We start from the raw sequence: 57,671 nt of genomic DNA, 5'->3' as shown, positions 1-57,671 counted from the left end.
AGCCGGTCGAGCGCCCCTGTCCCGTACCGACGATGCCCGCCGGAACTGCGCCCGGCCTCGGGCAGCAGGCCCCGGTCGGAGTAGTACCGCACGGTCTTCACGCTCACACCGGCCCGCCCGGCGAGCTCCCCGATGCTCCACAGTCCTTCGGACACGACGAAGCGAGCCTCCCTCGAAGGCACTCGGCAGGTGCCCTTCCCCACGGTCGGCTCCAGTGTGGTGCATGGCCGAGCGCGTCAAGGGGCTGTGTTCCGCGGCTCCTTGAGTCTCCCCCTGGGGGAGTTCCTAGCGTGGCGGCGAGGCATCCCCCAGGAGTCGCGAGGAGACGATCATGACCGTGTACGTGCTGGTGTCGGGCCCCTTCACGGGTGGCTGGGTCTGGGAGGAGACCGCGTCACGGCTCCGGGCGGCGGGCGCGGAGGCGTACCCGGTGACGCTCCGGGGAGTCGGGGAGCGACGGGTCGCCACCGGAGCGGGCATCGACCTGGAGACGCACATCCAGGACCTGGTGCGGCTGATCGACGGCATCAGGACGCCCCCGGTCGTGCTCGTCGGGCACGGCTACGGGCTCCATCCCGTCCTCGGCGCCGCCGACCGCCGTCCCGGGCGCGTCGCCCGGATCGTCTCCCTCGACACGGGCCTGCCCGACGACGGCGAGGCCGCCGCGCGCAGCGTGCCCGACCCCGAGGTACGGACACGACTGACGGACGGTGACGTGGGCTACGGGGCCGGGACGGAGGGAGTCGGGACGGAGGGGGTCGGGATGGCCGGGCTCGGGACAGACGGGTTCGGGACGGAGGGAGCAGGGACGGACGGGCTCGGGGCAGACGGGTACGGGGCGGAGGGAGCAGGGACGGACGGGCTCGGAGGCGTCGGCGGGGGCGACGGGTGGCTCGCGCCGCCGGCGCCGGGCACCTGGTCCCGCTGGGGCAGCACCGAGGGCGTCCCGGCCGAGGCGCTCGAACGGCTCCACCGTCTCGCCGCACCGCATCCCGTGCGCACGCTCACCCAGCCGCTCCGGCTCACCGGCGCGGCCGCCGCCCTGCCGACCACCGGCGTGCTCTGCACCGCCAACGGCTCCAGCATCGACCTGGTGCAGATGCTGGTGGACTCGGGGCCGCCCCAGTACCGGTCGCTCGCCGACGACAGGATCCGATTCATCGATCTCGGCACCGGGCACTGGCCGATGCTCTCCGCGCCCGATGAGCTGGCCGAGGTGCTGGGCCGGGCGGCGGCCGGGGAGGGACACCGGGTGACCGTGTCCGAACGGTCCCACGAGCCGCCTAAGCACCTGCTGCCCTTTCTCCTCGACGTCCCCGAGGCGCCGCGCGAGCGGCGGGGACGGGTCGATCTCCACCTGCCGGGCGGACTCGGCCTGCCGACCGAGGGCGACCCGCGCCCTCCCGGCGCCGATCGCCCCCGGCCGGCCGTCGTCCTCGTCCACGGCGGCCCGGTCTCACCCGACCAGCGGCCCACCCCGCGGGACACCCCGTTCCTCCTCGGGTACGCCCGCTACGCGGCGAGCCTCGGCGCGATCGGCGTCACCCTGGACCACCGGCTGCACGGCCTCGCCGACTTCCCGTCGGCGGCCGAGGACCTCGCCGAGGCCGTCGCGCTCGTCCGCGCCGACCCCCGCGTCGACGGGGAGCGGATCGCGCTCTGGTTCTTCTCCACGGGCGGGCTCCTCGCGGCGGACTGGCTGGCCGCGCCCCCGCCGTGGCTGCGCTGCCTCGCGGCGAGCTACCCCGCCCTGGCACCGCTCCCCGGCTGGGGCGCGGTGGAGTCCCGCTTCCGGCCCGTCGACGTCGTCGGTACGTCTGACGGTCCGCCGATCGTCCTGATACGGGCCGGACAGGAGCACCCGTCCTTCGCGGCGACCGTCGAGGACTTCCTGGCCGCCGCCGGGAGGAACGGGACGGACGTCGAGATCGTCGACGTTCCGCACGGTCACCACAGCTTCGAACTGGTCGACCCCACCGAGGAGTCCCGCGCGTGCGTGGAGCGGGCGATGCGGTCCGTGCTCGGGCACCTCCGGGACTGACCGGGGCTGACCGGGGCTGACGGGGCTTCTGACGGGACGGCCGGGACCGGCCGGGACCCGGTCGGCCGGGCACCGCAACCGGACCGCACCGCTCAGCGCCCGTCCACGCCTCAGCGCGTGTACACCGGACGGCCGCTCACGTACGTCCGCTCCACCCGGGCCTCCGCGATCTCCTCCGGCGGCCCGGTCAGGATGTCGCGGTCCAGGACCACGAGGTCGGCGAGGTTCCCGGGGCGCAGGCTGCCCGCGTCGTCGTGGCCGTTCGCATGGGCGGAGCCGGCGGTGTACGCGGTGAGGGCCGTGGACAGGTCGAGGCGCTGCTCCGGCAGGAACACGCGGTCGTCGGCCGAACCCGGCTCCCGGCGGTTGACGGCGACGTGGATGCCCGCGAGCGGGTCGGGGCTGCTCACCGGCCAGTCGCTGCCCGCGACGAGGGTGGCACCGGCCCGCACCAGATCGCCGAACGGGTACTGCCAGGCGGCGCGTTCCGGCCCCAGGAACGGGATGGTGAGTTCGTCCATCTGCGGCTCGTGGGCCGCCCAGAGCGGCTGGATGTTGGCGATGGCGCCGAGTGCGGCGAACCGGGGGAGGTCGTCCGGGTGGACGACCTGGAGGTGGGCGAGGTGATGGCGGTTGCCGCGGCGCCCGTTGGCGGCGACCGCGGCCTCCAGCGCGTCGAGGGCCTCGCGGACGGCCCGGTCGCCGAGGGCGTGGAAGTGGACCTGGAAGTCAAGGGCGTCGAGCTCCGCCACGTACCCGCGCAGCGCCCCGGGTTCGACGAAACTGAGCCCGCTGTTGGCGGTGGCGCAGCCGCAGCCGTCGAGGTAGGGGGAGGTCATGGCGGCGGTGAAGTTCTCCGCGATGCCGTCCTGCATGATCTTCACCGAGGTCGCCCGGAAGCGTCCGTGGCTCAACTCCTTCCGACGCGAGACCAGTTCGGGGATCTGCTCGGAGCCGCGCCGCCGGTCCCACCAGAGCGCCCCGGTCACCCGGGCGGTGAGCGAGCCGTCGCGGGCGGCGGTCGCGTAGGCGTCCGAGGGGTCGGCCCGGCCGCTGAACGAGCCCAGGAGCGCGTCCTGCCAGCCCGTGATGCCGAGGGAGTGCAGCAGCTCCTGGGCTCGCAGGAACCCCGTGAGGCGGTCCGCCGGAGTGCTCGCCGGCACGAGGCGTGCCACGAGCGTCGTGGCACCCTCCTGGAGCATGCCGCTGGGCGCACCGTCCGGCTCGCGCTCGATCCGTCCGTCGGCGGGGTCCGGGGTGTCGGCGGTGATCCCGGCGAGTCGGAGGGCCTTCGTGTTCGCCCAGGCGCCGTGGTGGTCCCGGTTGGACAGCAGGACCGGCCGGTCCGGGACGACCGAGTCGAGCAGCTGCCGGGTGGGCAGCCCGCCCGCGAAGCTCTCCATCGACCAGCCGCCGCCGGTGATCCACGCGTGGTCCGGGTGCGCGTCGGCGTACGCCCGGACCCGGCCGAGGTACTCCGGGACGCCGACCGTGCCCGTCAGATCGCACTCGGCCAGTTCCGAACCGCCGAACACCGCGTGGACGTGGGCGTCCTGGAACCCCGGGAGCAGCAGCTTCCCGGTGAGGTCGACGATCTCGGTCCGGGGGCCGACGAGCTCCCGCACCTCGTCGTGGCCGACGGCGACGATGCGCTCGCCGACGACAGCGAGTGAACTCGCCCGGGTGCGGGCCGGGTCGACCGTGAAGACGGGTCCGCCGGTGAAGACCAGATCGGCCGAGGTCATGGGCGTGCTCCTGGGGACGTGCGACGACGGGTGCCGACGCCATGCAATCCGTACCGCCGTATACACGTCAATGGTGTTGACATAGGCCCCGGGCGTGGTCGAACGCGTGGGGCGGATCCTCGGGGTGCTGCGTTCGGCCGGCTTCCCGGACGACCTCGCGGTCCGGATCCACCGCGCCTTCGTCGACCAGGCCCTCGCCCTTGCCGCCCAGGACGCGGCGGCACTCGCGCTGCCGCCCGCCGCGCGGGAGAAGGAGGCGGAGGTCTGGCACGCGGTGTACGGCGAACGGCCTCTCGGCGCCCACCCGCACATCGCCGCCGAAAATAGTAGCCATGTACATAGTAGCCATGTACCGTATCCAGCGTGAGTTCAGCAACCAACGGCGCCTCTGCGGGATTTCTCGTCTGGCGCCTGTCGATGAAGTGGCGTGTGGCCGTCGACCGTGCCGTCGCACCCCTGGGCCTGACCCATGCCCAGTACGTGGTGATGGCCTCGTTGTACGGCATGTCGCGCTCCGGGCTGCGGCCCAGTCAGCGCGGGCTCGCCGACCGGACGGGGATGGAGCCGCTGTACGTCTCCAAGCTCGCCCGTGCCCTGGAGGCGGCCGGACTCGTGGATCGCACCCGCGACCCGAACGACCCGCGCGCCATGCAGCTGTCGCTCACCGAGCAGGGGCTCGACGTCACACGCCGGGCGATCACGGTCGTCCAGGGCCTCCTGGACCAGCTGCTCGCGCCGCTCGGGGGCCGGACCGGCTCGCGTACCCAGGAGTTCACCCGCGAGCTCGCGATCCTGCTCGACGCACCTCTTGATCCGCACATCGAGAACGACGAGGAGCAATCATGACCACCACCACTGCGACCACGACCGCACCCCGCGCCAACGGCCGGGTCCTGGCCCTGGCGCACCACGCCGCGCGCGTCCTCCTGGAGGGCGTGCTGACCCGCCACGGCATCACGTTCCACCAGAGCGTCACCCTCCGGGCCGTCGTGGCCGCGGGCGAGTCCATCGGCCGCGACGACCTCGTCGCCGACGTCACCGGCTCCCTGAAGATAGACGCGTCGGTCGTGTCCGGCGTGATCGAGGAGCTGACGGCCGCCAAGGCGCTGGAGGCGGACCCGGCGGACCCGGCGAAGTCGGCGCGGGTACGGCTCACGGACGCCGGACGGGAGTTGTACGAGATCACCTCGGCCGAGTCCGCGGAGATCTCCGCCCGGCTGTACAGCGGCATCCCGGACGAGGACCTGCTGGTCGTGGGCCGGGTGCTGACCCTGATCACGGATCGCGCCAACGCCGAGCTGGCCGCGGAAGCCTGAGGCCCCGTAGGCCACCGGGCCCTGTCGTCGAACCCCCGCCTGCCCGAGAGGCTGTCCCCGGGGTCCGGCCGGGTGGCCGGTTCGCGTCCAGGGCTTCGCCGAGACTCAGGGCGGGGCACCCCAGCAGCACCGTCAGCGTGCGTTGCTGCAGTTCCGTCAGTGGTGCCACGAACACCGCCGCGTCGGCTCGGGCCTCCTCGCACGCCGTGGCCACTTCGCGGACCTTGCCGGAGCGCAGCAGGGTCCGGGACGAGAACGGCAGGGCCATCTTCGCGGCCCCGCCGTCCGAGACACCGCGCCGCTGGACGAACCGGCCCACGATCCGCGCGCCGCGTGCGGCCAGATCCAGGGCGGCCGCGTCCATGAGCGCTCCGAAGTCCTTCTCCTTCGCGGAGAAGTGGCCGACGAGCACGACACGAGCACCGTCGACCGACGGCGCACGTGGCGACGACGGACCGGCCGGGGCCGATCCCGTGGTGCGGCGGGCGGGACTCCGGTCGCGCCCTCGGTGCCGGTGCCGGTTCTCGTGCTGGCGCATGGCTCGGAGAGTAGGCGTGCGACCGCCGGCGGCGACACGCCTTTTCCCGCGCCCGACACGCGCACGTACGTCGCCTGCCCGCCGCGCCCCTCCGCGATCGCGCACGTCGCCTGCCCGCCGAACCGCCCACGCGCGTCGCCTGCCTGCCGCACCCCCGCCACGCGTCACGGGTGGGAGAACACACCCACCATCCGGGTGTCCGGGTTGCTGCTCATCCCGACGATCGCGCCCCCGTCGGCGCGGTTGGCACGCGCGTGCGTGCCCGCGTACCCCTCGTCCGTGAGGAAGATGCCGAGCGCGGCGATCCAGTCGTCGACTTCGCCGGTCACCGGGTCGTACACGGGCTCCGGGCGCGGTACGACCCGCTCCTGCGCCACGTAACCGCCCCGCTCCACGGCGAGGCGCACCGCCTTGTCCCACTCCGCGTCGGTGCACTCCCAGCCGACGAAGGTGTCCAGCCCGCCGTACCCGGCGCCCGGCTTGAGGATGAGCCGGTCCCGCCGCTCCCGGCAGAGGTCCGGCAGCTCGGCCGGAACGGAGGCGTGGAGCGTGCGGCTCCACGGCAGGACCCGGTCGACGAGGGCCCGCTCGTCGGCGTCGAACGCGCCGCGCCGGCGAGGGTCGGTGAGCAGCGCGAGGGCGCTCTTGTTCGAGTAGAAGGCGCTCTCCAGTGACGTGAACAGGATGGTCCGGCCGGCCCGGTGGGCGCGGAAGAACGGTTCCGCCACGTCGGGGCCCGCCGGGTCGTCGAGCAGTTGACTCGCCGCGAAGTTCCGCAGGACCAGGTCCAGCGGGGTGCCGTCCAGGGTGAGTTTGCCGTCGGACCGGGTGCGCACCCCGTCGATCTCCCCGATCCGCACCTCGATGCCCTGCTCGGCCATCGCCTCGACCGTGGCCCGCATCAGCCTCCCGTACGGGGCGACGCCGCCGCGCCCCTCGATCAGCCCGACCACCGGGTCCCCGTGCCCGGACAGCGCCGGCCTGGCGCGGTCGCGCAGGACGGTGGCCGTCCGCGCGGCGATGTCCACATGGTCGAGCCGGTGCACGCGCGCGAAGGCCGCGAATTCCGGCACCCGCAGCAGCCCCTGGTTGAACACGGCCATGTCCACCCCGCCGACCTCGCTGCCGAGGTTGAACTCCAGGAGCCTGTACGCGGTGCCGTCGTGGTAGGCGTCGGCCCGGCCGAACTTGGCCGGGACACCGGAGCCGCCCCGGTGCAGCAGCGCGGCGAGCGGGGGGTCGATCCCGACCTCCGCCGCGTACCGGTCGACATCCCCGTCGAAGAGCCGGACCGGAAGCGACACGAGCAGCTCGAAGAGCCCCTCCAGGTCCCGTGCGAACGCGGCCGTCTCCGCGGCCCGTACGAACCAGGGCCGGGGCAGCAGATGCGCGCGCCACGCCTCCTCGAAGGCCGGCGGCAGTTCGGCCCGCGCCACGGCCTCGGCGAGCCCGCGGTTCCCGCCCAGGCACTCGTCCACGTACGTACGGCTCGGGTCGGTCATCTGCGTCGCTCGCTTCCCTGAAGGAATCGGGTACGTGATCGGAGAGCGAGCACATTACCGCCCGGCCTTCGCCGCCCCCGCGTTAGCGGAACGTGAGTGAGACGTGAGTGGCGGGAGGGAGAGTAGTGGCGGATCGGGGCGGGCCGTGGGGGCCTGCCCCGGTCCGCTCCCCGCACCCGCGGCGGCCGGCGCCCCGCGGCCGGTCAGCTGGTGATCGTCACCACCGTGGCCGCCGTGATCGCGAGCATCGCGGCCTGCATGTCCCGGATCGCCCGGCGCACGCCCTCCGCGGCCCACTGGCCGGCCGTCAGCTCCTCCAGGCGGGCCGCGACCTCCTTGCGGGGTATGTCGGGGAACGCGAGGCGGTGGAGCCTGGCGCCGTGGATCAGGGCGAGGAGGCCCGTGGTGCGGGCGCTGTGGGTCGGACCGGTGGCGAGGACCGCATGCAGCCTGGCCCTCAGCTCGCGTTCGACGGAACCGTCCGCCTCCGGATAGCGGGAGACGGGGAAGAGGCCCATCACCCGCTGCCGCTCCTCACGCACCAGGCCGCGCTCGCGGAGGCTCTCGACCGTGGCCTTCACGGCCTTGGCCTGGTCCTTCGTCAGCCACTCGGTGACCTTCGGGGCCTTGCCCTTCTTCGCGCACCACGCGTCGACCTGCCGCAACCGCCCGTCGAGCAGCGGCACCTCGGTGGGCGTCGCGTCCGTCACCCGCAGCCGCCCGTCGTCGACCGACACGCGTCCCGCCAGCACGAGATCGAGCAGGATGCCGCCCGCGACCGCCCACGCGGCGGTCTGCCGCTCCTTCGCCACCCCGGACACATCGTCCAGCGACAGCAGCATGATCTCCTCCGCGAGCGTGACAGCCACCCCGTACCCCTCACCTTCCGCATACGACCTTCCGCATGCGCGCGCGTACGGCGCCACGAGACGGTCGACCGTCCCCCGGCACCCTTCGCCCCAGAGGACGAGCGGAGCACCGGTGCGGTTCCCGTGCGCGGGCCGCCGCCCGCTGTGACCTGCGTCGTTCCGTGTACATGGCGGAATTCGGGTCGCGCTTTGGTCTGGACCGCAGCGGGTCGGCGCGTCAAGCTCTCGCTATGGACTTGGAGCTGAGGCACCTCAAGACGATCCGGGCCATCGCCGACGCGGGGAGCCTCACACGCGCCGCGACCGCACTCGGGCTCGCCCAACCGGCGCTCAGCGCTCAGCTCAAGCGGATCGAACGGGCCCTGGGCGGCGCCCTGTTCGAGCGTGGACGGGAGGGCGTACGGGCCACGGCGCTCGGTGACCTGGTGCTCGAACGGGCACGGGTGGTGCTGCCCGCCGTCTGCGAGCTGCAGGAGGAGGCGGTGCGGTTCGCCCGAGACGGGGCGGAGGGCTACCGGCTCGGCGGCACCCACGGGCCGCTGCTCGGCGGTCTGGTCGACCGGATCGCGCGCGACGACCCCGGCGCCCCCGTCACCACGCACATCTCGTGGTCGGAGCGCGAGATCGCCGGCGGAGTCGCCGACGGCCGCCTCGACTTCGCCCTCGTCGGGGTCTGCGGCGAGAGCGGTCCGCCCGAGGCGGGACGGCTGGCCTGGACGGAGGTCGCCCGCGATCCGGTGTACGTGATGCTGGCCGCAGACCATCCGCTGGCACCCCGCGCCGAGATCGACCTCGCCGAACTGGCGGCGGAGGCCTGGACCGACGTACCGGGCGACGGCTGCTTCGGCGACTGCTTCGCGGCCGCCTGCGTAAGGGCCGGGTTCACCCCGGCCTGTGTGTACGAGACGGACACCGCCTCCTGCGTCCATCTGGTGCAGGTCGGCCGGGCCGTCGGACTGTGCCGGGCCACCTTCCCCGTCACCCCGGGCCTCGTCACCCGTCCCCTCACCGGCGCCCCGCTCATGTGGCGGCACCTGCTCGGCTGGCATCCCGAGGGGCGCGCGGCCTCCCGGTCCGCGACCGTCCTCGGCCACACCCGGGCCGCTCACGCCGAGGCGCTGGCGACCAGCGCGGGCCGGCTCCACACGGGAGTGGCACCCCCGGCATAACGCCATGGCAGGGGCCGACCGGCAGCTCCCGCCCCCTCGTCGGGGTCCCTACGGTTCGAGCAGATCCCCCACCGAGATCCGAGATCTGGAATCCGAGGTCCCAGAACCGCGATCCCAGAACCGCGATCCGCGAACCGAGGAGACTCCCCATGCTCCGACGACACGCCCGCGCGGCGTGTACCGCCCTCGTCGCCGCCGGAATGGCGCTGGCCGGACTCCAGGCCGGTTCCGCCGCCGCGGCCCCGGACGCCCGGGACCCGCACCGCGCTCCGTCCGTCAGGACCGCGGCCCAGGCGCTCGGCGCCGACTCCGCCCGGCCCGAACTGCTCGACGCCATGCGGCGCGACCTGGGACTCACCCACTCCCAGGCCCTGACCCGCCTCGCCAACGAGGCCGAGGCGGGCGCCACCGCCGCCCGGCTCCGCCAGGGCCTCGGCGGTGCCTTCGCCGGTGCGTGGGTGGACGGCGCCGAGGCCGGCACCCTGACCGTGGCCACCACCCGCGCCGCCGACACCACCGCGATACGGGCCACGGGCGCGCGGGTCCGGCTCGTGACGCACAGTCTGACCGCCCTGGAACGCGCCAAGCAGCGCCTCGACCGGTCGGCCGGTACCGATGCGCCCGTCCGTTACGTCGACGTCCGCGCCAACGTCCTGGTCGTCGAGGAGACCAGGGCGGGCGCCGGGGCGCGGCTGGTGAAGGCCACCGGCGTACCGCGCGAGCTGGTGCGCGTCGTCCGCACCGGCCAGGCACCCCGACCGCTGCACGACATCCGGGGCGGCGACGCGTACTACATGGGCGGCGGCGGCCGTTGCTCGGTCGGTTTCGCGGTGACGCGGGGCACCACCCAGGGCTTCGCGACCGCCGGGCACTGCGGCCGGGCGGGCACCACCACCAGCGGGTTCAACCAGGTGGCACAGGGCAGCTTCCAGGGCTCGGTCTTCCCCGGCAACGACATGGCCTGGGTCGCCGCCAACACCAACTGGACCTCCACCCCGTACGTCAAGGGCTCCGGCGGCGGAAACGTCCAGGTGACCGGCTCGGTGCTGCAGCCCGTCGGCTCCTCCGTGTGCCGCTCCGGCTCGACCACCGGCTGGCACTGCGGCACCGTGCAGCAGCACAACACGAGCGTCACCTACCCGGAGGGCACCATCTCCGGGGTGACCCGTACGACGGTCTGCGCCGAGCCCGGCGACTCCGGAGGCTCGTACATCTCCGGCAGCCAGGCCCAGGGCGTCACGTCCGGCGGTTCCGGGAACTGCTCCAGTGGCGGCACCACCTTCTTCCAGCCACTGAACCCGCTGCTCCAGAACTACGGACTCACGCTGAAGACCACCGGCACCGACCCGGGCCCCGGGCCGGGCGAGCCGGAGCCGGGCGGCACCTGGGCGGCCGGAAAGGTCTACGCGGCCGGCGATGTGGTCACGTACGGCGGCGCGAGCTACCGCTGCCTCCAGGGCCACCAGGCCCAGGCGGGCTGGCAGCCGCCCAACGTTCCGGCGCTCTGGCAGCGTCTGTGACCCTGGCCGAAGAGTGACCGGGGGTGCCGCGTACCCGAGGGGGGTGTCGCGGCACCCCCCTCGCGTTCCCCGTAGGATCACCCGCGTTCTTGATCATCGATCGTGGTCAACCACAGGGTGCCGTCGTCGGAACGGCACGTGCGCTTCGCGGGGGAGTCGGCACATGAGCAGGTTTCGGGCAGTCGTGGCTTCGGTCGTCCTGGCCTCGTCCGCGGCGGTGACGCTGACGGGCTGCGGGTCCACCGAGCCCGCGGACACCAAGGGCTCGACGGAGCGGCCCTCGGCCGGGAGGACGCCGGACGGCCGGGCCTCCCACGGCGGTGGTCCGGCCACCGGCGACGGAGAGGGCGGGGCCGCCCCGGCCGCCGAGAAGCTCGCCGCCGATCCCGGCACCCGCTACACGGCCATCGCCGTCCCGGAGCTGGAAGGACTCGTCTGCGACGAGGGCGACGGCGGCTTCCACTACGGCAGCGATCTCGACATGATCGTCACCGGAGACGACGGCCTCGAGGAGATCGAGGGCGACAGCCAGGACATCGCCGACGAGGTGTCCTGCTTCGGCAGCCCGAGGAACGTCCTCCGCAAGGGCACCATGTCGGCGTCGGCGCCCATGTTCACCGCCAGGACCAACCTGTACGAGAACGTGCCCGACCCCACCGCCGCGCTGAACAGGATCTACGACGCGTCCGAGGACCTCGCCACGGGCTACGGCCGCACCTTCACCGGAGAGCCCCGGACCGTCACGAGCAGCACCCTCGTCGTGAAGTGCCGGCAGAACGTCACCGACACCTTCCCGATGACCACCTGCTTCTGGGCGAACTACGGCGCGGCCGGCGTCGTGGACTTCTTCCCGGCGGACGCGGAGTACGTCCCCGTCAACTCGGCCGTCCCCTGGACCAGGGCCTTCGTCGCCGGCGCGCTGCGCGGGTAGCCCGGCCGGGCCGGGCCACCCGTCGGGCCCGGCCGCCCGTCAGGCCTCGGCCAGGCCCCCGCGCGCGATGACCTCCGCGTACCAGCGGGCGCTGTCCTTCAGCGTCCGCCGCTGCGTCGCGAAGTCCACGTGCACGATGCCGAACCGCTTGCTGTAGCCGTACGCCCACTCGAAGTTGTCCAGGAGCGACCACAGGAAGTACCCCCGGACGTCCGCCCCGTCCGCGAGCGCCCGGTGCACCGCCGCCAGATGCGCGTGGAGGTACGCCACCCGCTCCGGGTCCTTCACGTTGCCGGAGGGGTCGGCGTAGTCGTCGTAGGCCGCGCCGTTCTCGGTGATCACCAGCGGTACGTCCGGCAGCTCGTCCCGCAGCCGGATCAGCAGCTCGTGCAGCCCGTCCGCGTCCACCGGCCAGTCCATCGCCGTACGCGGCCCCGGGGCCGGCTCGAACCGGACGTGCCGCTCCGCGCCCGCCCACGGCGAGGGCGACTCCGAACCGCCCGCCCCGACGACCGAGGGCGAGTAGTAGTTGATGCCCAGCGAGTCGATCGGCGCGGCCGCCGCCGCCAGATCGCCGTCCTGCACGAAGGACCAGTCCGTGACCGACGCGGTGTCGCGCACCAGGTCCTCCGGCAGCCGGCCGTGGAACACGGGGTCGAGGAAGATGCGGTTGCCCACCGCGTCGATCCGGCGAGCCGCGTCCAGATCCTCCGGCGCCTGCGAACAGGGCCGCACCGCATGGAGGTTCAGGGTCAGCGACACCTCGGCCGAGCCGGGCAGCGCCCCGCGCAGGGTGCGCGCCGCGAGCCCGTGCGCCAGGTTCAGGTGGTGGGCGGCGCGGAGCGAGGCGAGGGCGCTGGTGCGGCCCGGGGCGTGCACGCCGTTGCCGTAGCCCAGGAAGGCCGCGCACCAGGGCTCGTTGAGCGTGGTCCAGGTCGCCACCCGGTCGCCGAGGGCGTCCGCCATGATCGCCGCGTACTCGGCGAACCGGCCCGCGGTGTCCCGCTGCGGCCAGCCGCCGGCGTCCTCCAGCTCCTGGGGGAGGTCCCAGTGGTAGAGCGTCGCCACGGGGCGGATGCCGGCGTCGATGAGGCGGTCGACGAGCCGCCGGTAGAAGTCCAGGCCCTTGCGTACGGCGGGGCCGCGCCCGGTGGGCTGCACCCGGGGCCAGGCGATCGAGAAGCGGTAGTCGGTGACGCCGAGCCGTCGCATCAGCTCGACGTCCTCGTCGACCCGGTGGTAGTGGTCGGCGGCGATGTCACCGGTGTCACCGTTGCGCACCTTGCCGGGCGTACGGCTGAAGGTGTCCCAGATGGAGGGGGTGCGGCCGTCCTCGCCCGCCGCCCCCTCGATCTGGTAGGCGGCCGTGGCGGTGCCCCAGCGGAAGCCCTCGGGGAAGCGGAGGACGGTCGTCGTGTCGGTACGGGCGTCGAGCGCGGTCATGGGATGGGAACTCCCTGGAGTGAGAGGTCTGGGATGGGGAAGCGGTGCCGTCGGGCGGGCCGGGCGGGCCCGCCCGGGCGGGGCGGAGGGGGGTCAGCCCTTGACCGCGCCCTGCATGATGCCGCCGACGATCTGCCGGCCCAGCAGGCCGAAGACCAGGAGGACCGGCAGGGTGCCGAGCAGCGTGCCCGCCATGATCACCGACTGGTCGTGGACGTATCCGCCGCCGAGCTGGCGCAGGGCGACCTGGACCGTGGGCTCGGAGGAGGTGAGCGCGACGACCGGCCAGAAGAAGTCGTTCCAGGCGGCCATGAAGGTCAGCAGGCCGAGCACGGCCATGCCGGGCCGGGCGATCGGCACCACGATCGACCAGAAGATGCGGGCGGTGGACGCGCCGTCGACCCGCGCCGCCTCGATCAGCTCGTCCGGCAGCGTCTGCACCAGGTACTGACGCATGAAGAACACCCCGAACGCGGACACCAGGCCCGGCAGGATCACCGCCTGGAGCTGGTTCACCCAGCCCAGCTCGGCGATCAGCATGAACAGCGGGATCACGCCCAGCTGCGGCGGGATCATCATGGTGCCGATCGTGACCGCCAGGAGTGCGCCGCGGCCCCGGAAGCGGAGCTTGGCGAACGCGAAACCGGCGAGCGTGCAGCACAGGACGGTGCCGAGGGTGATCGAACCGGACACGATGAGGGAGTTGAGCAGGGCCTTGCCGATGTCCGCCTCTTCGAGGACGGCCTCGAAGTTGCGGATCAGGTTCGGGCCGGGCAGCAGTGTCGGCGGCACCTTCGCCAGGTCGGCGTTGGAGCGGCTCGCCGCGACGATCGTCCAGTAGAAGGGGAACGCGGAGAACAGGACGGCGACCACGAGGATCCCGTACGCGAGCGGGCCCGCGTGCAGGGTGCGGCCGGCCCGGGAGGGGCCTCGCGTCCCGGTGGGACCGGGCGTACGGACGGCCCGGGAGGAGGGGTCGCGCGTCACGGTGGAACCGGGCGCGGTCATCGGCCGGCCTCCTTGCGGGAACGGCGGCGCGCGATCAGGGCGTTGGCCCCGACGAGCACCACGATGAGCAGGAACATCACCCAGGCGATGGCGGCGGCCCGGCCCAGATGGAAGAAGCCCCAGCCCTGCTCGTACATGTACAGGCCGAGCGTCTGGTACTGGTGCGAGATGCCGCCCGAGATGGACCCTTCGAGCAGCAGCGGCTCACCGAACAGCTGGGTCGCGCCGATCGTCGAGACGATGACGGTGAACAGGATCGTGGGCCGCAGACCCGGCAGCGTGACGTGGAAGAACTGGCGCCACCGCGAGGCCCCGTCCATCGCGGCGGCCTCGTACAGCTCATGGGGGATGGACTGCATGCCGGCCAGGTAGATCAGCGCGTTGTAGCCGGTCCAGCGCCAGACGACGACCGTCGACACGGCGATCTGCGAGGCGACCGTGCCGTTCTGCCAGTCGACGGGGTCGATGCCGACCAGACCGAGCGCGTAGTTGATCAGGCCGAAGTCCCGCCCGAAGAGCTGGGCGAAGACGAGGGTGGCGGCGGCCACCGAGGTCGCGTACGGCAGGAGCACCGCGGTCCGCAGGAAGGTGCGGCCGCGCATCTTGTAGTTGAGCAGATGCGCGAGCCCCAGGGCCATCACGAGCTGTGGCACGGTGGAGAGCACACCGATGGTGAACGTGTTGCGCAGCGACAGCCAGAAGTACTCGTCGCCGAGGAGCGCGGTGTAGTTGCCGAGGCCGCGCCACTCCATGTCGCCGGGCGTCTGGAGCTCCACCCGGTAGAGCGAGACGAAGGCCGTGTAGAGCAGCGGGAAGAGGCCGAAGGCGACGAACAGGGTGAAGAACGGGGCGAGGTAGGCGTACGGGGAGAACGACTGCCAGGCCCGCCGGGCGGACCCCCGCCGCGCGGGCGGCGGGGCCGGCTTCGGCGGGGCCGGCGTCTCGGATGCGGTGAGGGTCACGGCGCGGCCCTTCGGAGGAGTGGAGGAGACGTGGAGAGGAGGGATCCGGCGGCGGAGGTCAGCCGACGGTGTTCGCGACGCCCTTCTTCGCGTTCGACCAGGCCTTCTCCGGCGAGGTCCCCTTCCGCTCGACCTCGCTCAGCGCGTTCGTGATCTGCTGCGCGATGTTCTGGTCGTGCACGCCGAGCACCTGCACCGGGGCCGCCTTGGCCGCGTCACCGAAGATCTGCCCGATGGGGGCGTCGGAGAAGAACGGGTCCTTCGCGCCGGCGACCTTCTCGATCGCGCCCGTGGCGGAGGGGAAGTTGCCCTGCTTCTGGAAGAGCTTCGTCTGCTGCTCGGGGGCGGTGAGCCACTTCACCAGCTCGTACGCCTCCTTCTTGTGCTTCGCGGCCTTCGGGACCGCCAGGTAGGAGCCGCCCCAGTTGCCGGCGCCGCCGGGGAGCGTGGCGACGTCCCACTTGCCCTTGCCGGCCTCACCGGCCTGGCCCTTGATGTAGCCGAGCATCCAGGCGGGGCACGGGATGGTGGCGAAGGAACCGGCCGCGAAGGCCTGGTTCCACTGCGGGGACCACTGGTCGAGCTTGGCGCTCAGCCCGTCCTGGGCCGCCTGGACGGAGTGGTCCCAGGCGGTGCGCAGGGCGGGGTTCTCCTCCCAGATCAGCTTTCCGGAGGCGTCGTAGTACCGCTCCTTCTGCTGCCCGATCATGATCGAGTAGAGGCTGCCGACACTGTCGAGCCAGGCGCTCTTGCCGGGGGCCTTCGCCTTGTACTGCTTCCCGAGGGCCAGGTAGCCGTCCCAGGTGGACCACTTCTTGGCGAGCTCCGCGCGGTCGGTGGGGAGTCCGGCCTTCTTGAAGAGGTCGGTGCGGTAGCACATCGCCTCGGGGCCGACGTCGGTGCCGAGGCCGAGGACCTCGCCGCCCTTGCCGCCGGCGGCGGCCCACTTCGCCGGGGCGAACTGGTCCTTGAGGGAGTCCGCGCCGTACTTCCTCAGGTCCTCGAACCGGTCGGCCTGCTGCTGGGTGACGGAGGCGATCCGGCCCACCTCGATGCCCTGCACGTCGGCGAGGCCGGCGCCGCCGGCGAGCCGGGTCTGGAGGGACTTCCAGTAGTCGGCCTCGTCCTCGGTGTCCGTCTGCTTGATGGTGACACCGGGGTGGAGCTTCTCGTACTCGGCGTAGAGCCCGGCCTCCTTGTACCCGAAGGAACCGAACAGGTCGACGGTGATGGTGACCTCGCCTCCCGCCCCGTCGGTGGACGTGTCGTCCGACGCACCTCCGCAGGCGGCGAGCAGGGCCCCGGTGAGCGCGACCGCCCCCAGGCGGACGACGGCTCTTCTGGCGGTGGTCGTGACGGCGGCTCGGGCGATGGGCATGGGAAGCCTCCTTGGCTCCGGAACGAGCGAGAACGACTGAGAGCGCTCTCAAGCGTGCGGGGGGAGCGTGCCTGGGGCGGAGCCCATCCGTCAAGGCTCGAAGGCGTAACGGACGGGAAGAGCCGTCAAGTCCGGCCTGTGTTCAATCTCTTGACACATGTGTTTCGGCGGTTTTACGTTTCCGGCGTCTTGAGAGCGCTCTCTCGGAGTGTTCGCCGGAAGCGTCCACTGCGAGATCGTCCCCGTTTCCCCGCGCATCCCGCCGCGCGCATCCCTCCGTGCCCCACTCGTCGCGAACGACATGAGGTGCCGTTTACATGCCAGCCCCCCGCACAAGGCCCGCCGCCGCGCTGGTCCTGGTGTCCGCCCTCGCCGCCCTGGGACTCGGCCCCGCCGCAGCCCCGGCCGCAGCGGCCACCATCCCCACGGGCGCCGGAAGCTACTCCGACACCCGCCCCGCCGGAACCTCCGGCCCCACCACCAACACCGGCGCACCGGTCACCCCCAAGGTCACCGCCGCGGCCCAGGGCAAGCCGGTCCCCACCAACGACTGGTGGTCCTCCCTCGCCTTCCAGCGCTACGGGGACAACCCGTACTCCACTCCCATGTACGGCCACCCGCTGACCTACCAGGCCGTCGCCGGCGGCCTCGAGCTCGGCTACCCGACCACCCCCGCCATCGTCGGCGACGGGCGCCAGTACGAGTTCGCCCACAAGGCCGACCTCACCCTCGGCCTCACCGGGCTCAACTCGCCCGACACCAAGGCCGACGCCTGGTCCGACTGGACCGTCACCCCCTACTGGTCCGACGGCGCCCGCACCCTGCGCACCACCATCGGCCACGGCATGCCCTTCGTATACGCCAAGGGCACCGGCGGCGACGCGAGGATCACCACCGCGGGCACCCCCGCCGTCTTCGCCGACCAGGGCAACGTCCTCGGCATCACCGTCGCGGGCCACCACTACGCCCTCTTCGCGCCCAGCGGCACCGACTGGACCGTCTCCGGCTCCAGCATCACCGCCGGGCTCGGCGGCAAGGACTACTTCTCCGTCGCCGTCCTGCCCTCCACCGACGCGCTCGCCACCTACCGCAAGTACGCCTACAGCTTCGTCACCGGATCCACCGTGAACTGGAGCTACGACGCCGGCACCGTCCGCGCCACCTACGCCCTCACCACCGAGGCGAAGGAGGGCACCGAGCGCGGCACCCTCCAGGCGCTCTACCGCCACCAGTGGCTGAACACCACCGACCCGCTCACCCCGTACACCTACGTCTCGCCCCGCGGCACCATGAAGGTCCGGGAGTCGGCCTCCTTCACCACCAGCCAGAAGGCGGCCGCCACCCTGCCCGGACTGCCGGGCGGCAACGGCGTCGACACCGCCCGTCTGCGCGGCTACCTGAACGAGGTCGCGAACTCCGCCGACCCCTTCTCCGGGGCCGTCGACACCTACTGGACCGGCAAGGCCCTCGGCAAGCTCGCCCAGCTGGTCCCGCTCGCCGACCAGATCGGTGAGACCGCGACCCGCGACAAGCTCCTCGGTCAGATCAAGGGCCGCCTCCAGGAGTGGTTCACGGCAGGCGGCGCCACCGAGTTCTCGTACGACAACGCCTGGAAGACCCTCACCGGCTACCCGGCCTCGTACGGCAGCGACACCGAACTCAACGACCACCACTTCCACTACGGCTACTACGTGTACGCCGCCGCGATCGTCGCCCAGTACGACGCGGCCTGGGCCGCCGACTCGGCCTGGGGCGCCATGGTCAAGACCCTGGTCCGCGACACCGCCAACCCCAGCCGCACCGACACCGCCTTCCCGTTCCTCCGCGGTTTCGACGTCTACGCCGGACACAGCTGGGCCAGCGGCCACCAGGGCTTCGCCGCCGGCAACAACCAGGAGTCGTCCTCCGAGTCGACCAACCTCAGCGCCGCGCTCGTCCTCTGGGGCTCGGCCACCGGCAACACCCAGCTCCGCGACCTCGGCACCTATCTGCTCACCACCGAGGGCGAGGCCATCGCCCAGTACTGGTTCGACGCCGACCAGCAGGTCTTCCCCGGCTCCTTCCAGCACGACACCGTCGGCATGGTCTGGGGCAGCGGCGGCGCCTACGCCACCTGGTGGACCGCCAACCCCGAGGAGATCCACGGCATCAACGTCCTCCCGGTGACCGGCGGTTCACTCCACCTGGGCGGCCACAAGGACGCCGTCCGCCGCAACATCGCCGAGATGGAGCGCGAGAACGGCGGCCCGGCCGTCGAATGGCGCGACATCCTCTGGGAGTTCCAGTCCCTCGCCGACCCGGCGGCGGCCAAGGCCAAGTGGGACGCGGGCAACGCCGGCTACACCCCCGAGGCGGGGGAGTCCAAGGCCCACACCTACCACTGGCTCACCGCACTCGACACGCTCGGCGCGCCCGACGCGACGGTCACCGGATCCATCCCCACCTCGGCCGTCTTCGCCAAGAACGGCACCCGGACGTACGTGGCCCACAACCACGGCTCCACGGCCCGCACCGTCACCTTCTCCGACGGCAAGTCCCTCTCCGTGCCCGCGCGTTCCACGGCGTCCGGCACCGGCGCGGGCGGTCCCGGACCCGACCCCGAGCCGGAGCCGGGCACCGGCAACACCTTCCAGCTCCGCACCGGCGGGACGCTCACCACGGCCACCGGCGCCACGGCCGGCAGCGACACCGTCCTCTCCGCGCAGGGCGGCAACCACGACGGCACCCCGAACCGGCCGCTCGTCTACGTGGCCAGGGGAGTCAACGGCACGCTCAAGGCCGGCGGTTCCACCGCCTTCCGCCTCCAGGTCGACGCCGGCACGGGGGTCGGACTCGGCCAGCAGGCCCGGATCAGCTACGACCTCACCGGTGACGGCACCTTCGAACGGACGGAGACGTACCACTACTTCGCCACCGACCCGGTGACCGGCTGGGAGGAGTACGCCCAGTCCCGCGGCCTCAAGTCGGCCACCGGAACACTCGGCAACCTGACGGGCGGCACGGTGCGCCTGGAGGTCTGGAGCGCCATCGGCAACGGTGACTCGCGGGTCCAGACGGGCACGGACCGGTCGGTGGTGGTCATCCCCTTCGACTGACCGTCCGAGCCCCTCGGGGAACGGAGCGGTCATCCCCTACGACCGACCGTCCGAGCCCCTCGGGGAACGGAGCGGCGGGCCGGGTTCCTCCTCACCCGGCCCGCCGTCTTCTGTGCCGTGCCGCCGCCCTCCCCGTCCGCCGGTTCAGGCCGAGTCGCGGAGGACGAGCGACGTCGGAGTGATGACGGACGCGGGGGTCGCCGGGCCGGTCCCGTCGAGCAGCCGCATCAGCAGCTTCACCATCAGCCGGCCCATGTCCTCGATGTCCTGGTGCACGGTGGTCAGGGACGGGGACGTCCGGCGCACCACCGAGGCCATGTCGTCGAATCCGACGACCGCCACGTCCTCCGGCACCCGCACCCCACGCTCGCGCAGCGTCAGCAACGCACCCGAAGCCATCAGGTCGTTGGCGACGAAAACGGCGTCGACGTCGGGCCGCCGGTCGAGCAACTCGGCCATCGCGCGGGCGCCGCTCTCCTCGGTGAAGTCGCCCCGGGACAGCAGGGCGGGATCGGCGTCGACCAGCACGTCTCGATAACCGTGGAGACGGTCGAGCGCCGACGTCTGGTCGTCCGGCCCGGAGATGTGCGCGATGTTCCGGCGGCCGAGATCCACCAGATGCCGCACCGCCTCACGGGCGCCCCCGCGGTTGTCGCAGTCGACGAACGGCACGGTCGGACTCGTACCGGGCGCCGGGCGCCCGCCGTACACCACCGGGATACGGGTCCGGTCGATGACGGCCGGCAGCGCGTCGTCGTTGTGCAGCGAGAACGCCAGCGCGCCGTCGACATGCCCGCCCCCGAGATAGCGGGCGATCCGGTCGTGATCCCCCGGACCCTCCACCCACAGCAGCACCAGCTGGGCGTCGTGCGCGGTCAGCTCCCGGCTGATGCCCCGTACCTGCTGCTCGAAGAACGGGTCCGAGAAGATCCGGAACTCGGGCTCCGCGATGATCACCGCCACCGCGCCGTTGCGCCGGGTGACCAGCGTGCGGGCCGCGTGATTGGGCACGTAGCCGAGCTCGTCGACCGCCCTGCGCACCTTCTCGACCAGCGGAGGCCGCACACCGGCGCCCCCGTTGACGACCCGGGAGGCCGTGGCGCGGGACACGCCGGCGCGGGCGGCGACGGCTTCCAGCGTGGGGCGGGGCCCCGTGGTCTGCTCGGGCAAGGCGTGCGCTCCTCGGCTGCGTGGGTGGGGCTGGCTGGGGTGTCCGCGTGCGGTGTGCGTTCCTGTACGGATCAGGATATCTGTAGCCGCCACCCTCTGAGAGCGCTCCCAGAAGGAACGGCCCCCACATTCCCGAACACCCGGCACCGGCCTCCGACGCCCACGGGGCGCGGCCCGAAAACCGTTGGCGATACCAGGTGCTTCGAGCCCAGACTGAGGGGTCGACCACCTCGAACGGGACGAGTGAGCAGCGCTGACGTACAACCGTGACACGCTACCCTTCCCCGCCGACCGTGTGCCCATGGTCACCTTCGAGGTCATCCGGGACTGGGGTGCGTTCGACCCGGCCCAGCACGTGTTCGCCTGGGACGAGGACGAGGAATCCCGTCTTCGCTCACTGGTCCGTGCATGGGTGCCGCCCGTACTCTCCGGCATGGACGGCTGGTCGCAGGGCGAATACTGGTGTGAGAGCCAGATAAGCGCGATCCTCCGGGAGCGATACGGCACCTGGGCCTGGGGATGGAACTGGTGCTTGCGCGACGGCGGACCCATCGGCCATTGGGTCAGCGGGGCGCACTCGGTGACGACCCCGGACGAGACCGCGTCACGCGTCGTCGCCGCGCTGCTGGAGTGGCGGGCGTGGCTGGAGCGGACGGCCCGGCGCTTCGCCGACCTGGCGCCGTCGCCGGACGTCCCGCCCGAGGACCGCAGCTGGTACCTGGAACGGGCCTGCGTCCGGCTCGTGACCTATGCGATGGACTCGTGCGCGGACAACGCCTGGCGCAGCCAGACCTCGATCGTCCTGAGCTGGTTCCTCACCAGCACCGGCCTGGACCCGGCCGAGGCCTCGCGAGCGGTGGAGCGTGCGATCGGCGGCCGGTTCGAGAGCTGGGTCACCCCGGAACGCGTCCTGATCGAGTCCGTGGGCGAGGACCTCGCCGTCGGCCTCACCGGCCACGCCCCGTACCAGGACCACCGCGAGAGGGAGGACCTGGAGGAACTCCATGACCGCTTCTGACAGCCTCGCTGTCTGGCTGCGCGTGCGTGGTGAGACCGACTGGCGGAGCGCACCGGCCCTTCACCGATTCCCTCCCGACCGCGACGGGTTCCGGTCCTGGTGCGAGGGACCGGTGCGCCGACGCGACCCGATGCGCGCCGAGCGACTGCTCGCCGCGTACGCCGTGGCCCGAGAAGACGCCGCACGCGGCGTCCCGCTGGACTTCGCTCTGCTGGCCGGCTGGCAGCGCGACGTCCTCGCCGCCCCCGAGGCACCGTTCCGCGTGAACGACGCGTACGCGAAGGCCGGCCGCGAGCGCTACGGCCTGACGCCCCGTACCAGGGCCGACTTCGCATCCTGCCTGCGCGAGGCGACCGACCCGAACCTCCCACCGGCGGCCCGCGCGGCCCGCGCCTACCTCGACGTGGCGTTCTTCCACCCCTTCACCGACGGCAACGCCCGCGCCGCGCTGTTGACCCTGGTCCATGTGCTGGCCCGGGAGGAGATCGTCCTCCCCGAGGTCGGCCCCCTCCAGACGACCCGGTACGCGGACGACCCGGCGGGTGCGGCCGACCTCGCCACCCTCATCGGTGTGCTCAACCGCCGCCGGCACCGAGGGGTTAGGCGCGTTGCTCCTTCGGCGGGATCCCGCGCAGGGCGCCCCGCGCCGCGGGAAATCCCGTTGCCGCCCCTCCGGCGGGCTGACTAGCGTCACAGCCCTACGACGTGTAGCTCAGCAGCAGAGCGCCGGGCTCGGGACCCGGAGGGCGCGGGGGCGGAACCCGCCACGTCGGCTTATGGACACACACGCTGACAAGCAGCTTCCGATCGTGTCGCGCTCCTACGCGGAGGGGCAGCTGGCCCGTGCCTTCGTCACCGCGCTCCACCACACGGACCCCGCCACGCGGGCGCGTGCCGAAGAACGGGCCGGCGGCTGGCGCCGCGTGCTCGCCGGCATGGCCGACGGCGCGCTGAGGATCGGCTCGCGGACACCGGCGCGCGGTCTGCCCGCCTGGGTGACTCTCGAAGTGCTGCACGGCGGCTTCGCCACGGGCGCCGCTCGCGCCGGCGGCCCTCTCCAGCCGTACGAGGCGGAGGCGGCCCGGAAGGCCGGCGTACCCGAGGACAGGGAAGCCCTCTTCGTCCACTGCCTCACCGAGGAGGGCCTCGCGGAGCTGTGGGCCCTCCTCGACAGCACCTGCTACGCGGTGACCGTCCCCGAGGAAGCCGCGCTGCTCACCGTGGCCTGGCTCGTCAGGGCCGGGGAGACCGACGCCGCCCTCGAACTCGTACGGGAGATACGGCCGTTCGCGGCCATGCTCCGGTTCACCCCGCCCCCGGCCGCCTCCCCGGCGCCCGACACCGACGCCGTCCACCGCCGTACGGTCGCGCAGGCCGGAGCCACGCTGGCGGCCCGCGGCCCCCACCTCGCCGTCGAGACCCAGCGCGAGGCGCTCGGCGTCTGGCGGCCCTTCGAGGACGAACTGCTCGGGCACTGGCTGGAGACGGCCGGCCCCGACCACCGGGTCCTCGACCGCGCACCCGGCACCGGATGGCACGAGCGCGGCGCCGCCCTCCTCGACCGCTACCGCACCCTGGCCCGGGAGCACACCCTGTGCGGTCGCCACCGCGACCCCAAGGGCAACCCCGGGATCCTGCGCGGAGCCCTGGAGGAGACGACGGCCGGGCGCCCGCTCGACGCGCGGCGCCTCGGGCTGCTGCGGCACGCCGTGACCTCGATGGTCCGCAAGCGCGGTCTGCCCGGCTCGGAACGGCACACGGCGGTACGGAGCGCCCAGGCGGCCCAGGCCGCCCTGCCCGCCCACCACGACATCGCACACCTCGTCGCCCACCGGATGACCGGCCTCCCGCAGGAGACCGGCGCGGCCGACGTGCCCCCTCTCGTCGCCCCGGTCACCGAGGCCGAGCAGCGCCGGTCGGGCCTGCCCGCCGGGACCGCCGTGCCGCCCGCGATCCGCCGCGTGGTCGAGACGGCACGGAGCGCGCCGCTCCACACCCTGGTGGAGCTCGGCGTGGTGCCCTCTGCCGAAGTGATGGCCGAGCTGGTTCCGCAGCTCGTCGCCGCCGAGACCGCCGCGGCCTACCCGGACGGGCCGCTGCGCGCCCTGACGGCCGCGAACCACCGGGCGTTCAGCAATCGCCGCTCCCTCCTGATGCTCAACCTGGAGCGGCAGGTCAGGCTCGAGGAACTGCCGTGGGTCCGCGCGGTGTCGGCGCAGCGCGCCTCGGCCACGCGCGTGCGTACCTCCGCGCACACGACGCTGCGCCGACTCGCCGAGGTCGCCGTGGACGGCTTCCCCGGCACCCTGCTGCCCAACCCGCTCGTCCGCGAACTCGCCGTCCTCGCCCGCCGGACCGACCTGGACGCCCCGCTCGTCGAGGAACTCGCCGCGGACATCTTCATGGGCACCTTCAGCCCGAAGTTCCAGGCCGCGGCGGTCGTCGCCGGGGAGCTTCTCGGCGGCGGATCCCTGTACGAGCGGTACTACGGCATCGACTACGCGACCGTCCGTGCCCGGGCGGACGGCGGTCCCGGACGCGGGGCGACCCGGCGGAAGGCCGCGGTGGACGCACCGGAGTTCGCGGCGCTGTGCCATGAGCGGGCCGGTGCGCGCGGTCTCCTCGGCGTCGCGGAGAACGGCACGGTCATCGAACAGTCCCAGATCCTGACGACCCACAACCTCGCCACCCTGGTCCACCGCGTCGGCATCGCGCCCGCCGCCGGCTGGGCGGACCTGGCCCGGCGTTGCTTCGTCACCGTGTGCCGTCTGACGGGGCGGGCGCACCACGAACAGCGCCCGCTCGGCACGGTCAAGGACGCCGCGTACGCATGGCGCCAGATGGTGTTCCACCTGTCGCTGTGCGAGGGGACGGAGGCGGCCGGGGCGGTGGCCTGGACGCACGAGGAGGCGGCACGCCATCCCGCGCACGTGGTTGCCCGGCTGGCACCGGCCCTTGCGGGCCTGCGGCTTGTCGCCGACGGCGGGTCCTTCGCCGCCGACGGCACGGCGGACGCCGGACGGGCGCGCCGACTGACCGGCTGGACCACCACGGGCCGTCACTGGCTGTGCGGCGGGCCGACGGGGCCGGACGTTCGGTGAGCCTGCTCCGGCGGGAGCCGGCGCGGTGGTGAGCCGGTCGGCGGTGAGGCCGCCCCGGGTGCATCGGAGCGGCGGGGCGTGGCCGTTCCGGGTGCAATCGGAGCGGTGGGGAGGCCGTCCGTACGGGGACGTGTGACGTGCGTGCGTCCCGTCCCGGAGCGGCGGCGGCGAACACCCCGTGGCTTCGGGCCTGTCAGTGGTGCGTGCGACGATCCAGTCATGATCGCCTCGCTCGAAGCCCTGGTGCCCGCCCAGGGCAGCACGCACGTCTCGACCACGTACGCCGACTGGGTCGCCGCCCATGATCCGGGCGCAGCCGCGGCGGCCCACGACCTCAACGAGGCCATGGGGGGCGAGCTCAACCGGTCCTGGACGAAGCCCGGCGCGGCCGACGCCGTCGGCGCCGCCGCGGAGCCGGGTGCGGACGGTGCGGCCGCCCCGCTCGCCGCGGCCGACGAGCTCAGCGCGGTCGACGCGATCGGTGCCGCCGGACTTCCCGGCGTGGCCGGAGTGACCGGCACCTGGCCCGTGCTGACCGTCTTCGGGCGCGACCGCGCCGTCGCCGTCGCCCCGGACGGTGTGCGCGGCTCCTGTCGGTTCACGGTGCCGGAGGACGCGACCCTGTTCGCCGTCCACTACGTCGGTGGTTCGTTCCTCGTCAGCTGGAGCCTCAAGCCGAGCCCGTTCTACTGCGACACCGCCGTCTGGGCCGACCGCCCCGACGAGCCGTTCACCCCGGAGGAGCTGGGCGGCCTGGTGCCCTTCGGCGGCAGCCTGGACGGGGCGTACGGCTTCCAGTTCGAGACCGCCGACGGAGGCGGGCGGCACGGCGGCCTCCGGGTGACCCGGCCCGGCGGCACGGAGGGGATCGACCGGGAGGAGCTGCAGCTCGGCGACGGCACCCGGATCTGGACCAACGCCGTCTACGGGCGACAGGACTGGGAGGTCGTCGACCCGGTCACCGGCGAGCGACAGGGCGCGACGCCGCTGCCCGACTTCCCCGGCCGCCCCGCGAGCACCGATCCGGCCCTGGAGCCGTCCGAGGCGGACAAGACCCTCGCCCGCGAGGCGCTGCACCTCGCCCCGCTGCCCGCCGGCATGACCGATTCCCCGCTGGGCAGCCGTGACGGGCTCGTCGGCACCCGGGTGCTCTTCCGCACCCGCTACCGGGACAACGCACCGGACCACTTCCTCCTGGAGAGCATCGACGGCCGCAAGGCCCGCTTCGACATCGACCGGCCCGGGCAGGAGCCCTGGGGACTCTGGGCGGCGCCGGAGGGCGCCGTGGAGGATGTCGTCCTCGCCGAGGCGCGGACCCGAACGGGCGTGCGCGCGTACGCCGCGGACGGGGTCCTGCTGTGGGAGCTGGACGGCCACCACTCGCCCCGCCACCCGCGCGTGAAGCCGCCCCGCCGCCTCACCGCCTCCCACGGCGTGGCCCTGCCGCCCGCCTTCTGGTACCTGCTGCGGACCCGGGACACCGCCGGTTCCACGGCGCTGCGGACCGTGGAACGGACGACGGCCGACACCCTCCTGGCCGCCGCCCTCGACGGCGCGGAGGCACTGCGGGCCGCCGTGGCACGGGAGTTGCCCCAGATCACCGCCCCGGTCCTGGTCGAGGCCGTCGTCGCGGTGGCGGAGCGGGCCGCCCGCGTGGAGGAGCGGCGGCGCGCCCTGCACCGCCGCGTCACCCTGCTGGCCGAGGCACCGCCCGCCGAGCCCAGCCGCGCGGTGCCGGACACCGAGCTGATGCCCGCGCTGTGCGGACTCGTCGTGGACGGGAAGGGCGACACCTGGCGGCGGAGCCGGGACGTCGCCCAGTCCGCGACCCTCAGCGCGCTCGCCGCAGACGGAGCCTGCCTGGCGGGGACGATCGTCGAGGAGGTCAGGCGGCTCTCGCCGCCCGCCCTGCCGCACGACTGGTCGCAACTGCTCGGCGCGATCGACGCCGTCGCCTGGCGTGCGGCGGTCGCACCGACCCCGGACCCGGAGCGGGGCGCCCTGCGCGCGCTCCTGGAGACCTGGGCCGACCAGCCGTTCGCCCGTGAGGGCGGCCGGTGGTGGGTCGGCCGTACGACCGGGGCCGGGCCCCTGGACGGACTGAGGGAGGGCGGGACCGCCGTGGCGTCCGCCGCGCGGTGGGACGCCGGGGAGGCCTGCTGGTTCGTCGCCCCCGCCGGCGAGGCGGCGGACGACGACCCCGTACCGGCGGCGGTCGCCGACGCCCGGCTCGTCCGGATCGACCGGGACGACGCGGCCCGGCTGCGGGCCCTCCTCGCGGCGATCGACGCGCACGGACCGCTCCCCGTCCCGGAGTCGGCCGCGGCGCGGTTCGCCGAACTGACGGGCGTGCGCAGGCCCGTGGCCCGGCTCGTGGTCGCCGGTCTCGTCGGCCGCGCCGACCGGGACGAGGACCGCGCCCTCGCCCGCAAGGCGCCGTACAAGGCCAGTCCGATGACGGTCGAGGCCTACGAGGAGTTCCGCGCCCGCCTCGGCGGCGCCGGCCGGAGGGCCGTCCTCGCGGCCGCGCTGCCCGATGACCCGGCCGAACTGTGGCGGCCCGGTGGCCTCGCCGCGGCCGTGGAGCGGATGGCGGGCGTGTGGCGGGAGCGGATCGGCGTGCTGCCCGCCGTGCACGACGAGGCGGCCGACGCCCTGGAGGCCGATCTCGGCCTCTCCGAGGTGTGGGCACGACGCCTCGCGGACGGCTACGAGGCCGCGGAGGACGAGACGGTACCCGCGGTCGACTGGGATCTCGCGGCACCCCGGTACGGCCTGGGCGCGGAGGTGCGGGCCCTGCCGCCTGCGGGACCCGAGCTGCCCTACGGCACTCCGGTCGGCCTCGCCATCGAGGAGATCGCGAGCGCGCTGGTCTGGGCGTGGACCGACCGGCCCGCCGGCGACCCGGCGGTGGCCGGCGCGACGGCCCTCTACGAGCGGCTGCGTGCCGAGCTGTCCCGTCCGGAGCTCCTCGTCGAGCTGCCCGGCGGGCGGGTCCGGGACACCTCGGCGCGGATCGCCGAGCGGTTCGGGCCCGCGACGCTGCCCGTGTCCCTGGACCGCCGGAAGGAGGAGGGCGAGATGCCGCCCATGACGGCGTACGACTCCGGCCCCCTGGTGGTGTGCGCACCCGGCGGCGACGCCTTCCTGCGGCCCGCCGAGGCCGCCGACCCCGAGGTGTGGCGCCGGGTCCGCGAGACCACCGACCTCGCGGAGGAACTGGACCGTGTGGCACCGCTGCTCGTCGGCGGCGGACTCGACCGGATGATGCGGCGGGCCTGCTCCGGAGCCGTACCGGACGGCGCGTACGAGGCGGATCCCCGGCAGTCCTGCCCGGAGCTGGTGGCGCGCGTGGCCGACGAACTCGGTGCGGGCACCGACGCGGCCGCCCTGTACCTCCAGATCGCGACACTGGCCGTGCCCACCGACCGGAACGTCCGCAGGTGGAACGGCTGGACGACCAAGCGGCACGCGGAGGTCCGGGCGGAACTCGCCGCCACCGGCGCGGTCCTCGAGGCCAAGCGGGCGCGGGCGGGCCGGACGCTGTTCCTGCCCGGCGAGTGGACCGAGCTGAAGTCCCCGCACCTCCCTCTGGAGAAGGTGAAGCTGGACGGCCACCTGGTGCGTCCGATGTGGGGCAACGAGCTTCGTTCCCCGTTCGTACGGGTGCTGCCGACGGCCCCGCTGCACGAGATGTTCGCGGCGGCGTGGGAGCGGGAGCGGGGGCAGCGGGCCTGACCCGGTGGCGGGGGTCCCGGTCCGGTCGTCGCCGAGTCCCGACGAGGTGCTCGGCACCTCGGTCCCGGCGAGGACGGCTCCGGCGACCCCCGCGCCCCGGCGCCTCGGACGTCGCCTTCCGCGGCGTCCCAACTCCCTTGCAACGCACCTCGATCGGCGGCTACGGTGCCGAGCCGTCATCCATCATGGAGTACGCACGTGCCGTCACCGAGCATCCACCGAGAGGGTCACCCGCGATGAGTCTGCGGTTCACGCTTCAGCCCAATCCCACTCCCACGAGTGCCGAGCGGCGCGCCGAGATCCTCACCGACCCCAGGTTCGGCCAGTACTTCACCGATCACATGGCCCGCGCTGTGTGGACGTCGGACCGCGGGTGGAACGACGCGGTGGTCGTTCCGTTCGCGCCGATCCCCCTGCACCCGGGGGCCGCCGTCCTGCACTACGCGCAGGAGATCTTCGAGGGGATGAAGGCCTACCGGCACGCGGACGGATCGGTCTGGACGTTCCGCCCGGAGGCCAACGGCGAGCGGTTCGCCCGCTCCGCCCGGCGCCTGGCCCTTCCCGAACTCCCGCTGCCCGCCTTCCTCGAATCGGTCACGGCGCTCGTCCGCGCCGACGAGGCGTGGGTGCCGACCGGTGAGGAGCAGAGTCTCTACCTGCGCCCGTTCATGTTCGCCTCGGAGGCCTACTTCGGCGTGCGGCCCGCCGCGGAGGTCACGTACATGGTGATCGCCTCGCCCGTCGGCTCGTACTTCTCCGGCGGCGTCAAGCCGGTCTCCATCTGGCTCTCCACGGAGTACACCCGCGCCGGGCGGGGCGGCACCGGGGCCGCCAAGTGCGGAGGCAACTACGCGGCGAGCCTCGCCCCGATGCTGGAGGCCGCAGAGCACGGCTGCGACCAGGTCTGCTTCCTCGACGGCACCGAGGGCCGGTACGTCGAGGAACTGGGCGGCATGAACCTGTTCTTCGTCACCGACGACGGCCGCCTCGTCACGCCGGAGCTCGGCACCATCCTGGAGGGCGTGACCCGTGCGTCCATCCTCGCCCTCGCCAAGGAGACGGGCCTCGACGTCGAGGAGCGGGCCGTCGAGATCACCGAGTGGCAGGAGGGCGCGCGGACCGGCGCGATCCGTGAGGTCTTCGCCTGCGGCACCGGTGCGGCGGTGACCCCGGTCGGGCGTCTCGTCTGGACCGACGGCGAGGTCGTCGCCCCGGACACGGGCGCCGAGGACTCGGTGACGATGCGCCTGCGCCGCCGTCTCGTGGACATCCAGTTCGGCCGGGCCGAGGACCCCCACGGGTGGATGCGGCGCCTTGTCTGACCGCACCGGCCGCGGTGTCGCCGTCCTGGCGTCCCCCTTGTCCCGCCGTCACCCGCGCGTCGCCGTGCGGAGCGCCGTACGAGCGGCCCGGTAGGCCGTCGCCGGGTCGGGGGCCGGGGCGGCGGCCGGCTGCCAGCTGCCGAAGTGCTCCAGGTACGGGTGCCAGAGGCCGTCGGGGCCGTACCGCAGCTGGACCCGGGCGGGTGCGTCGGTGAGGTGGTTGTGATGGCGCTCCACGGGCGCGGTGGGGGAGGGGCGGAGCGGCTGGACGGCGTGCTCGGCGGCGGCCAGCACGTCGGGGTCGGCAGGCAGCGGTGCGAGGCAGGTGGCGACGGCCGGCCGCCCGCCCCACCGGTGGGCCGTGGCGAGATGTCTCATCACGCCGACGGTGCAGCCGAGTGAGAGGGCGGCGCCCTCCAGATGGGTGTCTCCGTGCTGGGCGACGAAGCGCACGATGTCCGCGGTGACGTCGTCGACGCCATCGGCGGCGGCACCGTCGGTCGCGGCGGCATCCGCCGCGGAGCCTTCCGCGGGCGGGCCGCCGGCGCTGTCCAGAAGGGCCGCCGCGCGAAGTGCCGCGTCGGCGACGAGCGTGCGCAGTGCGTCGAGTCCGGGGAGCGGCGCCGGTGGAGGATCGGTGAGGCCGCCCAGTACGGATGTGGGTTCGGTGGAGGTCACGAGGGGTCTCCCAGGCTGACGAGGTCGACGAGTTCCCGGTCCGAGAGCCGGGCGATTCCGGCGTCACCCGTCCCCAACACCGTCTCCTGCAACGCCCTTTTGTGGGCGAGTAGTTGGTCGATCCGGTCCTCGATCGTGCCGCGGGTGACGAGACGGTGGACGGTGACGGTCCGCCGTTGCCCGATCCGGTGCGCGCGGTCGGACGCCTGGTCCTCCACAGCGGCGTTCCAGCTGCGGTCGAAGTGCACGACGTGACTGGCCCGGGTCAGCGTGAGGCCGGTGCCGCCCGCCTTGAGGGAGAGTACGAACAGTGGTGAGCGACCCGCCTGGAAGGCGTCGACGAGCTCCTGTCGCCGCCGGGTGTCCAGGCCGCCGTGGAGGAACAGCGGGCGATGGCCGAGGTGCGTGAGGTGCTCGGTGAGCAGCCGGCCCATCGTCACGTAGCTGGTGAAGACGAGCGCCGCCTCCCCGCGCGCGGTGATCGACTCGACGAGCTCGCCGAGGGCTTCCAGCTTGGCCGACCGCGCGGTGAACTCCCCTGCCCCGGACGGGCCGGGATGCTCCTCACCCCAGTAGTGCGCGGGGTGGTTGGTGATCTGTTTCAGGGCGGTGATCAGCTTGAACACCAGGCCGGAGCGGGCGAGGGCGGGGGAGTGGGCGAGCTGCTCCATCGCCTCGCGGACGACGGCCTCGTAGAGGGCGACCTGCTCCGCCGTGAGCTCGACGATCCGCCGGGTCTCGACCTTCGCGGGCAGTTCGGGGGCGACGTGCGGGTCGGTCTTCCGGCGGCGCAGGAGGAACGGCGCGATCAGCCGCGCCAGGGCACGGGCGGCCGGGCCGTCCGGGTCGCGTTCGGCGGCGGCCGCGTACCGGGACCGGAAGGTCTTCAGCGGGCCGAAGAGGCCGGGGTTGGCCCAGTCGATCAGGGTCCACAGCTCGGAGAGGTTGTTCTCGACCGGGGTGCCGCTCAGCGCCAGCCGGGTGGTGGAGGTGAGCGCGTGCAGACGGCGGGCGGTGGAGGAGGCGTGGTTCTTGGCGTGCTGCGCCTCGTCCGCGATCACCATGTCCCAGACGCGGGAGGCGAGTTCGTCGTCGCGGCGCAGGACTCCGTACGTGGTGAGGACGACGGCCCGCTCCCCGGGAACGCCCAGGCTGCGCCGGGTGCCGTGGTGGACGGTGACGTCGAGCTGGGGGGCGAACCGGCGGAACTCCCGTTCCCAGTTGGTCACGAGCGACGACGGGCACACCACCAGGACCGGGCCGCGCCGCCCGCTCTCGTACCGGTGCAGGGTGTACGCGATGGCCGTCAGGGTCTTGCCGAGTCCCATGTCGTCGGCGAGGACCGCGCCGAACCCGATGCCGCCGGTGTGCGCGAGCCAGGCCAGCGCCCGCGCCTGATAGGCGCGGAGAGTCGCCGCGAGCCCGGCGGGCGCGGCCACCGGGGGCGCGTGCTCGCCGCGGCGCAGGATGTCGACGACGGCAGCGAGGCCGCCGTCCGCCCGGCACGGCACCGTCCGGCCGTCGACGCTCACGGTGCCGGTGAGGGCCGCGGTGAGTGCGTCGATCCCGGCGAGCGGGCCGATCTCCCGGCGGCGTACACGCGCGACCGTGAGGGGGTCGAGCAGCACCCAGCGGTCCCGGACCCGGACGAGGGGCCGGGCGGCCTCCGCGAGTGCGTCCATCTCGGCCTCGCTCAGCACGTCGTCACCGAGCGCGAACCGCCAGCGGAAGTCGAGCAGTGCCTGGAGGCTGAAGCGGGGTGCGCCGCCCGTGGAGTGGGGACCGGGGGCTTCGCCCGCGGTGACGCCGTGCTCCGCCCCGACCACCGTGTGGGCGGAGAGCAGCTCACGCAGTCCGGGTGGCCAGCGCAGCAGCAGGCCCTCGGCCGCCAGCTCCGTCTCGGCTTCGAGGAGCCGCGCGATCCCCGTGGCGTCCGCGACCAGCCGATCGGGCGAGGTGACCAGCCCGGCCAGGAGCCCGCACCGCCGGGCCGCGCGCCGGAGCCGGAGACGTACGCGCACCCGCAGGTCGTACGGCTCGACACCCGCCACCGGCTCGCGCGCCGTCCCGAGATGCCCGGCGGCAACCTCCTGGCCCGGCTTGCCTGGGTCGACGGCGACGAGCAGGCGACCGGTCAGCCGTCCGGCGGCGGCCTCCTCCTCGGACGGTGCGGCGAACTCGACGACGAGTCCGGGCGGCGGCCCGGAGTGCAGCCGGTCCTCGACGGCGTCCAGCCAGGGCCGGACCGCCGCGGCCTCCGCCTCGGGGAGCGGACCGCCGGCCGGCCCGAGGAACGGTCCGGTGCCGAAGAGGACCGAGGCCGGGGGACGCAGCATCGTGTCGGCCAGGGCGTCGAGGAAGGCCGGTACGACGTCGAGGGCGGCCGGGAACCGACCCCCGTCGGCGACGACACGAGCCCGGGGCGTCATACGGCGGGCGAGCTCCTCCACGGCATGCGTGAGGGCGACCGGCAGGGGTCCCAGCCGCCACCGGTCGGTCCCGTCCGGGGTGAGCGCCGGATGGACGAGCCCGGCGGCGACCGCCCGGAGTCCGAGCCGGGCCGCCTGCTCCCACTCCAGCGCCGTCGGATGCCACCCGGCGTCCCGGTCCCTGCGCAGCAGTACGGGTACGGCATCGGCGAGTGGAACCCGCCACCCGACCACGTGCACGGGGGAGGTCGCCGGGGCCACGAGGAGGGAACGGCGTGCCGAGGACAGCGGCGTCGGGAGGTCGACATCCGGCAGCGGAGCCCCGTCGGCCCGGTGGAGCAGCAGCGCGGCGGGTGCGCTGCCGCCGGGCAGGAAGGAGACGGCGCACCCGGCCGCGAGGGCTTCCGCGACGACGTCGCCGACCGCGATCCGTAACGCGGAGCCGGGAGCCGGACCGGGAGCCGGAGCCGGAGTGGGAGCCGGAGCCGGAGCCGGAGTCGGAGTGGGAGCCGGAGCCGGAGCAGCGCCCTGGGCCGGACCGGGACCGGGAGCCGCGCCCGCACCCACGGCAGGACCCGGACCGGAACCAGCACCCGAGCCCGAGCCCGGAGTCGCGGTCCGGCCCGGTACGGTCGGCTCGCCGTCGGCGGACCGTGGCGTCGGCACGGACGGTCGTCCACCCGTCCGCTCCGGGGGAGTGGACGGGGCGTCGTGAGCGACCAGTTCCTCCATCAGCGCCGACGCGGCGCCGCGGCGTGCCTCCGCCCGTGTCTTCGCCCGGCGGGTGACGGACACCTCCGCCCCCGTACGGACGAGGGTGCAGGTGTAGGTACAGGCGACGCTCTTCGGTGCGACCGCGAACGTGGACTCCGGCTTGGAGATGACCTCCAACTGGGTGTACTTGTTGAGGTACTTCACCGGATCCTGTCCTGTCGGCACCGGCTGGATCCGCACCGCACGCGACGGGCCTCCGCCGTCGGGCGCCCGTTCCGCGTCCGGCTCCGGAAGCCCGGCGAGCTCGGCCAGGAGGGCGACCGCGCCGAGGTGCACGGCCTGCCGCCGGTCGCGTGCGGTGCGTTCCGCGCCGTGGACCGTGCCGCCGCCGCCCGCGCCCGCGTTGCCGTCCCGGCCCTCCCAGCTCCAGCCGCAGGAGAAACCCCCGTCGGAAGCGGTGACCGTGTTCCGGAGTTCGGCCCCCTCCTCGTCCGCCCGCCAGCGCAGCAGCGTGGCCGCCGAGTTCTGCATCCGCGCCGCGAGCCCCAGGGCCCGTACGCGCACCTCGCGCCACGCCGGACCCCGCGCACCGAACAGCAGCAGATGGACGTCACGGTGTCGCAGCCGCGCCGAGCCCGCCCTGCGGACGACCTCGGCCGCCAGCTCCTCGCCCGGCGCGTCCCGCGTCGACACGCGGGTGCGGAGCAGCGACTCGAAGGCCTCCGTCCCCATGCCCGGCAACGTCAGCCGTGTGCCGCCGGTCTCCCCCGCCGAATCCCCCGCCGTCCCCTCGACGCCGGCGAGGCGGCGGAGCATCGCGTCGGCGGCGGACCTGCGGGCGAGGGCCGCGGTCCGGGCGGTCCGCGCCGGGCCCGTCACCTGGGCGTCGCCTGGGCCGAGCCGTACCGCCGCGGTGTGCAGGACGTGTCCGTCGGGATGGTGCTCGGCGGACTCCTCGTACGTCGGAGGCGGCCAGAACTCGAGCTGCGCGTGTGCCACGAGGATCTGCTGCGGAACCTCCGGCGTGCCGCGCAGGCCCTCGACCGCGAGGCGGCGGGCGGCCCGCCACACCGGGTCGTCGTCGGTGACCAGGAGGAGCATCCGCAGGTCCCGCTGGGTCAGGTGCCCCGACCGTGCCAGGCTCTCGGCCTCGGACACGACGTGGGGGTCCGAACGGCCCGTCACGACAGCCCGCTTGGCCCGCTCGTGCCACGCGGGCCGCACCCGGGTGTCCGCGGGAACCGGCTGTCGGACGTCGTCGGCCGACGGGGAACGACCAGCCAAGAGGGGATCCTCCGTACACATAACGTGATGAGACGTGCGCGCTCAGTATACGGAGGCAGGGGTTCGCGATCTTCCAACGGCGTTCGCGCCGACCGTGGTTGTCCGGTGAACGCGGAACCGCCCCGTACGCCGGGGCGTACGGGGCGGTCGGTGAGCGGTCTGTGCGGGGTCGTGCGTGGTCGTGCGGGCGGTCAGCCCGGGATCGGCGCCGCGGCCGGGGCCGGGGCCCCGGCGGTGGACGCCCGGACGGCGAGGACCTTCTGGGCGAGGACGCCGAAGACCACGCCGAACGCCGCCCACAGCACGGCCTGGACGGCCAGCGAGGCCAGCCTGAACTCCCAGAGCAGCGCGGCGGGGAAGCCCGCCTTGACGGCGTCGTCGTTCGCGGGGAGCAGCGCGAAGGCGACACCGGTCACGACGACGAACCCGGCCGCGGCGACCAGGGTCGCGTTCCAGTTGCCCAGGCGCGGTGCGAGGCGCCGCCCCGCGATCACCGCGGCGAGCCCGAGCAGCACACTGAGCAGGATCATCAGGAAGAACAGGGTGGTGCGCTTCCCGATCGTGTCCGGATTGCCGACGGCCGGCGGGGTCGCCGGATACTTCAGGAACGGCACCAGGTAGACGGTGGTGAACGCCGCCGCCGCGGTGAGCGCCGCCGTCGCCCGCGGGCTGAACCGGCCGATGCGGCCGAGCGCGAAGGAGAAGGCGAGCGCCGCGATGCCGCCGAGCGCCACCCCGTACACGAGGACACCGGTGGCCAGGCCGAAGGTCGACTGGACGGGGCGGCTGACCGCCTCCTCTTCCTCCGCGGCTTCCGCGGCGGCCGTGCCGCCGTGCCCGGCATGGGCCTCGGGAGCCGCGTGCGCCTCCTGGGCCTCCTCGACGGCGATCGCACCGTCCACGGGAGGCTCACCCACGACGTAGGCGACGGCGAAGGCGAAGAGACCGGCGATCAGGCCCGCGAGCATGCCACGGACCAGCAGGGATCTGACAGTTGAGGCGTGCATGTGCGTAGCGCCTCTCAGTGGCAGGGGAAGCCGAGCAGATGACGACCGTCGTGCACCCACTCGTGCACGTCGGAGCCCGCGATCAGGGACGTGGCACCCTGCTCCGCGCCCACGAAGTACAGCGCGATCAGCGCGAGAAGGCCGACGAAGAAGGCCCAGGGGAGAACGGCCCGGACGGGCAGCGGGGCCGGAACGGCCACGGAAGGGGCGGATACGGCAGCGGAGACGACAGCCTCGGCCATGATGGAACCTCCTGCGGGAACTCGCGTCCCGGACGGTGGTGCAGGACGACGGTCCACGGGTCTGACTCACCGTGGCACCGCCTCCGAGAAGGAAGGGCGGCGCCCGGCTCACAGTGGCGCGACCGTGCCGGATTCTCACCGGACTTCCGTCTCGCCGTCGTCACGCTGTTCAAATGTCGCCCGACCGTACCGCGCACCGGGTGAGCCGCCAAGGGCGTGAGGCCTGAATCACGTTCGCGCTCCCCCCGGGGGTGGTGAGCCCGGTTCGGCACGGTCGGCACGGAGGCCCGGCGCTACCCTGGGCGCCGCCCCAGGACCCGACCGAGAAGGAAGCCGATGACCGTCCGGCTGACGCTGATCTCACCCGCCACGAGCGGATCGCCGCGTGACGTCGGGTTCGACGACGACACTCCCCTCGACCCCGAGGGGATCGCCCGGGCCGAGTCCGTCGCCTCCGCCGTCGACCCGTCCTCGCGCGCGTACTCCTCGCCCTCGGCACGCTGTCGTCGGACGGCGGAGGCCCTCGGTCTCTCGGCGGAGGCGGTGACCGCGCTCGCCGGCTGCGCCATGGGGCGGTGGCGGGGACGGACCCTCGCGGCGGTCGCCGCCGCAGAGGAGGCGGAGCTCGGCGTCTGGCTGTCCGACCCGGCCGCGGCACCCCACGGCGGGGAGTCCTCACGCGCGTTGCGGATACGGGTCGGGGCCTGGCTCGACGGACTGCGGGCAGGCTCGGGGCGCGTCACGGTCGTCGCCGAACCGGACGTGATCCGCGCCGCCCTCGTCCACGCCCTCGGGGCACCGGACGAGGCGGCCCGGCGGCTCGACGTACGCCCCCTGACCGCCGTACACCTGAGCGGGCGCGCCGAGCGCTGGAACCTGCGCGTCGGCGACCCGCTCGGGCCCGCATAGGCCCCCTCGGCGGAGGCCCTCCCGGTCAGGCGGCGGGACGCCTCCACTCACGCAGCAGCAGATAGCCCAGGTACGCGCCGCCGACGGCCATCGTGTACAGACCGACGGGCAGGTCGTCGAAGAGCGGCAACTGCTGCGCGGTCAGGTCGGCCAGGACCAGCAGCAGGGCCCCGAGCAGGGTGGACATCACCAGGTGCGGGCCGCCGCTGCGGGTGACCCGCTTGGCGATCTGCGGCGCGGTCAGGGAGATGAACGCGATCGGTCCCGCCACACTGACGGCTCCGGCGGAGAGGACGATCGACAGCGCGACCGCCCAGGTCGCCGTCCGGCCCGGACGGGCCCCCAGACCGGTGGAGAGGTCGTCGCCCATCTCGCCGATGCTCAGCGGCCGGGCGAGGAGCGCCGCGAGGGGAAGGGAGACGAGCAGCACCGTCCAGATGGTCGCCGCGTCGTCCCAGGAGCGGGCGGAGAGGCTGCCGTTGATGTAGGCGGTCAGGGCGCTGGCCTTGTCGCGCTCGACGGCGTACACCACGTACTGGGTCAGTGCGGTCGCCATCGCGGCCACGCCGATACCGGCCACCACGAGCCGTCCCGGGCTGCGGAACCCGGTCCCGGTGGCGAGGAAGACGACCGTCATCGCCAGGATCGCGCCGAGCAGGGCGCCGACGGCCACCGGCATGACGTCGGGCAGGAACAGGGCGGCGGCCGCCGCTCCCGCTCCGGCTCCGGCGCCGAGCCCGATCACGTCGGGACTGCCCAGCGGATTGCGGGTGACGGACTGGAACAGGGCCCCGGACAGGCCGAAGGCCGCGCCGGTGGCGATGGCCACCACCAGCCGCGGGCCGCGCAGCCGGTTGAGGACGAAGGCGTTCTTGCCGGTGGCCTCGCCCACGAGTGCCGACGGCAGATCGGGCAGGTCGATCCCGAGCCGGCCCATCGACAGCGTGGCCACGGCGGCGGCGAGGAGCAGCAGCAGGGAGACCACGGCTGCTGTCACCGTGGTGCGGCGCACGGGCACGGCGACCCAGGGGCCGATCCGCAGCACTCCGCGGCCCGCGGGCCGCGGAGTGCGCGGCTTCGTCACCTCCGTGCTGTCCGGAGAGTCGGTCCGGTCGGCGGTCTTCATCCCGCTCCCCTCATACGGCGAACGGCGAAGAGCAGGGCGGGCGCACCGACGAAGGCGGTGACGACCCCGACCATGAGTTCCTGCGGGCGGAGCACGATCCGGCCGATGACGTCGGCGAACAGCAGCAGCGTCGGCCCCGCGAGGGAGGTGAGGAGGATCTGGGCCCGGAAGTCCGCGCCCACGAGTACCCGGACGACGTGCGGGACCGCGAGGCCGACGAAGGCGATGGGCCCGACGGCCGCGGTCGCGGCCGCGGCGAGCAGCGTCGCCGCGAGCAGTCCTGCGCCCTTGACGCGGGCGGGGCTGATGCCGAGGGAGGCGGCCTTGTCGTCGCCCATGGCCATGGCGTTGAGCCCCGGGGAGAGCAGCAGGGCGAGCAGGAAGCCGGCCGCGGCGAACGGCAGGACTGCCCAGAAGGCGTCGAAGCCGCGACCGCCGAGCGCGCCCACCACCCAGTAGCGGTACGTGTCGAAGACCTGCGGCTTGGACAGGGCGACGGCCTGGATGAAGGCGGCGAGGACGGCGGAGAGCACCGCGCCGGCGAGCACCAGACGGACCGGTCCGCCGCCGCCGCCGGCGGTGCCGACGACATGGACGACGACACCGGTCAGGAGGGCGCCGACGAGGGCCCACCAGATCGTCTCCCGCTGCCCGGAGGCGCCGAGGAACGCGGTCGCGGCGACGATGCTGGCGGACGCGCCCGCGTTGATGCCGAGAAGTCCCGGCTCGGCGAGCGGATTGCGCGTGATGCCCTGCATCAGGGTGCCGGCGACGGCGAGGCAGAGACCCGCGAGCACACCGAGGGCGGTGCGCGGGTAGCGGCTCTCGATGACGGTACGGGTGTACTCGTCGCCGCCGCCGGTGATGACCCGCAGGACGTCACCGGCGGACGTCGGCTTGCTGCCGAACATCACGCTGGCGAGCAGGGCCAGAGCGAGCAGGGCCAGGCACAGGGCGGTGGCCATGACATGCCGGCCAAGGCCCCGCCGTTGTACGGCGGGGCCTTGGCCGGTCTGGGAGAGAGTGGTCACGCCGGGGACCCGTGATTACTTCCCGGCCTTGGCGACGGCCTTGTCGATCATCGGGAGGTAGCGCTCGATGCTGTACGGCACCGTCAGCGGGTTGATCATCGAGGAGGCGGTGACGAAGGGCGTGTCGTGGCTGTAGACGAGCGCGTCCTTCTTCACGGCGGGGATGGCCGCGTACAGCGGCTGGGCCTCGACGGTCTTGCGGGACTTCTCGTCCATGTAGAACGTGAAGGCGATGTCGCTCTTCGCCAGCTTGTTGGCGTTCTCCAGGCCGATGAGGGCGGAGTCGGTGCCCTCGGTCTCCGGGAAGGTGTTCACGATCGGGTCGACCTTGAGGCCCAGCTTGGAGACCATCGCCACGCGCTGCTCCTCGGGCTTGAAGATGCCGAGGGTGCCGGGGCCGGTGTTGTAGATGTACGAGAACGTGACGTTCTTGTAGTGGGGGCGGGAGGCGGCCGCGTCGGCGAGCTGCTTCTCGATCTTCGACTCGAGGTCCTTGGCCTTCTCCGGCTGACCGAGCGCCTTGGCGATGATCTCGATCTGCTGGTCCCAGTTCGTGCTCCACGCCTTCTCGGGGTAGGCGACGGTGGGAGCGATGTCCTTCAGGATGTCGTACTGCTTCTGCGTCAGACCGGACCACGGGGCGAGGATGACGTCGGGCTCGAGCTCGGTGATGGCCTCGATGTCGAGCTCCTCGCCGCCCTTGAACTGCTTGGGCAGCGTGGCGCCGGACTTCTTCACCGCGTCGTGGATCCAGGGGAGGTAGCCGCTCTTGTCGCTGCCCCAGGGGTACTCCTCGATGCCGACCGGGACGTTGCCGAGGGCGATGGCGGTCTCGGCCGAGCCCTGACCGAGGGTCACCACGCGCTTCGGCTTGTCCTTGATGACGGCCGAACCGAGGGCGCTCTTGATGGTCACGGGGAAGGCACCCGCCGGGGCCTTGCTCGCCGACCCTGCCGCGTCGTCCTTTTTGTCGTCCGAGCCGCACCCGGTCACCATCAGGCCGAGCGAGACCGCGGCGGTGCCCGCCACGAGAACGCGACGGCGAAGGGGGGTGAACACAGAAGGCATGGTGGATCCTTGTCTCCGGGCAGGGGGATGTACGAGGCCCCGACTGACGGCCCCACAGACGGATGTCCGCGGGGCGGCGATCAGCTCGAAGCTTGTTAGGTGAGCCTAACCTATTCCTGCCTGGGCTCCGGCGCCAGGGGGTTCGCTCTCGATGTGATCGACACGGCACCCAGCCGCCGAATCCCTACGGTGCGACGGCCTTCCGCAGGGTCCGCAGGCACAGGGAGAGGGCCGTGTGCTTGGGGGTGCCCTGGTCGCGCGCCTGCATCCAGGCCGCGTAGAGCAGCGCCCACAGGACGTCCTGGAGCCAGCTGACGTCGACCTCGGGGTCGAGCGTCCCGTCCTTCTGCCCGCGCCGGATGAGGGCGAGCAGGGCCAGGTCGGCCGCGGACTCCTCCTCGATGCCGGACCACGCCACGAACTGCGGCACGTCGTACAGCAGCAGCAGTCGGTCGCCGAGTTCGAAGTACTCCAGGCAGAGCCGCTCCAATGCCTCCGGTGCGGGCCCGTCGTCGAGCCGTGCCCGGTCGACCGCCGCCGCGACCCGGTCCCGCACGTCCGTCCCGATCGCGGCGAGCAGGTCGGAGCGCTCGGGGAAGTAGCGGTGGACGGTGGTCCGTCCCACCCCGGCGGCCTCGGCCACGTCGCCGAGCGAGGCGCCGTGGTCGGCGGTGAGCACGGAGACGGCGGCGTCCAGGATCGCGCGCCGGGTGCGGGCGCGGGTGGCGCTCTCGCGGGTGGCCGCGCCGGGCGCGGGAGTGTCGTCGGACCCCATGCGCACACGGTAACCCCTCATACCGTTTGGGAAACCCTTTGACCTTTCTGGAACAGAGATGTTCCATTGTGGGTATGTCAGATTCCATTGCGCCCCGCCTGAGCGTCCTGTGGTCCTTCGCCCGCCCGCACCGGCGCACCCTGGTCAAGGGACTCGCCCTCGCCCTGGTCGGCTCCGCCCTGGGTCTCGCCACGCCCATGGTCACCAAGCACGTGCTCGACGCACTGGGCAGCGCGTCCTCCCTCACCACACCCGTGGCGACCCTCGTCGTGCTGCTCTTCGTCGGCGCCGGGGTCTCGTACTGGCAGTGGACCCTGCTCGGGGCACTGGGGGAGCGAGTGGTCCTCGACGCCCGTGAGTCGGTCGTACGGAGCTTCCTGCGTGCCACCGTGCCCGGCATCACCCGGAGCCCCACCGGCGAACTCGTCACCCGCGTCACCTCCGACACCGTGCTGCTCCGCGAGGCCGCCGCCTCCTCCTTCGTCGGCCTGATCAACGGGGCGGTCATGCTGGTGGGCAGCCTCGTCCTCATGGGCTTCCTCGATTTGGTGCTGCTCGCCACCACGGTGGCCGCCGTCGCCCTGGTCGGCGTGGTCTTCGGGATCCTCATGCCCGGAATCGCGAAGTCCCAGCAGCAGGCCCAGGAGCATGTGGGACGGCTCGGCGGCGTCCTCGAAGGCACGCTGCGGGCGATCCGTACCGTCAAGGTCAACCGCGCCGAGGAGCGCATGACCGAGCGGATCCTCGCCGACGCGCACGCCTCGGCCGCGTTCGGGGTCCGCGCCGTCCGCCGCGAGGCCCTGGCCTGGACGACCGCCTGGTCGGGCGTCAACCTGGCCATCATCGCGATCCTCGCCGTCGGCGCCTGGCGCGTCGGCGTGGGCCGGCTCGAGGTGTCCGGTCTGATCGCCTTCCTCCTCTACACGTTCGCCCTCATGGACCCGATCAACGAACTCAGCCAGAACGTGACCGCCCTCCAGTCCGGCATCGCCGCCGCCGAACGCATCCGACAGGCGGACGCCCTGCCGTCCGAGGAGGCCTCGCCGGCGGCGGGCGCGTCCGTCCGGGAGCCCCGGAAGCCCCGGAGGCTCGACCGACTCGACGGACTCGACGAGTTCGACGGGATTCAGGACCTCCGGGACGACGTGCCCGTCCTGGAGCTCCGCAACGTCACCGCGGCCTACGGCCCGGACGCCGGGCCCGCCGTACGGGACATCGACCTCGTCATCCCCCGGCGCGGCCACACCGCCGTCGTCGGTCCCTCGGGAGCGGGCAAGACCACCCTGTTCTCCCTGGTCCTGAGGTTCCTGGAGCCGACCGGCGGCGAACTCCTCCTCGACGGGCGGCCCTACCGCGACCACGCCCACGGCGACATCCGGGCCCGTCTCGCCTACGTCGAGCAGGACACCCCCGTCGTCCCCGGCACGATCCGCGACAACCTGCTCCTCGCCCGGCCCGACGCCACCACGGAGGAGCTGCTGCGCGTCCTCCACGACGTTCGGCTCACGGAGAAGGTCGACGCCCTGGAGGAGGGACTGGACACGCCGCTCGCCACCGCGAACGTGTCGGGCGGGGAGCGGCAGCGCATCGCCCTGGCCCGGGCGCTGCTCGCCACCCCCGACGTGCTGCTCCTGGACGAGGCCACCGCCCAGCTCGACGGTCTGACCGAGGCGGCCGTGCAGGAGTGCCTCCGCTCCCGCGCGGACACCGGCGCCGTGGTGACGATCGCGCACCGCCTGTCGACGGTGGTCGACGCGGACACCATCGTCGTCATGGAGGCGGGCCGGATCCGGGCGCAGGGCCGGCACGAGGAACTGCTCGTGTCGGACACCCTCTACCGCGACCTGGTCGAATCCCTGCGGATCGCCTCCGTCGCCGGCGCTCCCGTGACCTGAGCATCCCCGTCCGGCGGAGCGGCCGACCGCCGCACCTCGTGGGCGACGGCGGCCACGTGCCCCTCGGAGAGGAGCACATCGGTGAGTCGGAGCCCGCAGGGCCGGGCGGGGGCGAGCCCGGTCCCCACGTAGGGGTCGGCGGCGCCCCGGACCAGGGCCATTCCCGTCGCCTTGAGCGCGGCCTCCTTCCGGGCCCAGCAGCGGGCGAAGGCGCCCGCGCGGGAGTTGACGGGAAGAGCCGCCAACTCCGCCCGCTCACGCGGGTGGAGGGCGGCCCCCACGTCCCGTACCACGCCGTCGGCCGGCACGGTCTCCACGTCCACCCCCACCGGCACGGACGCCACCGCCACCAGGGCCCGGTCGCCCGCGTGGGAGAGCGAGAAGTGCACGTCGCCGTGGTCCGGCAGGTGGGGCTTGCCGTGCGGACCGCCGCACCCGGCGCAGGGCCGACGCGCGAAGGCCAGCCGGTCGGGCCGCCCGCCCACGCGCTCGGCCAGGACCAGGCGAAGCAGCACATGGGCGACCAGGTACCGGTCGGCGTCCACCGGGTGGCGGAAGGCGCCTGCCCGGGCCGTCTCCGTGGAGTCCAGCAGGGTGGCGAGTGCGCGGGCGGACGCCGTGTTCGGGTGCACCGCGACAGCCACCACTCCGGGGTGGCCCGGCAGTTCCTCGTAGCGCACGGGACGGCTCAGAAGACCTGGTCGGTCGTCGTGACGACCGCGCACCGGCCCGCCGCCCATTCGAGGGCCATGCGGTGCTCGCGCTCGGAGAAGTCGGCCACGGCGTCGGCGACGACGAAGGCCTGGATGTCCTGCATCCACGCGTCGCAGGCGGTCATCAGGACGCCGATGTGCGCGTACACGCCGGTGACGACCAGCTGGTCGCGGCCCTGCTCGCGCAACTGCTCCAGGAGGTCGGTGCGGACGAATGCGCTGTACTTCCACTTCGTGAGGAGCGTGTCGCCGGGCTCCGGGGCGACGGCGTCCGCGATGGCCACGGCGTGCGGGTCGGTCGGCACCCCCGGACCCCAGAAGTCCTGCTGGAGGCCGCGCTGTTCGGGGGTCTGGCCGCCGGGCTGGGCCGTGTAGACGACGGGGACGCCGAGCCGGGCGGCCTCCTTGCGGAGCCGGTCGAGGTTGGCGAGCAGGGCCGTGATCGGCTCGGCCTCGGCGTCGAAGGGGGTGAGGAAGTGGTTCTGCAGGTCGTGCACGAGGAGCACGGCCCGGTCCGGGTCGACGGTCCACTCCACCCGGTTGGCGGGGAGCTCGCCGGGGCGGGGCATGGGGTAGGGCGCCACAGTGGGCAGGGTCATGGCGGTTCCGTTTCGGCAAGTGCTGGTGCTGATGCGGGTGTTGGACTTCGGTGGGCCGTACGGTGCCGGGCTGGGCCGGACTGGGCCGGGGTGCGGCTTGCGCGTCAGGTCCCGGGCGCGGTGCGGGCGCGCAGGTCCTTCTTGGACACCTTGCCGACGCCGGTCGTGGGGAAGGCCTCCACGAAGACGATCCGGTCGGGCACCTTGAAGGCGGCGAGCCCCCGGTCCCGGACGAACCGCTTCAGCGCGAGCGCCCCGACCACGGGCGCGTCCGCGCGCGGGATCACGTACGCGCAGCTCCGCTCGCCGAGGTACGGGTCGGGCTCGGCCACCACGTTGGCGTCGTGCACCGACGGATGGGCCAGCAGGTGGTTCTCCACCTCCTCGGCGGCGATCTTCTCGCCGCCCCGGTTGATCTGGTCCTTGGCACGTCCCTCGACGACCAGATGGCCGCTCGGGGTGACCCGGACGAGGTCGCCGGTGCGGTAGAAGCCGTCCGCGGTGAAGGCGCGGGCGTTGTGCTCGGGCGCGTTCCAGTAGCCGCGGATGGTGTACGGACCGCGGGTCAGCAGATGGCCCGTCGTGCCCTCCGGCACGTCCTCGTCCTCGTCGTCGACGACCCGGATCTCGTCGGCGGGCGAGATCGGCCGGCCCTGGGTGGTGACGACGGTCTCCGTGTCGTCGTCGAGCCGGGTGTAGTTGACCAGGCCCTCGGCCATGCCGAAGACCTGCTGGAGCGTGCAGCCGAGCGCGGGCTTGACGCGCCGGGCGGCCTCCTCGCCGAACTTCGCCCCGCCCACGAGCAGGACGTCGAGACTGGAGAGGTCGTAGGCGGACGCGGCGGCGGCGTCGGTCCAGACGAGCGCGAGCGGCGGTACGAGACCGGTGATCGTGACGCCCTCGTCCTGGACGAGCGGGAAGGCCACGTCGGGCGCGGGCCGCGGGCACATGACCACACGGCCGCCGGCGTACAGGGCGCCGAGCGAACCGGGTGAGGAGAGCGGGAAGTTGTGGGCGGCTGGCAGCACACAGAGGTACACGCTGTTCTCGTCGACACCGCAGATCTCGTTGGAGCCGCGCAGCGAGTAGATGTAGTCGTCGTGCGTCCGGGGGATCAGCTTGGGCACGCCGGTGCTGCCGCCGGAGAGCTGGAGGAACGCCAGGTCCGAGGGGGCGGGGCCGGTGAGGGCCACCGGCTCCGCGGGGACGTCGGACAGTGGTTCGAAGGGGCCGGCGTCCCCGCCGACGACGAACACGTGCCGCAGCGAGGGCGTCCGGGCGAGCACGGTGGCCGCGAGGGCGCGGTGGTCGAAGCCCGCGTCCTCGCCAGGGACCACGTAGGCGACCGCTTCGGTGAAGGAGCAGAAGTAGGAGATCTCCGACTCGCGGTGGGCCGGCAGCGCGAAGACCGGCAGTGCGCCCAGCCGGAACAGGGCGAAGATCACTTCGAAGAACTCGGCGACGTTGGGGAGTTGGACGACGACCTTGTCGCCGTGGCCGATGCCGCGGGCGGCGAGCCCGGCGGCGAGCCGGTCGGCGCGGAGGTCGAGGTCGCCGTAGGTCCAGGCGCGCCGGGCGCCGCCCGGGCCCGCGCGGTCGACGACGGCCACGCGGTCGGGGTGGGTCTCCGCCCGGGCGCGGAGCACGGCGCCGAAGGTCTCGCCCCGCCACCAGCCGGCCGTGCGGTAGCGCTCCGCGAACTCGGCGGGCCAGGTGGGCGTGGCGGTGTCCGGCAGGGCCGTCCCCGGTTCCGTGTCCGGGGCGGCGGGCCGGGTCGGTGCGGTCACAGTTCGGCTCCCACGGCGTTCAGGAAGGTACGGAACTTGGCGGCGGTCTCGGCGGTCTCCGCCTCGGGCACGGAGGCGGAGACGATGCCGGCTCCCGCGTACAGGCGCAGCGTGCGGCCCTCGGCCTCGGCGCAGCGGATGGTGACGACCCACTCGCCGTCGCCCTCCGCGTCGCCCCAGCCGACGATGCCGGTGAAGAACCCCCGGTCGAAGGGCTCGGTCTCGCGGATCACCTGTCTCGCGAGCGGCGTCGGGGTGCCGCAGACCGCCGGGGTGGGGTGGAGCGCGGAGGCGATCTCCAGAGCCGACACCTCCGGCTGCGCGAGGGTTCCGGTGACGGTGGTGGAGAGGTGCCACATGGTGGCGGTGCGGATCAGCGAGGGCCGGGCGGGCACCTCGATCGCGGAGCAGTACGGGGCCATCACCTGGTGCACGGCGTCGACGACGACGGCGTGCTCGTGGAGGTCCTTGGCGGACTCCAGGAGGGCCGCGGCGCGGCGCACGTCCTCGGCGAGGTCGTCGCTGCGGGGGACGGAGCCGGCCAGCGGGTTGGAGACCAGCCGGTCGCCGCGCCGGGAGACGAGGAGTTCGGGGCTGGCGCCGAGCAGGGTGCGGTCGGGGCCGGTGGGCAGCGCGAAGGTGTAGCCGGCCGGGTCGCGGCGGGCGAGCCGCTGGACCATCGCGGCGAGGTCGAGCTCGTCGGGGCCGGTCACCTCCAGGGTGCGGGCGAGGACCACCTTGCTGAACTCGCCGTTCCACATGCGGTCGACGGCGGAGGCGACCCCCTTGGCGTACACCTCGGGCTCGGGTTCCGGCCGGACGGACCAGGCGGTGGCCGGGGGCGCGGCGGCGGGCAGTGCGACCAGCGGGTCGTGGGCGAGGGCCGGTCCGGTGCGCACCGTCTCGGGTATGACGAGCGCGGCGGGGGCGTCCTTTTCGAAGGGGAGGGCGCCGAGGACGACGGGGGCGGCCCGGCCGTCGGAGCGGGCCTTCCGCAGGGCGTCGGTCACCCGCTCGGCGACCGGGGCGGTGCCGTGCGGGACCTCCTGCCGGACGCCGTGGGCGAGCAGGGTCCGGGTGGGCGTGGCGAGGAACCGGTCGCCCCGGCGGAAGGCGTCGAGCAGCGCGGTGGCGGCTCCGACGGAGGAGTGGGGGTCTGCGGGCGCGGACGTGTGCGCGGCGACCTGGTGGACCGTCGACACGGGGCTCCTTGGTTTCGGTCTGAGGGTGGGGAGGAGGAGTCGGGGGGCGGGTGCGTGCGGGGCGGGTGGGCGGTGAGGGCCCGGCCCGTCATCGCAGGGTGGCGCCGCCGTCGACGTAGATGTCCTGCATGGTGATGTGGCGGGCCCGGTCGGAGGCGAGGAAGACGACGGTCTCCGCGATGTCCTCCGGGTCGGCGATGCGGCCCAGCGGGATGCCGGTGCGGTGGCTGGCGGCGTCTCCCGCGATCACGCGCTGCGGGCCGGAGGGCCCGTCCCAGAGCGCGCGCTGCATGGGGGTGTCGGTGGAGCCGGGGCAGACGGCGTTGCAGCGGACGCCCCGGGCGGCGACCTCGAGCCCCAGGCACTTGGTGAAGGCGACGGCCGCGGCCTTCGAGGCGGCGTAGGCGCTCATTCCGGAGCGGGGGATGCCGGCGGCGTTGGAGGCGACCGTCACCACGGAGCCGGAGCCCCGGGCGGCCATGCCGCCGACCACGGCCCGGGAGAGGTGGAACACGCCCGTGGTGTTGACCGCGAAGGTGTCCGCCCAGTCCTCGTCCGTCATGTCGAGCGCGGGTCCGGTCCTGAGGACTCCGGCGACGTTCACGAGGATGTCGACCGGGCCGAGTTCGCGCTCGACGCGGCCCACGGTCCGGGTCACGTCGTCCCCGTCGGCGACGTCCAGGGCGTAGGGCACGACCGCTCCGGCGGTCCGGTCCCGTTCTCCGCCGTGGTCCCCGGTCAGCCGCGCGACGCTCTCGGCGAGGGCGCCGGCCGCACGGTCGGTGGCGGCGACGGTGGCGCCCCGCGCGGCGAGCGCGTGCACGACGGCCTCGCCTATGCCCTGTGCGGCGCCGGTGACGAGGGCCACGCGCCCCTCGAACTCACCGCGCGGTCTGCTGCTTTCAGTCACGATACCTCCTTGACTTAGGTACGCCTAACCTAAGCTGAGTGAATGGGCCCATGGGCTTGTCACGGCGGGGGGCCCCGGGGCGCCCCCGACTGCGGAGTTCCGAACGGACGTGTTTCAGCGGCGAGCTGACGGACCGTCCGCGACGGCGCGCAGCGCCGAGGCCAGGAGCGGGCCGATCTCCTCCAGCGCCTCCGGCACCATCAGCTCGTCATGACCGCGGTCGAGCACGTGCTCCGTGAGGACGCCGTCCACGTACGCGGGCCACACCAGCCGCGGTGCCTCCCCGGCCGGAGTCGTCCGCGCGGCCGTGAAGAACAGGACGTCACCGTGGAAGCGCCGAGTGCGGCTGCGGGAGAGCAGCCGTACACAGTGCACGTTGGTCTCCACGATCGCGTGCAGCAGCGAGTCGTCGAAGCCGGCCAGGAGGCCCTGGCTGTCCCGGATCGCGGCCACCGCCTCCTCGCGGGAGACGTCCCCTCGCCCGCCGGCCTCCGCGCCGAGACCCGCCACGGAGAGCAGGAAGCCGCTCTCCTCCTGTTCGAGCCGTTCGCGCCACTCCGGAGTGTCGAGGTACGACCAGTCGTCCCGCTCCGGCGGGTAGGCGTCGAGGAGCGCGAGGAACGCGACCTCCTCCCCGCGCTCCTGGAGCATCGCCGCGAGGGTGTGCGCCACCGTCCCGCCGAAGGAGTACCCGACGAAGTGGTACGGCCCCTCGGGCTGCACCGCGCGGATCTCCGCGAGGTACCGCTCGCACAGCTCCGCGACGTCCGTCGCCTCCGGCAGCTCCCCGGCCAGGCCGGGGGACTGGACGCCGTACACCGGCCGGTCCGCGTCGAGGTGACGCAGCAGGCCCGTGTACTGCCAGCTGAACCCGGAGGCCGGGTGGAAGCAGAACAGCGGCGCCCTGCCGCCCCGCTCCCGCAGCGGGAGCAGCACCCGCAGCGCCTCGCGGCGCGAGTCCGACCCGATCCGGGCCGCCACGTCCGCGACCGTCGGCGCCGACATGACCGTGCCCACCTGGACGGGGACGCCCAACTCGTCGCGGATGCGGCCGACGAGCCGCATCGCGAGGAGCGAGTGCCCGCCCAGCTCGAAGAAGTTGTCCTCGACGCCGACCCGCTCCAGGCCGAGCACGTCCGCGAAGATCCCGCACAGCAGCTCCTCACGGGCGTCCTCCGGCGGCCGGCCGCCGCCCGCGTCCGCGAACACCGGGGCGGGCAGCGCGACGCGGTCCACCTTGCCGTTCACGGTCAGGGGCAGCGCGGGCAGCTCGACGAACGCCGACGGGACCATGAACTCCGGCAGGGTCGCCGCCAGTCGGGTCCGCAGCGCGGCCGTCACCGCCTCCGGGTCCCCACGGTCCGCCTCCGAGGCCGGCACCGTGTACGCCACGAGCCGCTTCACCCCGTTCGCCCCCGTGTGCACGACCACCGCGGCGGCCGCCACCTCGGGCGCGGCGGCGAGCGCCGACTCGATCTCGCCCAGCTCGATCCGGAAGCCACGGATCTTGACCTGGTGGTCCGCCCGGCCCAGGTAGTCGATCCCGTCGTCCTCGCGCCAGCGCACCAGGTCGCCGGTGCGGTACATCGACGTGCCCGGCGCGCCGAACGGATCGGCCACGAACCGCTCCGCCGTCAGCGCCGGCCGTGCGAGGTAGCCGCGCGCCAGACCCGCACCCGCGAGGTACAGCTCGCCCGGCACCCCGCGCGGCACCGGCCGCAGCGCACCGTCGAGCACGTACGCCCGGGTGTTGTGGATCGGCCGGCCCACACAGGACGTGGCGCTGCCGCCGACGTCGGCACCCAGCGCGTTGACCGTGTACTCGGTGGGCCCGTACAGGTTGTAGCCCATCGTGCCCTCGGTCTCCGCGATCAGCGACCACAGGGAGTCGGGCACCGCCTCGCCACCGAGCAGCACCAGAGAGGGACGGTGCCGCCCCTCGTCCAGAAGCCCCGCGTCGACCAGCTGCTGCCCGTACGACGGCGTGACGTTGACGACGTCGATGCCGACCCGGTCGTAGTGCGCGGTCAGCGCCGCCGGGTCGAGCCGCAGCTCCTCGCCGATGACGTGCACCTCGTGCCCGTCGACCAGCCAGAAGAACTCCTCCCACGACATGTCGAACGCGAACGACACGGTGTGCGCGACCCGCATCCGGCGCCCGCCCGCCAGCTTGACCGCGGGTTCGAAGATCCGCTCCCGGTGGTTCAGCAGCATGTTGACCAGACCCGAGCCCGGCACGACCACACCCTTGGGGCGGCCCGTGGAACCCGAGGTGTAGATCAGGTACGCCGGGTGCCGGCCGTCGCGCGGCGCCGCCAGCTCCTCCTCCGCCACCGGACCGCCCGGCAGCGCGGCCAGCTCCGCGACCGTCGCCGGGTCGTCCAGGACCAGCGGCGGCACGCCCGCCACCACCGGTACCCGGCCCGCCACGGCCGAACTCGTGACCAGGCAGAGCGGGCCCGCGTCCCCGACCATCGCGGCCAGCCGGTCCACCGGGTGGTCCAGGTCCAGCGGCAGGTACGCCGCCCCCGCCTTGAGCACCGCGAACAGCGCGACCACGAACTCCGCCGAGCGCGGCAGACCCAGGGCCACCGTCCGCTCGGGTCCGGCGCCGCGTCCGAGCAGCGCACGGGCCAGCCGGTTCGCCCGCTCGTCAAGGTCCGCGTAGGTCAGCCGCTCGTCCTCGAAGACGAGCGCCGTGGCGTCCGGTGTCAGCGCGGCCTGCCGGGCGAACAGCTCGATGAACGACACGTCCGGCAGCGTGTGCCCCGTGTCGTCGCCGAGGGCGAGCAGCCCGGCCCGCTCGGCGTCCTCCAGGGTGCGCAGCCGGCCGACCGGCGTCGCGCCGCCCGCCGCGAACTGCTCGACGAGCAGCCGCAGCCGGCCCGCCAGCTCCTCCGCCGTCCCCCGGCCGCACAGGTCGGGACGGTAGGCCAGGCTGAGTTCGAGCGAGCGGTCCGGCGTGACGGCGAGCGTCAGCGGATAGTGCGTGCCGTCGACGCTGTGCGTCCAGCCGATCTGGTGCCGCTCCACCGCCTCCTCGCGCGCGGTGTCGTCCAGGGGCGTGTTCCGGAACACGTACAGCGTGTCGAAGAGCTGCCCGACGCCCGCCGCCTGCTGGATCCGGCCGAGGCCCAGGTAGTGGTGGGGCAGCAGCTCCGCGTGCTCGCCCTGCGTCCGGACGAGCAGCTCGCGCAGGGTCTCCGCCGGCCGCAGCGTGACCCGGAACGGCAGCGTGTTCATGAACATGCCGATCATCCGGTCGACCCCCGGCACCTCCGCCGGACGCCCCGAGACCGTCGCGCCGAACACCACGTCGTCCCGCCCGGTCATCCCCGACAGGGACAGCGCCCACGCCGCCGAGAGCACCGTGTTCAGGGTGACGCCGCAACCCCGGGCGAACGCCCGCAGCCGGTCACTCGTCTCCTCGCCGAGCGCGATGTCCACCACCTCGGCGGTCACCGGCTGCCGTGCCGGATCGGCCGACGCCACCAGCGTCGCCTGGTCCAGGCCCGACAGATGGTTCCGCCAGGCGGTCAGCGCCGCCTCGGTGTCCGTGCCCGCCAGCCACCGGAGATACGCGCGGTACGGAGTGACCGGCGGCAGCACCTCGGCGCGGCCACCCGCCCCGTACAGCTGGAACAGCTCCTCGAAGAAGAGCGACTCCGACCAGCCGTCGGTGAGGATGTGGTGCTGCGTCACACAGAGCATCCACCGGTCCTCGGCGAACTTCAGCAGCGTCACGCGCATCAGCGGCGGCGCCGACAGGTCGAACCGCGTCGCCGCGTCCTCCAGCGAGAACACCCGCTGCGCCTCGTCCTGCCCGGCCCGGTCAAGGTCCGTCAGATCCCGTACGTTCCAGGGCAACTCCCACTCGGCGGGCACCACCTGCACCGGACCCGCCAGACCCTCGTGCCAGAACGCCGAGCGCAGGTTCGGATGCCGGCACAGCATCGCGTCGAACGCGGCGCGCAGCGCGGCCGTGTCCACCGCGTGCCGCAGCTCCACGAAGTTCTGCATCAGGTACACGTCGAACGCGCGGTCGTCGTACTGCGCGTGGAAGTACAGCCCCTCCTGGAGCGGTGCCAGCGGCAGCACCTCCCCGGCACCCGGGAACACCCGGTCGAGGAGGGCCCGCCCGGCCTCGTCCAGCTCCACGAGCGGGCCGCCGGCATCCGGGGCGGTCCGCGCCGCGCCCTGCGCGTCCGGCGTACGGGCCGCCACCGCGAGCCCCGCCACCGTCCGCTGCTCGAACACATCGCGCGGAGTGAGGACCAGACCCTCCTTGCGCGCCCGCGTCACCAGCTGGATCGACACGATGCTGTCGCCGCCCAGGGCGAAGAAGTCGTCGTCCACCCCGACCGAACGGAGCCCGAGGACCTCGGTGAACACCCGGCACAGGGCCTCCTCCCGCTCCCCGCTCGGGGCCCGGGAGTCCGGCGAGGCACCCAACACCGGCGCGGGCAGCGCGGCCCGGTCCAGTTTGCCGTTCACATTGAACGGCAGCGCGCCGAGCACCACCACCGCGGCCGGAACCATGTAGTCCGGCAGCACATCGGCCAGCTCCGCGCGGATCGCCGCAGGCTCCGCCGTGCCGGTCACATAGCCGACGAGCCGCTTCACACCCGGCGAGTCCTCACGGACCACGACCGCCGCCGCGTCGACCCCGGCCACCGCCGCCAGCGCCGACTCCACCTCACCCGGCTCGATCCGGAAACCACGGATCTTCACCTGGTCGTCGGCGCGCCCCAGGTACTCCAGCTCGCCGTCCGCCCGCAGCCGCGCCAGGTCACCCGTGCGGTACATCCGCGACCCTCGCGGCCCGAACGGGTCGGCCACGAACCGCTCGGCGGTCAGCGCGAACCGGCCCAGATAGCCGCGCGCCGTACCGCGCCCCGCCAGGTAGAGCTCACCCGTCGTGCCCGCCGGGACCGGCCGCAGCGCCGCGTCCAGGAGGTACGCGCGCGTGTTGCCGATCGGCCGCCCCACCACCGGGGTGGCGCTGTCGGCCAGATCCGCCGCGAGCGCGTCCACCGTGTACTCGGTCGGCCCGTAGAGGTTCACCGACATCACCCCGCTCGCCGCCCGCACCGCCGACCACAGCGCCTCCGGCACCGCCTCGCCGCCGAGCAGCAGCAGCGCCGGACTGTGCCGGGCCGGGTCGAGCAGACCCCGGTCGAGCAGCCCGAGCGCGTACGTCGGGGTGACGTCCATCGCGTCCACCCGGTGCTCCCGCACATAGCCGACGACGAACTCGGCGTCCCTGCGGCCCATCTCGTCGAGCACGTGCAGCTCGTGCCCGGCGACCAGCCAGAACAACTGCTCCCACGAGGTGTCGAAGCTGAACGAGGCCGTGTGCAGCGCCCGCAGGGTCCGTCCGCCGGTCGCGTCGACCACGGGACCGAAGACCTGGGCGACGTGGTTGGCGTACAGGTTCGACAGACCGCCGTGGGTGAGGACCACGCCCTTGGGGCGCCCGGTCGACCCCGAGGTGTAGATGACGTACGCCGGGTGCCCGTCCGCGATCTCGGGCGACACGCACGCCGCCGGGAGGGCGTCGAGCGCGGCGGCCGTCTCCGGGGCGTCGAGCACGATCCGCTCGGGACCGTCCCCGGCCGGCGGCAGCAGCGGCACCGCCCGCCCGGTGGTGAGCACGAACGCCGGCGCCGCGTCCTCGATCATCAGAGCCAGCCGGTCCGCCGGATGGTCCAGGTCCAGCGGCAGGTAGGCGCCGCCCGCCTTCAGCACGGCCAGGATCGCGACCACCGTCTCCGCCGAGCGCGGTACGGCGAGCGCCACCACCGACTCCGGTCCGACCCCGCGCTCCGCGAGAAGCCCCGCGAGCCGCGCGGCCCGCCCGCCGAGCTCGGCGAAGGTCAGCGAGGACTCCCCGCAGACCACCGCGGTCGCGTCGGGGGTACGGGCGGCCCGCTCGGCGAACACGTCCGCGACCGTCCCCGACGGCACGTCCCGCACCGTCCCCGGCCAGCTGCTCCGGACCCGCTCCACCTCGGCCGCCGGCAGCAGTGCGAGCGCGCCCACCGCCGTACCGGGCTCGTCCGCGATCCGGTCCAGGACGTGCGCCAGCCGGTCCGCGATCAGCCCCGCCGCCCGCGCGTCGAACACGTCCGGCCGGTACTCCAGCCGCAGCTCCGCCCGCGCGTCCAGGGACACCGCGAGGGTCAGCGGGTAGTGCGTGGCGTCCTCCGCCTCGACACCCGTCACCCGCACTCCGGCCGCGACCGTCTCGCGCGCCGACGGGTCCACCGGATAGTTCTCGATCACGACGAGCGTGTCGAACAGCTCGCCGCCGCCGCTCTGCCTCTGGATCAGCCGCAGCCCCAGGTGGTGATGGGAGAGGAGGGCGTTCTGCTCGTCACGGAAGCGGCGCAGCAGCCCCTCGACCGTCTCCTCGGGCCGGGTCGCGAGCCGCACCGGAACGGTGGTGATGAACAGGCCGAGCATCGACTCGACGCCCGGTATCTCGTCCGGACGCCCCGACACCGTCAGACCGAACACCACGTCCTGCCGCCCCGTCAGACCGCCGAGCAGCAGCCCCCACGCGCACTGGATCAGCGTGCTCGGTGTCGTGCCGAGCCGCCGCGCCGCCGCCGTCAGCCGGTCCGTGGCGGCCGACGACAGCTCCAGGGCGTGCACCCCGGGCCGCACCGGCGCCCGCGCCGGGTCCGGCGCCGCGACCAGCGACGCCTCCTCGACCCCGGCGAGCGCCGACCGCCAGGCCGCCTCCGCCGCCGGCGTGTCCTGCTCCTTCAGCCACTTCAGATACGTGCGGTAGGGGCGTACCGCCGGAAGGCCCGAGGCGTCCCCGTCGGCCGCGTACAGCGCGAGCAGATCACCCACGAGCAGCGGCATCGACCAGCCGTCGACCAGGATGTGATGGACCGTGATCATCAGCCGGTGATCGTCGTCCGCGAGACGCGCGAGGACCAGCCGCAGCAGCGGCGGCCGGTGCAGCGCGAACCGCCGCGCCAGCTCGGCCCGCCGGAGCGTCGCGAGCCGCTCCTCGACCGAGGCGCCCGTCAGGGGCGCACCGTCGACGCCCCTCGCGCCGGGCTCCGACAGATCGACCCGCTCGACCCCGAACGTCACCTCCGCCGGCACGAACTGCACCGGCTGGGGAACCCCCTCGTGCCAGAACCCTGCCCGCAGGTTCGGGTGCCTGCGCAGCAGCGCCACCGCCGCCCGCTCCAGCCGCCCGGCGTCCACCGGCCCGGCCAGCCCGACCGACACCTGCACGGTGTACACGTCGGCGCCCTCACCGTCGTAGACGGAGTGAAACAGCATGCCCTGCTGCAGGGGGGACAGCGGCAGCATGTCCTCGATACGAGCCTGCGTCACTGCTGGGCCCTCCACATCTCTTCGAGCATGGTGATCTGGTTCTGGTCGAGGTCGAGCAGGTCGAGGTCGGACGGGGTGTGACCGGCGGACGAACCGCCGGCCGCCCAGGCGGCGAGCAGGTCGAGGGCGGCCAGCCAGCCGTCCGTCAGCTCGCCCACCGTGTTCTGGGAGAGCGCCTCGCCCGCCCAGACGAAGGTGGCGGCGAGCTCGGGACCGTCCGGGCCGTTGTCGATCTCGGCGTCGACCGCCAGCGGATGCGAGAGCGGCATGTCCGGATCGGGCCGTACGGCGAGCGCGTCGGCCTCCGCCGCCGGACCCCACACGGACTGTGTCCGCGCGGTCTGCCGGCCGAGGTAGTTCCACAGGATCTCGGGGCCCGCGCCCCGCGCGAACAGCCCCGCCGTGGCCGCGTTCGCGTACCGCAGCAGCCCCGCGCCGATCCCGCCGTCCGGAACACCACGGACCCGTTCCTTGATCTCCTTCAGCGCCGTCCCCGCGTCCTGCGTCCCGGCGGCCACGGCGACCGGGTCGTAACCGTCGGCGGTGAGCCGCAGCGGATAGACACTGGTCAGCCAGCCGACCGTCCGCGTGAGATCGGCACCCGGCACGAGGTCCTGCTCCCGGCCGTGACCCTCCAGATCCACGGTCACCCCGTCCACCGCACGTCCGGCCCGCGCCGCCCAGTCGCCCACGGCGAGCGCGAGCGCGGTGAGCAGCGTGTCGTTGACGGTGCCGTGGAAGGCCTGCGGCACCGCCGACAGGAGCGGCTCGGTCCGCTCGGCCGACAGCCGGACCGTCAGCCGCCGGGCCGTCGCCACCGTGTCCCGCGCCGGGTCCAGGGGCCGATCGGTCAGCAGCCGCGCGCCCGGCGCCGCCGCTTCGAACCACCGGTCCAGCTCGGCCGTCCGCCGCCCGCCGTGCGCCTCGGCGAGCAGCCCCGCCGTCCAGGTGCGCAGCGCCGTCGGCACGGGTTCGAGCGCGGGCACCCGCCCGGCCGACGCGGCCTCCCAGGCCGCCCGCAGGTCGGGCAGCAGGATCTGCCAGGACACCTCGTCCACCACCAGGTGGTGGGCGACGAGCAGCAGCCTGCCCGGTTCACCGGGACCGGCGTCCAGGTGCACGGCCCGCACGGTCGCCCCGGACTCCGGGTCGAGTGCGCCGGCGGCGCGGTCCGACTCGCGGCCCACCAGCTCCCGCAGCGCCCCGGTGCCGAGCCCGGACGCGTCGACGGTACGCAGCACCCTGGCCGCCGACAGCGAGCCCGCCGGGACCACCTCCGCGCTCCACACGCCTGGCCGCGTCACGGTCAGCACCTGCCGCAGCCCGTCGTGGAGGTCGAGCACCGCCTGAAGGGCGGTCGTGAGATCGGCGTGCCGCACCCCGGCGGGCACCAGGACCAGACGGGCCTGACAGAACCGGCGGAACGGTCCGCCGCGCTCGGCGAGCCACCGTGCCACCGGAGGCAGGACGAGCGGCCCCACTCCCTGCTCGGCGGGGGGCACGGCGACCGCGGCGTCCGCCGTCGGCGCGGCGACGGCGGCGAGCCCGGCGGGCGTCGGGTGCTGGAACACCTGGCGGGCCGTCACCTTGAGACCCGCCTTGCGGGCCTGGCTCACGAGGCGGATGGAGACGATGCTGTCGCCGCCCAGCTCGAAGAAGTTGTCCTCGGGGCCCACGGCGGGCAGCCCGAGGACCTCGGCCATCAGCCGGGCCGACAGCTCCGCCGGACTTTCGCCGGACACCGGTCCCGCGACGGCCGCCGCCACGGGGGCCGGTGCGGTGAACCGAGGCTCCGGCGGCGCGGGGAGTGCGCGGCGGTCGAGCTTGCCGTTGGGGGAGAGGGGGACGGCCGGGATCTCCAGGAAGACGCTCGGCACCATGTACTCGGGCAGCTGCGCGGCGGCGTGGGCCCGCAGCGCGTCGGCGTCGAGGACCGTACCCGTCGCAGGGACCGCGTACGCCACGAGCCTGCGGCTCCCCGGCCGGTCCTCGCGGATGACGGTGACGGCGCGGGTGACCCCGGGGGCCGTTCCCAGGACGGTGTCGATCTCGCCGGGTTCGATGCGGAAGCCGCGGA

40 protein-coding genes and 1 tRNA gene (1 of these 41 cut by a window edge) are annotated in these 57,671 nt (G+C 73.7%); 16 read left to right on the top strand and 25 right to left on the bottom strand.

What is annotated here, in order from left to right:
* Positions 1–155, bottom strand: partial view of a MerR family transcriptional regulator gene (locus tag ACZ4XX_RS00675; RefSeq protein WP_468505816.1) — the start only. The gene continues 763 nt to the left of window position 1, outside the view; only the first 155 of its 918 coding nucleotides appear in the window; it begins with the start codon at positions 153–155; the stop codon falls past the left edge of the window.
* A gap of 176 nt (positions 156–331) precedes the next feature.
* Between ACZ4XX_RS00675 and ACZ4XX_RS00670 the strand changes: the two genes are divergently transcribed.
* On the top strand, positions 332–2,041 hold the full coding sequence (locus tag ACZ4XX_RS00670; RefSeq protein WP_468505815.1) for an alpha/beta hydrolase: 1,710 nt from the start codon (positions 332–334) through the stop codon (positions 2,039–2,041).
* A gap of 110 nt (positions 2,042–2,151) precedes the next feature.
* Here the strand turns inward: ACZ4XX_RS00670 and ACZ4XX_RS00665 are convergent, their stop codons facing one another.
* Positions 2,152–3,786 (bottom strand): amidohydrolase, encoded by a 1,635-nt coding sequence (locus tag ACZ4XX_RS00665; RefSeq protein ID WP_468505814.1) that lies wholly within the window; start codon positions 3,784–3,786, stop codon positions 2,152–2,154.
* A gap of 94 nt (positions 3,787–3,880) precedes the next feature.
* Between ACZ4XX_RS00665 and ACZ4XX_RS00660 the strand changes: the two genes are divergently transcribed.
* The 3 genes from ACZ4XX_RS00660 to ACZ4XX_RS00650 are packed head-to-tail and all read left to right on the top strand — an operon-like array spanning position 3,881 to position 5,102.
* On the top strand, positions 3,881–4,153 hold the full coding sequence (locus tag ACZ4XX_RS00660) for a hypothetical protein (RefSeq protein WP_468505813.1): 273 nt from the start codon (positions 3,881–3,883) through the stop codon (positions 4,151–4,153).
* Complete coding sequence (locus tag ACZ4XX_RS00655) at positions 4,150–4,632, top strand: MarR family winged helix-turn-helix transcriptional regulator (RefSeq protein WP_468505812.1); 483 nt, start codon at positions 4,150–4,152, stop codon at positions 4,630–4,632. Before ACZ4XX_RS00660 ends, ACZ4XX_RS00655 begins: the two co-directional genes overlap by 4 nt.
* Positions 4,629–5,102: a MarR family winged helix-turn-helix transcriptional regulator gene (locus ACZ4XX_RS00650; RefSeq protein ID WP_468505811.1), complete on the top strand. Its 474-nt coding sequence runs from the start codon at positions 4,629–4,631 to the stop codon at positions 5,100–5,102. The genes ACZ4XX_RS00655 and ACZ4XX_RS00650 overlap by 4 nt, the downstream gene beginning before the upstream one ends.
* Here ACZ4XX_RS00650 and ACZ4XX_RS00645 read toward each other — a convergent pair.
* From ACZ4XX_RS00645 to ACZ4XX_RS00635, 3 genes are all read right to left on the bottom strand, one after another.
* Positions 5,062–5,640 (bottom strand): hypothetical protein, encoded by a 579-nt coding sequence (locus ACZ4XX_RS00645; RefSeq protein WP_468505810.1) that lies wholly within the window; start codon positions 5,638–5,640, stop codon positions 5,062–5,064. The genes ACZ4XX_RS00650 and ACZ4XX_RS00645 overlap by 41 nt on opposite strands.
* 164 nt (positions 5,641–5,804) lie before the next feature.
* Positions 5,805–7,142, bottom strand: coding sequence for a hypothetical protein (locus ACZ4XX_RS00640; RefSeq protein ID WP_468505809.1), 1,338 nt, complete (start codon positions 7,140–7,142; stop codon positions 5,805–5,807).
* A 203-nt stretch (positions 7,143–7,345) separates the two neighbouring features.
* Positions 7,346–8,011 (bottom strand): GOLPH3/VPS74 family protein, encoded by a 666-nt coding sequence (locus ACZ4XX_RS00635; protein ID WP_468505808.1) that lies wholly within the window; start codon positions 8,009–8,011, stop codon positions 7,346–7,348.
* A gap of 230 nt (positions 8,012–8,241) precedes the next feature.
* On the opposite strand from ACZ4XX_RS00635, the gene ACZ4XX_RS00630 reads away from it, so the two are divergent.
* The 3 genes from ACZ4XX_RS00630 to ACZ4XX_RS00620 all read left to right on the top strand — a co-directional run bounded on the left by ACZ4XX_RS00630 (position 8,242) and on the right by ACZ4XX_RS00620 (position 11,631).
* Positions 8,242–9,180: a LysR family transcriptional regulator gene (locus tag ACZ4XX_RS00630; RefSeq protein ID WP_468505807.1), complete on the top strand. Its 939-nt coding sequence runs from the start codon at positions 8,242–8,244 to the stop codon at positions 9,178–9,180.
* A 149-nt stretch (positions 9,181–9,329) separates the two neighbouring features.
* Positions 9,330–10,700, top strand: coding sequence for a carbohydrate-binding protein (locus ACZ4XX_RS00625; RefSeq protein WP_468505806.1), 1,371 nt, complete (start codon positions 9,330–9,332; stop codon positions 10,698–10,700).
* Positions 10,701–10,863: 163 nt separating this feature from the next.
* Entirely contained in the window at positions 10,864–11,631 is a 768-nt protein-coding gene (locus tag ACZ4XX_RS00620) for a hypothetical protein (RefSeq protein WP_468505805.1), read from the top strand.
* A gap of 39 nt (positions 11,632–11,670) precedes the next feature.
* On the opposite strand, the gene ACZ4XX_RS00615 is transcribed toward ACZ4XX_RS00620, so the two are convergent.
* From ACZ4XX_RS00615 to ACZ4XX_RS00600, 4 genes are all read right to left on the bottom strand, one after another.
* The gene (locus tag ACZ4XX_RS00615; protein ID WP_468505804.1) at positions 11,671–13,074 is read right to left on the bottom strand and encodes a GH1 family beta-glucosidase; all 1,404 of its coding nucleotides are present in this window, start codon (positions 13,072–13,074) and stop codon (positions 11,671–11,673) included.
* Between the two features lie 93 nt (positions 13,075–13,167).
* Positions 13,168–14,082, bottom strand: coding sequence for a carbohydrate ABC transporter permease (locus ACZ4XX_RS00610; protein ID WP_468505803.1), 915 nt, complete (start codon positions 14,080–14,082; stop codon positions 13,168–13,170).
* The gene (locus tag ACZ4XX_RS00605) at positions 14,079–15,044 is read right to left on the bottom strand and encodes a carbohydrate ABC transporter permease (RefSeq protein ID WP_468505802.1); all 966 of its coding nucleotides are present in this window, start codon (positions 15,042–15,044) and stop codon (positions 14,079–14,081) included. The genes ACZ4XX_RS00610 and ACZ4XX_RS00605 overlap by 4 nt, the downstream gene beginning before the upstream one ends.
* 58 nt (positions 15,045–15,102) lie before the next feature.
* Positions 15,103–16,422, bottom strand: a complete 1,320-nt coding sequence (locus ACZ4XX_RS00600; RefSeq protein WP_468505801.1) for an ABC transporter substrate-binding protein — start codon at positions 16,420–16,422, stop codon at positions 15,103–15,105.
* A gap of 317 nt (positions 16,423–16,739) precedes the next feature.
* Here ACZ4XX_RS00600 and ACZ4XX_RS00595 point away from each other — a divergent pair, with 317 nt between their 5' ends.
* Positions 16,740–19,517, top strand: coding sequence for a glycosyl hydrolase (locus ACZ4XX_RS00595; protein ID WP_468505800.1), 2,778 nt, complete (start codon positions 16,740–16,742; stop codon positions 19,515–19,517).
* A gap of 144 nt (positions 19,518–19,661) precedes the next feature.
* Here the strand turns inward: ACZ4XX_RS00595 and ACZ4XX_RS00590 are convergent, their stop codons facing one another.
* On the bottom strand, positions 19,662–20,687 hold the full coding sequence (locus ACZ4XX_RS00590) for a LacI family DNA-binding transcriptional regulator (RefSeq protein ID WP_468505799.1): 1,026 nt from the start codon (positions 20,685–20,687) through the stop codon (positions 19,662–19,664).
* 301 nt (positions 20,688–20,988) lie between these two features.
* Here ACZ4XX_RS00590 and ACZ4XX_RS00585 point away from each other — a divergent pair, with 301 nt between their 5' ends.
* The 6 genes from ACZ4XX_RS00585 (at position 20,989) to ACZ4XX_RS00560 (ending at position 29,866) form a co-directional block, all read left to right on the top strand.
* Entirely contained in the window at positions 20,989–21,705 is a 717-nt protein-coding gene (locus tag ACZ4XX_RS00585; protein WP_468505798.1) for a hypothetical protein, read from the top strand.
* Positions 21,692–22,393 (top strand): Fic family protein, encoded by a 702-nt coding sequence (locus ACZ4XX_RS00580; protein WP_468505797.1) that lies wholly within the window; start codon positions 21,692–21,694, stop codon positions 22,391–22,393. The genes ACZ4XX_RS00585 and ACZ4XX_RS00580 overlap by 14 nt, the downstream gene beginning before the upstream one ends.
* Positions 22,394–22,406: 13 nt before the next feature.
* Positions 22,407–22,478 (top strand) — tRNA-Pro (locus ACZ4XX_RS00575).
* 3 nt (positions 22,479–22,481) lie between these two features.
* Positions 22,482–24,806, top strand: coding sequence for a hypothetical protein (locus ACZ4XX_RS00570; RefSeq protein WP_468505796.1), 2,325 nt, complete (start codon positions 22,482–22,484; stop codon positions 24,804–24,806).
* A gap of 219 nt (positions 24,807–25,025) precedes the next feature.
* Entirely contained in the window at positions 25,026–28,544 is a 3,519-nt protein-coding gene (locus tag ACZ4XX_RS00565; protein WP_468505795.1) for a hypothetical protein, read from the top strand.
* A gap of 236 nt (positions 28,545–28,780) precedes the next feature.
* A complete protein-coding gene (locus tag ACZ4XX_RS00560) occupies positions 28,781–29,866 on the top strand; it encodes a branched-chain amino acid aminotransferase (protein WP_468505794.1) in 1,086 nt (361 codons plus the stop codon).
* Positions 29,867–29,914: 48 nt separating this feature from the next.
* On the opposite strand, the gene ACZ4XX_RS00555 is transcribed toward ACZ4XX_RS00560, so the two are convergent.
* The 4 genes from ACZ4XX_RS00555 to ACZ4XX_RS00540 all read right to left on the bottom strand — a co-directional run bounded on the left by ACZ4XX_RS00555 (position 29,915) and on the right by ACZ4XX_RS00540 (position 36,220).
* Positions 29,915–30,544, bottom strand: a complete 630-nt coding sequence (locus tag ACZ4XX_RS00555; RefSeq protein WP_468505793.1) for a hypothetical protein — start codon at positions 30,542–30,544, stop codon at positions 29,915–29,917.
* A complete protein-coding gene (locus ACZ4XX_RS00550; protein ID WP_468505792.1) occupies positions 30,541–34,971 on the bottom strand; it encodes an SNF2-related protein in 4,431 nt (1,476 codons plus the stop codon). The genes ACZ4XX_RS00555 and ACZ4XX_RS00550 overlap by 4 nt, the downstream gene beginning before the upstream one ends.
* Positions 34,972–35,162: 191 nt before the next feature.
* On the bottom strand, positions 35,163–35,978 hold the full coding sequence (locus tag ACZ4XX_RS00545) for a CbtA family protein (protein ID WP_468505791.1): 816 nt from the start codon (positions 35,976–35,978) through the stop codon (positions 35,163–35,165).
* A 14-nt stretch (positions 35,979–35,992) separates the two neighbouring features.
* Entirely contained in the window at positions 35,993–36,220 is a 228-nt protein-coding gene (locus ACZ4XX_RS00540; protein WP_266899951.1) for a CbtB domain-containing protein, read from the bottom strand.
* A 336-nt stretch (positions 36,221–36,556) separates the two neighbouring features.
* Between ACZ4XX_RS00540 and ACZ4XX_RS00535 the strand changes: the two genes are divergently transcribed.
* Positions 36,557–37,129, top strand: coding sequence for a histidine phosphatase family protein (locus tag ACZ4XX_RS00535; RefSeq protein ID WP_468505790.1), 573 nt, complete (start codon positions 36,557–36,559; stop codon positions 37,127–37,129).
* Positions 37,130–37,154: 25 nt separating this feature from the next.
* Here ACZ4XX_RS00535 and ACZ4XX_RS00530 read toward each other — a convergent pair whose 3' ends face one another.
* From ACZ4XX_RS00530 to ACZ4XX_RS00515, 4 genes are all read right to left on the bottom strand, one after another.
* The gene (locus ACZ4XX_RS00530; RefSeq protein ID WP_468505789.1) at positions 37,155–38,255 is read right to left on the bottom strand and encodes a FecCD family ABC transporter permease; all 1,101 of its coding nucleotides are present in this window, start codon (positions 38,253–38,255) and stop codon (positions 37,155–37,157) included.
* Positions 38,252–39,220, bottom strand: a complete 969-nt coding sequence (locus ACZ4XX_RS00525) for a FecCD family ABC transporter permease (RefSeq protein WP_468505929.1) — start codon at positions 39,218–39,220, stop codon at positions 38,252–38,254. Before ACZ4XX_RS00525 ends, ACZ4XX_RS00530 begins: the two co-directional genes overlap by 4 nt.
* Positions 39,221–39,301: 81 nt before the next feature.
* Positions 39,302–40,354: an iron-siderophore ABC transporter substrate-binding protein gene (locus ACZ4XX_RS00520; RefSeq protein ID WP_468505788.1), complete on the bottom strand. Its 1,053-nt coding sequence runs from the start codon at positions 40,352–40,354 to the stop codon at positions 39,302–39,304.
* 184 nt (positions 40,355–40,538) lie between these two features.
* Positions 40,539–41,129 carry a TetR/AcrR family transcriptional regulator gene (locus tag ACZ4XX_RS00515; protein ID WP_468505787.1) on the bottom strand — a complete coding sequence of 197 codons (591 nt, stop codon included), beginning with the start codon at positions 41,127–41,129 and terminating at the stop codon, positions 40,539–40,541.
* A 74-nt stretch (positions 41,130–41,203) separates the two neighbouring features.
* Here ACZ4XX_RS00515 and ACZ4XX_RS00510 point away from each other — a divergent pair, with 74 nt between their 5' ends.
* Complete coding sequence (locus tag ACZ4XX_RS00510; RefSeq protein WP_468505786.1) at positions 41,204–43,024, top strand: ABC transporter ATP-binding protein; 1,821 nt, start codon at positions 41,204–41,206, stop codon at positions 43,022–43,024.
* On the opposite strand, the gene ACZ4XX_RS00505 is transcribed toward ACZ4XX_RS00510, so the two are convergent.
* The 7 genes from ACZ4XX_RS00505 to ACZ4XX_RS00475 form a co-directional block, all read right to left on the bottom strand.
* Entirely contained in the window at positions 42,964–43,704 is a 741-nt protein-coding gene (locus ACZ4XX_RS00505; protein WP_468505785.1) for a 4'-phosphopantetheinyl transferase family protein, read from the bottom strand. The two genes, ACZ4XX_RS00510 and ACZ4XX_RS00505, sit on opposite strands and share 61 nt — an antisense overlap.
* An 8-nt stretch (positions 43,705–43,712) precedes the next feature.
* The gene (locus ACZ4XX_RS00500) at positions 43,713–44,336 is read right to left on the bottom strand and encodes an isochorismatase family protein (RefSeq protein WP_468505784.1); all 624 of its coding nucleotides are present in this window, start codon (positions 44,334–44,336) and stop codon (positions 43,713–43,715) included.
* 104 nt (positions 44,337–44,440) lie between these two features.
* The gene (locus tag ACZ4XX_RS00495) at positions 44,441–46,072 is read right to left on the bottom strand and encodes a (2,3-dihydroxybenzoyl)adenylate synthase (RefSeq protein WP_468505928.1); all 1,632 of its coding nucleotides are present in this window, start codon (positions 46,070–46,072) and stop codon (positions 44,441–44,443) included.
* A 47-nt stretch (positions 46,073–46,119) separates the two neighbouring features.
* Positions 46,120–47,325, bottom strand: coding sequence for an isochorismate synthase DhbC (gene dhbC, locus ACZ4XX_RS00490; RefSeq protein WP_468505783.1), 1,206 nt, complete (start codon positions 47,323–47,325; stop codon positions 46,120–46,122).
* Positions 47,326–47,413: 88 nt separating this feature from the next.
* Positions 47,414–48,235: a 2,3-dihydro-2,3-dihydroxybenzoate dehydrogenase gene (locus ACZ4XX_RS00485; protein WP_468505782.1), complete on the bottom strand. Its 822-nt coding sequence runs from the start codon at positions 48,233–48,235 to the stop codon at positions 47,414–47,416.
* Positions 48,236–48,349: 114 nt separating this feature from the next.
* Positions 48,350–55,570, bottom strand: a complete 7,221-nt coding sequence (locus ACZ4XX_RS00480) for an amino acid adenylation domain-containing protein (RefSeq protein ID WP_468505927.1) — start codon at positions 55,568–55,570, stop codon at positions 48,350–48,352.
* A 20-nt stretch (positions 55,571–55,590) separates the two neighbouring features.
* The coding region (locus ACZ4XX_RS00475) for a condensation domain-containing protein (RefSeq protein WP_468505781.1) at positions 55,591–57,671 on the bottom strand (2,081 nt) is incomplete at its 5' end.

It is taken from the genome of Streptomyces sp. NPDC029956 (assembly GCF_055574655.1).
This window is presented reverse-complemented; position numbering and strand designations above follow the sequence as displayed.

What these genes read in the sequence shown, in the direction of transcription:
- ACZ4XX_RS00670 (WP_468505815.1), top strand. Translation starts at nt 332, where the DNA reads ATGACCGTGTACGTGCTGGTGTCGGGCCCCTTCACGGGTGGCTGGGTC.
- ACZ4XX_RS00665 (WP_468505814.1), bottom strand. Translation starts at nt 3,786, where the DNA reads ATGACCTCGGCCGATCTGGTCTTCACCGGCGGACCCGTCTTCACGGTC.
- ACZ4XX_RS00650 (WP_468505811.1), top strand. Translation starts at nt 4,629, where the DNA reads ATGACCACCACCACTGCGACCACGACCGCACCCCGCGCCAACGGCCGG.
- ACZ4XX_RS00645 (WP_468505810.1), bottom strand. Translation starts at nt 5,640, where the DNA reads ATGCGCCAGCACGAGAACCGGCACCGGCACCGAGGGCGCGACCGGAGT.
- ACZ4XX_RS00640 (WP_468505809.1), bottom strand. Translation starts at nt 7,142, where the DNA reads ATGACCGACCCGAGCCGTACGTACGTGGACGAGTGCCTGGGCGGGAAC.
- ACZ4XX_RS00630 (WP_468505807.1), top strand. Translation starts at nt 8,242, where the DNA reads ATGGACTTGGAGCTGAGGCACCTCAAGACGATCCGGGCCATCGCCGAC.
- ACZ4XX_RS00625 (WP_468505806.1), top strand. Translation starts at nt 9,330, where the DNA reads ATGCTCCGACGACACGCCCGCGCGGCGTGTACCGCCCTCGTCGCCGCC.
- ACZ4XX_RS00620 (WP_468505805.1), top strand. Translation starts at nt 10,864, where the DNA reads ATGAGCAGGTTTCGGGCAGTCGTGGCTTCGGTCGTCCTGGCCTCGTCC.
- ACZ4XX_RS00615 (WP_468505804.1), bottom strand. Translation starts at nt 13,074, where the DNA reads ATGACCGCGCTCGACGCCCGTACCGACACGACGACCGTCCTCCGCTTC.
- ACZ4XX_RS00610 (WP_468505803.1), bottom strand. Translation starts at nt 14,082, where the DNA reads ATGACCGCGCCCGGTTCCACCGTGACGCGCGACCCCTCCTCCCGGGCC.
- ACZ4XX_RS00600 (WP_468505801.1), bottom strand. Translation starts at nt 16,422, where the DNA reads ATGCCCATCGCCCGAGCCGCCGTCACGACCACCGCCAGAAGAGCCGTC.
- ACZ4XX_RS00595 (WP_468505800.1), top strand. Translation starts at nt 16,740, where the DNA reads ATGCCAGCCCCCCGCACAAGGCCCGCCGCCGCGCTGGTCCTGGTGTCC.
- ACZ4XX_RS00585 (WP_468505798.1), top strand. Translation starts at nt 20,989, where the DNA reads ATGGTCACCTTCGAGGTCATCCGGGACTGGGGTGCGTTCGACCCGGCC.
- ACZ4XX_RS00580 (WP_468505797.1), top strand. Translation starts at nt 21,692, where the DNA reads ATGACCGCTTCTGACAGCCTCGCTGTCTGGCTGCGCGTGCGTGGTGAG.
- ACZ4XX_RS00570 (WP_468505796.1), top strand. Translation starts at nt 22,482, where the DNA reads ATGGACACACACGCTGACAAGCAGCTTCCGATCGTGTCGCGCTCCTAC.
- ACZ4XX_RS00565 (WP_468505795.1), top strand. Translation starts at nt 25,026, where the DNA reads ATGATCGCCTCGCTCGAAGCCCTGGTGCCCGCCCAGGGCAGCACGCAC.
- ACZ4XX_RS00560 (WP_468505794.1), top strand. Translation starts at nt 28,781, where the DNA reads ATGAGTCTGCGGTTCACGCTTCAGCCCAATCCCACTCCCACGAGTGCC.
- ACZ4XX_RS00545 (WP_468505791.1), bottom strand. Translation starts at nt 35,978, where the DNA reads ATGCACGCCTCAACTGTCAGATCCCTGCTGGTCCGTGGCATGCTCGCG.
- ACZ4XX_RS00540 (WP_266899951.1), bottom strand. Translation starts at nt 36,220, where the DNA reads ATGGCCGAGGCTGTCGTCTCCGCTGCCGTATCCGCCCCTTCCGTGGCC.
- ACZ4XX_RS00535 (WP_468505790.1), top strand. Translation starts at nt 36,557, where the DNA reads ATGACCGTCCGGCTGACGCTGATCTCACCCGCCACGAGCGGATCGCCG.
- ACZ4XX_RS00530 (WP_468505789.1), bottom strand. Translation starts at nt 38,255, where the DNA reads ATGAAGACCGCCGACCGGACCGACTCTCCGGACAGCACGGAGGTGACG.
- ACZ4XX_RS00525 (WP_468505929.1), bottom strand. Translation starts at nt 39,220, where the DNA reads ATGGCCACCGCCCTGTGCCTGGCCCTGCTCGCTCTGGCCCTGCTCGCC.
- ACZ4XX_RS00520 (WP_468505788.1), bottom strand. Translation starts at nt 40,354, where the DNA reads ATGCCTTCTGTGTTCACCCCCCTTCGCCGTCGCGTTCTCGTGGCGGGC.
- ACZ4XX_RS00515 (WP_468505787.1), bottom strand. Translation starts at nt 41,129, where the DNA reads ATGGGGTCCGACGACACTCCCGCGCCCGGCGCGGCCACCCGCGAGAGC.
- ACZ4XX_RS00510 (WP_468505786.1), top strand. Translation starts at nt 41,204, where the DNA reads ATGTCAGATTCCATTGCGCCCCGCCTGAGCGTCCTGTGGTCCTTCGCC.
- ACZ4XX_RS00500 (WP_468505784.1), bottom strand. Translation starts at nt 44,336, where the DNA reads ATGACCCTGCCCACTGTGGCGCCCTACCCCATGCCCCGCCCCGGCGAG.
- ACZ4XX_RS00480 (WP_468505927.1), bottom strand. Translation starts at nt 55,570, where the DNA reads ATGCTGCCGCTGTCCCCCCTGCAGCAGGGCATGCTGTTTCACTCCGTC.